This window comes from Halobacillus seohaensis, assembly GCF_042663045.1.
GTDB lineage: Bacteria > Bacillota > Bacilli > Bacillales > Halobacillaceae > Halobacillus_A > Halobacillus_A seohaensis.
The window spans coordinates 1-57,671 of the sequence record NZ_JBHSZV010000038.1 but is presented as its reverse complement, the minus strand read 5'-3'; the positions used below and the strand labels follow the sequence as shown (position 1 = coordinate 57,671).

The window sequence follows — 57,671 nt, the reverse complement described above, 5'->3', positions numbered from 1 at the left end:
CTGTGTTCGCTACACCATAGGGAACAAGTGTGCAGTTGCAAACTCCCATCTATGAATAGCCTACAATTTGAAGAACCCATTACTGAGGTTTCCGTCTGCCTCACAATTGTCGTGTGGGGTGTGGCTTCATTCTATAGCATAGATAAGACGCATTCTCCTATGTTGGGGGTTCGTTCACTTCCATGTCGAATGGGGTGGCTTTGCTTTCCCGTTGGAGTCTCGAGGTCTCCCCTCCCCCAAGACTATGAAGAGTGGAACGGAACGCTTTTTATGAAAATCGGGGGTGCTGTGTGTATATTGCCATTGAAATGATCCACTTCTGCCATTAATAGATCCTGTACTATTGATCTGTAATATAAATTCAGAATTGGTCTTCACAAAGAGAGGTGTAACGGAAACCACCGGAATGTCTTGAAGTTGAGAATTCCATAATCAGGGGCTTTAGTTGAAGAAGCAATCGAAAATAAGAATACTACTAAAATACATTGCAATTAGTCATACAAGTTTAGGTGCATTTTATAGTTTGATTTCGAGTTTTGTGATAGGAAACGGAACCCGTTATTGGATTTCCAAGCTTTTTTTAACTACAATCATCTTATTTCTTATTCAACTAAGGCCCCATTAGATAGAATAATAATAAGTAACGGTTCCTTAGTTTTTGGGGGATGTGGGAGTGACGTGTGGAAGGTCCTGAATTTTCACGATGTTGGCGTGTTTAGGTGTGAACAGGCTCGCGTCCATTTCATAATTTATTTATACTAAGTTTGAGTTGGATTACTATTTTCTTTTTCCAACTGAGCCACACCTAAGGCCAAATTTTCCCATAGGATACCTTCTACTAAATCAGCCTGCTCATTGTGACAATACACGATTAAAATGAGTTCAGATGTTTTTCTTTTTAATTTGTTGTCCCTTTTACGTTTGTTTGCATTGAACCATAAATCAATCAAAAATCCTAAAGCAAAGCCGATGATGGCTCCTATAATTCCCCAAATAATAGGGCCCCATTCTAAGCGGAATCCAATACTCGCTCCTATGACTGAAAAAACAGTCGCAAAGGCCGCTCCAAGGTCAAACAAACTAATGCCATCAGAACGGTGAATTGTGTCAAAAAGTTTTCTTTTTACTTTTCGATTATTAAGAGGAACAGCTAGTATATTTTCTTTCGGGATGTTTTCCATTTCCAATGCAGATAAAGCTAATTCCAAGTAAGTGGTATGTTCAAAGGTTGACATCACATACAAATTATTCACCTAGTTTCTCTTCTTAAGGTTTATAGGTAAATCAAAGTTTGAACCTTTATATCTTTTGGTTAAATAAGTTCTTTGTTCATTATCAAACAGTTTATTATTTTCGACTGTATTTACATAAGCATCGTACATTGCAAAAAAGTAAACTGAAGGTATGAACAACAACCATTCTCCATTAATCACTGCTTTTGCCTGATTTAAATCCCCTAAAAATAGAAAGTAGATCCCTTCATTAAAATGTGAAAAATAAACGATAACTATGGTCCAGATCATGATAAAGAATGCCCCTACAATTCTATGGATGTAAAGTTGGCCAGTTCCAGGCATGAAAATTGACCACATTACTGCAACCCAAGGAACTCTTTTATCTAAGTAATTTATTTCTAAAGCTGTAATTTGGAAACTGACAAATTCAGCATTTTCTCTTTCAGCTAATAAATAAACTTTATTCATATCAACCGATGTCCGGTAGCTATCCCAAATCGCATAAATATAGGTGGGAATGTAGAGCAGCATCCACCTTGGTTCTAATATTTGCTTTGCTAGATCAAATTCTCCACCAAATGAATAGATCATGGCCAAATTTATATTAGCATTTACATTTATAAAAATTTCCCATATGAACAGTACGAACCCACGAAGGTATTTGGAGAGAAGGAGATGACCAAATCCTGGGAATGCTGCTGACCACCAGGCAATTATTGCTGGATTTCGTAAGTGGAGCTGAGTAGTGCCAACTGAACTAACGTATGCTTTATAACGTCTCGCATCCGTATGTTGAGAATTTTTCAAAGATATCCCTTCATTCACATAGAAGTTATTTCCCATTATGTTACAATTTATTGGCTGATATACGGTTAATTTGCAGGAGTAGAATTACTATGCAAAATATTACCGTTACTTATCGTAAGCTTGGTTCGCTTTTAGTTTTTCAACAAGCCCTTTAAAAATAATCGCCAGTGCAATATAAATAGGGAACGAATAATAAATTTCCCATTCATGCAAGATATAGATTCCTAGCCAAATAAATAAAGGTTCGGCCACGAAGGAACCGAGTGCGGCTAGAATGGTTTGGCTAATGATATAGGCTTTCCAAGTTGTGAACCATTGGTATAAAAGCATAAATAAGACGGGGAGTAAGGATAGATCAATGGGATAGAGTGGTGAAATCATTTGGACAAGTTTGTACCCATATGACCATAATTGAAGCGATGTACCTATCGTATCTAAGATAATTGCTGTAGTTGCTACGATAGCTCCGATAAAGGAAATCTCTAATAGTCTATTTCTATCCACTAACCGAAACCAAATGATCCATGGAACAATAGTCAAAGCTAAAAGAAACCACCAATTGAATGTGAATAAGACATGCTCGATCCAATAATGATAATTGGACTCCAATAGTATTCTCTCCGCTAGGTAGACTTCTTCTAGAGGTTCTGGAAATTTTTCTTCACTCATAGACCCTCCTCCTTATGCAAAGGAATACCAAATAAGAATAGTAAAGAAGTAATAACGATTATAGATACAACATAAGCAACTATTGGCTTTTTATAGTGTAATCGGAGCATGGGAAACATTAGGAAAAGAAATAGAAAAGATGCTCCTAAGTTCCAACCATGAGCATAATTGATGCGTCCAAATATCCATCCGATTCCTTCCACTCCGATATAAATAACAATCCATTTACCAATATAAAGACATTGTTTAGAAAAAACATTAGGATAACGTGATAAAAAAATGATAACGGTGCAAGGGAAAATTATGAAGGTATAAAGAATTTGTATGAGGCCGTCACTCATACCTAAGTCAGGCTGAAGGCGCCATAAAGGGTAATCTATGGTTAGGTAGAAATATAATAAATCCATTGTGGACAAGTAAATCATTGTTGCGTGGTATTTATGAAAGTTCTCCCATTTTCCCCAACGCCAGGCTGCTAAAACGGCCCAAATGGTGATGGCTAGGTGCATTTTGTTCCCGCCTTTAAAATTTCAAATAATTCTGCTATAGTAACTAGCTTCTCCAAAGAGATCATTAATATAATGATAATCGTTGTAAAACCTGTTAATGCGTGATATGTCGAATAATTTGAAGGGATATAGGGGAAAATAGCTATATAGAAATTATTTTGGAGGTTAAAATTATGCAGACCCAGAGGTTAACCTCGGCTGAGATTTCCCAACTTTGGTCAATGTACATGAATGATAGTATGTCCGTTTGCACATTTAAGCATTCATTAAAAACGGTTGAAGATAGTGAAGTTCGTGCCGTCATAGAATATGGATTAAGTTTGTCTCAAGACCATGTTGAGAAACTTAAAACACTGTTTCAATCGGAAAATATTCCAGTGCCCATTGGACTTAATGAACAAGACGTTGATTTAACAGCTCCAAGTTTATATACAGATGAATTTTGGATAAATAATGTAAAACAGACTGGACAAATGGGGCTGACATTGTATTCCCAAGCTTTGTCTTTAGCGGCACGACCTGATATTCAGTACTTATTTTCTGAATGTTTGCGTGAGTCTATAAAACTTCGCGAGCAGGCAATGGATGTTTTGTTAACAAAAGGTATATACGTACGCGCCCCCTATATTACTACTCCAAACAAAGTCGACTTTGTAACCAATCAGAATTTCCTTGCTGGTTTTTTTGGTGAAAAAAGGCCATTACTTTCATTGGAAGTGGCCAATCTTTATGACAATATTCAACGAAACGCACTCGGGCAACAATTATTGACTGGATTTCAACAAGTAGCTAGGTCGAAAAAGGTTCGTCAATATATAGAAAGAGGAAAAGAAATAGCTGGGAAACATACGAATTTATTTAGCAATGTGTTACAAAAGGAGGAACTACCTGCTTCAGTCATGTGGGATACAGGTGTTAAGGAGTCAACAGTTCCGCCGTTTTCCGATAAACTTATGATGTTTCAAACTTCAGCCATGAACGCTGCCGGCATCGCATATTACGGTACGTCTATGTCTACTTGTTTAAGGCGGGACTTATCTACCCATTATGCTCGTCTGATGGTAGAAATCGGTTTGTTTGCTGAAGACGGAATTAATCTCATGATTGAAAATGGTTGGTTTGAGGAGCCACCCCGAACGATTAATCATAATGAACTGGCTAAAGGTAACGATTAGTATTGCACTAACCGATTAACAAGAAAGTAAATGGAAGGGGGATGAGTGTGTTTGGTTTATTAGTCGCAATCCTTCTTTTTAATTCCGCAGCTTTCTTACTGAATACAAAACTTACTAAGAGCCAAAGTGTTCATATCTGGACTTTCACCATTGCGGTACAGGTATTGGTTGATTTTTTTCTTATGGGTAAGTATCAAGCGTACTGGTATTTTTCACAAGAATTAAATGCGAAGGATCTACTTGTAATGACATTGGTTATTCCGGCAGTAAATATAATCTTTTTAAATAAGTATCCGTTTAAAAGGTCCCTACTTAGACGTGTTTTTTATGTTTTGTGTTTTGGCACAGCCATTACACTTTATGAAGCAGTTATTTTATTGCCGGACCCTTGGGGCTATTTCAATCATGGATGGTGGCGTTTATGGTATTCCCTATTGTTGTATCCTTTATTGTTGTTTATAGTTTTAGGATTCTATAAATGGATTAAGGCATTGGAAAACAAGTGAATAATTCAATGTAAACTACTTGAACATTTTAGCTCGACGATATGCCCTTGTATATCGTCTTTTCTAATTTTTAATTTAGAAAGTATGGATGAACACGTGTAGTGGAAAAGTAAGTAAAAACGAAAAGGAAGTTATGTTTATGAATTATGACTGTATTATTATCGGTGGAGGAATAGCCGGACTTCAAGCCTCAATTCAATTAGGTCGATATAATAGAAACGTTCTGATCATTGATTCGGAAGATGGACGCTCATCATTGTGTAGGAAATATAATAACATTCTTGGGTTTCCGGAAGGGGTTAGTGGTAAAGTGTTACGTCAAGCAGGCCGTCAACAAGCGGGAAGGTTGGGGGTTGTATTTGTTGATGATGAAGTGATTAGATTACATAAAAGTAACGAGGGATTTTTGGTTGACTCAGCAGGTGGTCAAACGTTTGAAGGGAAAAATTTATTACTATCGACGGGCGTAAAAGATAATATTCCTGCTATTCCTGGGGTTAAGCCTTGCCTTGGACTCTCGATATACGTATGTCCAGATTGTGATGGATATGAAATTACTAACAAAAAGACCATTGTCATGGGGCAGGGAGATGTAGGTGCATCGATGGCCTTAACCCTTTTATATTGGAGTTCTGATATTACCTATATTAATCATGGGGGAGGAGAGGTCTCACGCGAACTCCAACATAAATTAAAAACTCATAATGTGTTTAGCGAATCTATAGAAATTGAAGAAGTGTTTCAGGATCAAGGAACCTTTCAGGGAATAAAAACCAAAGACGGTCGAAATTTAAATGCTGAGAAGGGATTTGTGGCGTTTGGAGGAAATAAGGTGCGTTCTGACTTAGCAATCGAGCTAGGTGCTGATACGCTTGAAAATAAGCATCTAGTCGTGGATCCAAAAACAAAAATGACTAGCGTAGAGAACCTATGGGCCGCGGGGGATACAGTAGCACATTCTGAATTTGTTACGGCAGCTATGGGTGAAGGATCGCTAGCCGCGATTTGGATACAGAAAGAGTTAATGCGGCGAAAAACTTGATGAGTAATCACGGCAAGGCAATTGCCCACAAAAACATTTTTCAAAAAATAAGAAGGCACTCAAGTTCAGTATTAGGGCGTTTGTTTTGTCAATTTAACCCTTAATAGTATAAATGTATCGACAAGGTAATCATGTATACAAGAAACTTCGCACACTTTTGAAATGTCTACTCTCTTTAGCAATGACTAGTACATATAGTGAAGTTATATTGAATTTTTCTGATTATTAAGTATAATTCTAAACAATAACCGATTAAATATTAGGTTTATGTAAAGGAGACTTAATAATTTATGAATATAACGGATAAACTGTACGAGAATTTGAGGGGATCATTGAATCCACACCAAGTATCTATAAATGAAACGTTGATCGAACAGCATAGCCATGATGAATCGTATCATAAAGCAAGTCCACCAGACGTTGTAGTTTTTCCGGAGAGTACAGAAGATGTGCGGACAATTATAAGTATTGCAAGTCGTTACGATGTGCCGGTTATTCCATATGGATTGGGAACTAGTTTAGAGGGGCATGTTATACCTTATCATCATGGAGTTACGATCGATTTTTCACATATGAATAAAATATTAGAAGTTCGTGAAAGAGATTTTTTAGTGAAGGTTCAGCCTGGAGTAACGCGTTCGCAGCTAAATAAGGAATTGAAGAAATATGGGCTTTTCTTTTCGGTAGATCCAGGGGCTGATGCTACGTTGGGAGGTATGGCCGCTACTAACGCGAGTGGTACAACATCTGTGAGATATGGAGTTATGCGTGATCAAGTTCGTGACTTAGAAATTGTTCTAGCAGACGGAGAGTTGATTCATACAGGCAATTTAGCTCAAAAGTCTTCATCAGGCTACAATTTGAATAGTCTAATGGTCGGTTCAGAGGGGACCTTGGGTTGTATTACGGATCTGTCGTTAAGGGTGTACGGAATTCCAGAACAAATCGTAGCAGCTAGAGTCTCATTTCGAAGTGTAGACGATGCGGTTGAAGCTGTTGTAGCTATTTTGCAAGCTGGTGTTCCAATTGCTCGCGTGGAGTTTGTCGATGAGCTGTCGATGAAGCAGGCAAACTTATTTAGTAAAACAAGTTATAAAGAACAACCTACTTTGTTTTTGGAATTCCACGGCAATGAATCCGGACTCAATCAAGACGTAGAGTTTACTAAAGAAATTGTAGAAGATGGATGATCTAGATGAGGTGAATAAAGCTGAACAGTTAAATGAACAGATTGTTGGATATGCTTTATTACGTAGCGGTACATGTACGGGGGAACATGGAGTGGGTGTTGGTAAAATGAAATATCAACAAAAGGAGCATGGCCATGCTCTACAAGTTATGGAGAAAATTAAGTTAGCACTAGATCCAAAAGAAATTCTTAACCCTCACAAACTTGTCCATCAATCAACTCGGGATGAATAGTTGGCTAGAGATAAAGAAGTCCCCATGATTCTTTTCGAACTGAAAGTTCAAAGCTTGGAACGACAAAGGGACTGCGATATAGTTAATGAATTGGCAAGTAGAGAACAGCAATTACTCAAACAAAAAAAGACAGCTTGACTGTCTTAGATAATTACTACCAATACTTTTTTATCATTTTTCAGAAAAATGGAAAAAATAAACACATTATAATGAACTCTGTGGTATACTCAAATCGCAAGTGCTCTATCAGAATGAGTTAAGCCTCTGATAGGAGGTGATGTCTCGTGACTCCGTTTGAAGCGATAACCTTAATGTTAAGCTTTGGAATGCTGATAGCGGTTCTAATACACAAAAAAGAATAGTTGTTAGAAACTCATTCTGTTACTTAATCCAAGGTGTTGGGGCACCTTGGTTTTTTATTTTCATAATAATTATATCTTTAATTCAACATGTTATCAAGTAGTGGAATCTGCTTAAATGAAATACATTGACCTTTTTTGATTTTTACGGCAAACGAATATCCTTTTAAAAGGATGATGTGTGGCGAAGGATGTAGATTTTATGAACGAAAATCGTCATCATCTTTATTATTGCTTTCTCCTCGCGCTTTCTTCACTTTTCCAGTGCTTCTTAAATTTTCTTGAAGCACATTGACTTTCCAAAGAGTTCATCCTTTCCAACTGTTTTCCCTAATGGTATGAGAAAAGTATTTATTAAATAACCAATTCTCAAAAATTCATACTAAAATAATATATATAGTATGGGGGATTTTGCTAACATAACATCCTTTTTATAGGTGAAGATAATGAAGAATGATCTTTAGTGAAAAAAAGGAGATAATCAAAATGTTCTCACATGTAAAAGAATTACAATACAATGCTAAACCCACTCAGCCGGACCCCGTGTATGCTAAAAAGCTTCAAGAAATACTTGGAGGGCAGTATGGTGAAATGAGTGTAATGATCCAATATCTTTTCCAAGGGTGGAACTGCAGAGCAGAAGGAAAATATAAAGATATGCTATTGGATATAGGTACTGAAGAAATTGCTCATGTAGAGATGATTGCAACAATGATTGCTCAGCTTTTAGATGGTGCGCCAGCAAATGATCAGGAGAATGGAGCAAAAGATCCTGCTGTAGAAGCGGTATTAGGGGGGATGAATCCTCAGCATGCAATCGTAAACGGACTAGGTGCTCAGCCGAATGATAGTGCAGGGTATCCGTGGAATGCTCGTTATACAATAGCAAGTGGAAATTTACTGGCCGATTTTAGAGCAAATTTAAATGCAGAATCGCAAGGTAGACTTCAGGTGGTTCGTCTTTACGAGATGACGACAGATCCTGGTGTGAGAGATATGCTCTCTTTTTTAATTGCACGAGATAAGATGCATCAAAATCAGTGGATGGCTGCTATAGAAGAATTAGAACAAACACAAGGAGCTGTCGTTCCTAGCACGTTTAGTCCTGAACATGAAAAACAGGATGTAGCCTACTCGTTTATGAATTTCTCTGAAGGTGAAGAAAGCAGTACAGGCCGTTGGGCTAAAGGTGCTTCTTTAGATGGAAAAGGAATGTTTGAATATATACAAAATCCTGGTGCTAATGGTCAAAAACCATCATTAATTCCTTCACCACCTTATATTCATGGTACGCCACCAGTAAATATAAGAAACATGCAGAATGGTAAAGATATGCAAGCACCTAATTAATCTGAAGGAAGTTTGCTAATTGAGTAGTTCAGTTTTGGTTGTGTTTCGTTACTTTAATCGTACTTTACAATCTAATTGCAACTTTGTAATTCAAAAACCGAATCCGCTACTATTAATGAGCATGTTTTTCGGGAATGAATGCCCTTGCTTATCTTTATAATATTGTGGAAGGGAGGCAAAAAAAGATGGGGAAAGATCGCCAAGAGAAAAAATTGAAGAAATCAAAAAAAGTTGAATCTGATCGAGATCAAAGTATAGATTATCCTGGAGCCACTAAAATTTCAGGACCAGAAGAAGTTCGTAAACTCAATAAATAGGAAAAGCCTCATCTGTACATTGCAGATGAGGCTTTTTTTGCGTATAGGACAAACTTGGGTTAGGAGAGATTAATCACAAAGGGGGCTCTCTCATGATGAATATATTTGAAGCACTAACTTTGATGATTAACTTCAGTATGTTAATGATTATAATATTGAGGTTCCGCGACCATGATCAGTCTTAAATTGTCTGTGAAAAGGAGTGCTAAATACAGTAACGCATGTTCCTTTACCTATCACAAACATTAAAAATGTAGTGATATAGAGGCTGTGAACGATTACACTCAAACCAGCTAATAGTTTGTCAACATTTTTCAATAAAAACTTAAGATATCCCATGTTATACTAAAAATACACATGCCAAACCTTCCTCGGGTGTTTAATTGGAAGGTTTTGTATTATTTAGCTGAAAATATCAATTAGGCTATATCTTGGAAAGTGGTTTTGTTTTTCAATATCGCATAAATCCAATGTAAGAGCTTATTTACACAAGCAATGACGGCTACTTTATATAATTTGCCTTCCTCACGCTTCTTATCGTAAAACGCTCTTAATCTCTTGTTTCTGAGTATGATTTCTTCTGTTGTTTTTTGTTTGCGACAATCACGAATACCAGATCGAACAGCCATATATAGGGCATGACGCAGGCGACTTGAACCACGTTTTGTAATCCGAACTAAAGTAGCCTTAAACTTACCTGATTCATGGACTGCTGGATCAACCCCTGCGAATGCTACTAGCTTTTTGGGGTGATCAAACCGGTCTATCTCCCCAATTTCAGAAATAATCGTGGCAGCGATTTTTTCTCCAATACCAGGGATAGATTGGATGATTTTATATTCTTCAACTTCTTTTGCGAGAGTGTCTATCTCTGAGTCCAATCGGGATAGATGCTCTTTGTATTGAAGAAGCAAATTGATATACATACCAAGACTCAGTAAATGACTCTGATAAAGTGTCTTCTTGAATGGATTCCTTGCTGCCGCCTTCTTAAGGTCTTGAGCTTTTTCTTCTGCCCATCTCTTAGACCGGCTTTTGCAGAATTCCTTGATTTTATCAGCCAACGTATCTTGGGTAACAGCTAAAATGTCTTCTGATACAGGGAATTCCTTTAAAACAAGTAAAGACACAACGGAATATAAGTCTCCAAAAACTCCTTTATATTCAGGGAAGATTTGATCCAGTACTGTTTGGAAGCAACTTGGTTTGCACATAAATTCCCGTAATATTCTCGTGTTGTCGTGTAAGATTACGCAGGTTTAAAAGCTGAATACCTCGCCTTTTATGTGGTTCTAAATCTTCTTTATAGTAAAGCTCACACAGACGATAAGCATCGATGGCATCCGTTTTAACTTTTCGTAAGCTAGAACTTTTTGCTCTGTGAGAAATTAATGGATTAACGATGATTAATAAATAGTGATACTGCTCCAGAAACTGAACAACTGGTGCGTGATAATGCCCTGTAGACTCTAATATAACTGATGGTTTTATACCGGTTTTGTCTTTGACACTTTCCAGAAACTCTAGTAATCCTCCTAGCCCTTCAAGATCATGCTTGATACTAAAACTTTTACCGTAAGGATTTCCCTTATCCAAAAAGGCTTGAACTTCACTTTCCCCTTTTGAAACATCCAGACCTACGACTGGATTCATTCTTAATCTCCTCCTCAAATGGAATTTTGCCAGTAACCCCTAATTCCTCCTAGTAGTATCATAGCTTCGCTTGTTATACGAGATCTTTGTCCCAACCAGCCTCAAACATGTTTCTACCAGTAGGGGGTGAACGGTTTACTTGACGGGATCTACGTCCCACGGGCAGGGGCGTTCTACCCTGGCTACTGTAATAATAAGACCATATTAAAAATGGTCAACCAGAAATATCTAGAATTCTGGTTAACCTTATAATACGAACGGGCAGGTTAGTTGAATACTTGAATTCGAGATAACACCAGATATATGAAGATTTAAGGAACATGCTCCAGACGGGCAATCTAATACTTTTTTTCCTTTCAAATCTTCTTCTGCCAGTAAAAGCATGTCCATGTATTCTTCATTACTGACTTTATTTTGTTGAAACTGATGTATCTGCAGCTGACGTCATAGTTATTCTTTAAACGTAATACAGAGTAAAGGGATTAAATATGAAAAGGTTATTATAGTTTGTAAAGCAGGACATTAACTTCTCGAATAGCTCCATCCACAAAACTTTCTGGAAACTCCATAATACCTAATCGGTCTTCTACTGGAGAGACCATGAACTTAGTGTTCTTTGGAAATGCTTTCTGATAACAAAGCAACGCTCTGCGAGAATGGGCTCGGTATTCTAGCCATCGTTTTGCCATTCGTCTTCACACTTCCTTTATGCTGCCGACGACCAACAGCCTCTCCAGGTGATTGAAACCACAGGAAGGGATCAGGACATCATGGTTGCCCCTTCTCTTCTTACCACCCAACAAACACCTTCCATTTTCACGGCAGACCGAGGTTATGCCAACTCAAAGTTCTTCGACCATCTCCACAAAGAGAAGCATTTCTTCTTCATACGAGTCGCTGATTTCTTTTCGTCATCCAAGACCCGGACCCTAAAGCGTCGAAAGACTTGGGAAGCTCCAGACAAGATGACCTCCATCTTAAAAGATGAGTCCGCTATATAGGAAAAGGAAAAAACCGAACGAAAAACAGATATCGTTTGGTTACCCTCCTGGATTCCGAAGAAAATCACATCCGAGTAGCTACCAATGTTAGAGATGTTCCACCTGAAGTCATTGCCTATATCCTTCTTCGTTGGCTCTATAACGCCACAGAAAGTATATGGCGTTTGTTTGAGCCCCTAGTCTTTTAAGCCTTCACAAGAAAATTCGTCTGTCAAACGCTTCCCGTAGAGGTGCGAGCTGAAATTCAGTGGTTCTTTTTACAAGGGGGAGGTGTGCCACCAAAGTTGAATTGAACAAATTGGTAAATAATGGATAATCAACACTCCTGCCAGGCACCGATAGTTCATGGAGAGTATATTATTTTCCAATTGGGTTTATATTATTAAAGGAAATGAAATCCATCTATTATAGGAGGCGCAAAATGGCAGACGAAAAAGAACGTTCCACCATGTCCCGGCGCCGGTTCATCAAAAACTCGAGCTATGCAGCCGGGGGTGCGATCGGCGGGGGCTTTCTAGGTACGGTCCTTGGCAAGAACCTTTTTGGCAACAACAATGAAAACCAGGGACAGAAACAGGGAGCAACCAACAACGAATCAACGAATTACAACCAGGCATTGATGTACTTTACGAGACAGAGTGATTTTGAAATTCTCAGCTCCGCGACGGAACGGATTTTCCCGGAGGATGATAATGGACCAGGGGCAGTGAAACTCGGAGTGCCGTTTTTTATCGATCACCAGTTAGCCGGTTCATACGGCAGAAACGACAGGGAATATATGCGGGGTCCGTTTTATCCTGCTTCTGACTTTCAGGGCTACCAGACGAGACTGAAAAGACATGAAGTATTTGATGTCGGCATCCAGGCAATCGAACGAGAAAGCAAAAACCAATTTGACACTTCTTTTGTCGATCTTGAAGGCGAACAGCAAGATCAAATACTACAAAAATTCCAGGACGGAGAAGTCGACCTGAAAGGGGTAACTCCCACTACTTTCTTTGAATTACTCCGGTCGGCAACGATTGAAGGGGCTTATTCTGACCCGCTTTACGGAGGGAATAACAACATGGAAGGCTGGATGATGAAAGAGTTTCCGGGCAACTACATGAGTTACATCAATGAAATCGACAAAAAAGATTTTATTAAAAAAGAACCAAAAGCTTTAAGAGCACACATCGCTCACTAGAGAAAAGGAGGACGAACAGTGGCTACAACATTGGATAAGGTAGAAGTAGTTACCGTCGGAGTTGGCTGGACAGGCGGTATTATTGCAGCTGAACTTGCCAAACAAGGAGTTCAAGTCGTCGGTCTTGAACGAGGCAAAGCAAGATCCACGGAAGACTTTAAACATGTCCACGATGAATACCGTTATGCGATCCGATATGAATTGATGCAGGATCTTTCCCGGGAAACTATTACATTTCGTAATCACCGGGATGAACGCGCTTTGCCTATGCGGCAATTAGGTTCTTTCCTATTAGGAGAAGGGCTTGGTGGTGCGGGCGTCCACTGGAACGGCCAGACATATCGGTTTTTGCCATATGATCTGCAAATCAAGACGATGACCGAAGAAAAGTATGGAAAAAACAAACTCGGTGAAGACTACACCCTTCAGGACTGGGGGATCAGTTACGAAGAGTTGGAACCGTATTTTTATAAATTCGAACAGACGGCAGGAATAAGCGGAGAAGACAACAAGAACAGTGCTCCGCGAGAAAACGATTATCCGACCCCGCCGATGAAAGAAACACCGATCACGAAGCGATTCAAGGACGCAGCAAAAAACTTGAAATTGAGTCCCTACCATATGCCATCCGCAAACCTTTCTGAAAATTATGAGAACCCTGATGGCCAAACGATCAACCAGTGCCAATATTGTGGTTTTTGTGAACGTTTCGGTTGTGAATATGGGGCGAAATCTTCCCCGAATGTGACGGTAATTCCTACGGCTGAGAAATCAGGGAAATTTGAATTAAGAACCCATGCCAATGTGACGGAAGTGATCTATGAGGGAGGCAAAGCTACCGGAGTAAAATATATCGACCTGCAAACAGGCGAAGAATTTATTCAACCCGCAGATATTGTCGTGCTGACAAGTTATGTCATGAACAATGTCCGGTTATTGTTGAATTCCGGAATCGGACGTCCTTATGATCCGGAGAGTAGAACCGGAGTTATTGGCAAAAACTATTGTTATCAAATATTACCTGGTGCGACAGGTTTCTTTGAGGAAGAAAAATTCAACACCTATATGGGGGCAGGTTCGCTTGGGGCTTCTGTGGATGATTATAATGGCGATAACTTTGATCATTCGAATATGGACTTCATACACGGGGGTGTAATAGCGATTACGCAAACGGGGCAGCGTCCTATCAACAACAACACCGCGCCTAACGATACACCGAACTGGGGGAAAGAGTTCAAGTCCCAGTCGATCAAATATTATCACCGGAATCTGGCAGTCGGTGTACAAGGTGCTTCCATTCCCCATCGCAACAATTACTTGAGCCTGGACCCGGAATATGAGGATATTTTCGGTTATCCGCTGCTCCGTTTGACCTATGACTATACCGAACAGGACCGGAATCTGCACAACTATTTGACAGAGAAGAGTGCAGAAATCATGAAGGAAATGGGTGCAAGCAGGGTAGAACCTAGAGAAATCAGCGACCATTACAGTATTGTCCCATACCAAACCACACATAATACCGGCGGAGTGATTATGGGAGGGGCCCCCGAAACCTCGGCCGTGAACAATTACTCCCAAATGTGGGATGTCGAGAATTTATTCGTGGTCGGTGCTTCGGCTTTCGCACATAATGGTGGTTACAACCCGACAGGTACAGTCGGTGCTTTGGCATACCGGGCAGCCGAAGGTATCTTGAAGTATCGAGAAGAAAGCGGACAATTAGTGAAAATTGTTAACGACAGGAAACACGCTTAGAAGAATGCTTGATGGATAATTAAAAAGGAGGGACTAGGGATGGGACTAACGAATATTGGCATTCCAGGGTTGATTATTATTCTGGTAGTGACATTGATCATTTTCGGACCGAAGAAATTGCCGGAAATCGGTGCCGCGTTCGGTCAAACACTGTCAGAGTTTAAGAGATCTGCAAGCAATCTGATGAATGATGATTTAGAGGAACAGAAAGTACCTATAGAGTCCGCGGAAACAGACAAAAAAGATAGTCCATCTTGACCAGCCGGGGGGAATCGATGATGCGTGAAGCACATATGGACAATCAAACGTTGGAAGCAGAACAGACGCTCGTTGGACACCTTACCGATTTAAGGAAGGCCATAATCAGTTCGGTTATCTTCTTTCTGGTTTGTTTTGTGATCATTCTAGTTTCGATTGATTATGTCATTCCAGTATTAACCGATGCAAGCAAACTGGTTATGTTGGGACCATTGGATGTTGTCCGATTTTACACAGGAATCGCCGGGAGCCTTAGCCTTGGTTTATCGGCTCCGTTTATCGGCTATCAGGGATGGAAGTTTGTCCGGCCTGCGATGAGTGCGCAGGAAAGTAAAACAGCTCTGTCTTTTATCCCGGGAATCTTTTTCAGTTTTCTCGCTGGTATTTCCTTTGGTTTTTTTATCATTTTTCCTACGGTCTATGGTTTTCTGATGAGAATAGGTTCGGAAAATTTCGATATGATGATAACTGCCAAAGAATATTTTTCATTCATGCTGATGACATCGATTCCACTCGGTTTTCTATTTGAAGTGCCTTTGTTTCTCATGTTCCTGACAGCTATCGGAGTCATCACACCTGCTAAATTGGTGGAGATGCGCAAGTACGGCTATATACTGATGGCGTTAGTTTCCGCGCTGATCACGCCGCCTGATTTGCTTTCCCAAATAATTGTGTTGGGACCTCTCATCGGCTTATACGAATTAGGCGTATTGTTTTCAAAAATCGTCTATAAACGAAAAGGATTGACAGAGGAAGAACAGGTAGATCATCAATAATTTTAATTTTCCATAGTAAAAGGAGCACTGTGCAGAGGGCTGGTGCTCCTTTGTCGTGCATGGAACCACTTCGTTAGCGATCTAAAGGATGATGGGTCAAAAAGTGCCTGATCCCCACTACGTAACCACTTTAACAGGGTGGGGGTCAGGCACGATCAGGACCTTCGTGGCCGCAAAGAAAGTGTCATAATAAAAAAAGACATTATGATAGGCATATTATCTCGAATTCAAGTCTTACGTTATTGGGGGCTTTAGTTGAAGAAGCAATTGAAAAACAAATTTAGGGGATTTTATAGGTGGAAATGTTTCAAATGAACAATAAAAACCCTCTCTAAATCAAATTAGAGAGGGTTTTGTCAAGATTATTCATCATCGCCTACGACTGGATAAACGCCATTTTCATCATGAATTTCTCTTCCAGTAATCGGAGGATCAAAGACGCAAACCATACGCATGTCTGTATTTGCACGCAATAGATGCTCATCATTTTGATCTAGTGCATAGATTTCATTTGCTTTAATTGGATATACTTTGTTGTCTTTAAGTGTTTCTACTTCGCCATCGCCTTCAATGCAATAAACGGATTCCAAGTGGTTTTGATACCAAATGTGTGTTTCTGTTCCAGCTTTAATCGTGGTGTCATGAACGGAGTAACCCATACCGTCTTTTTTTAGTAGCAAGCGGCGGGAAGTCCAGTTATCACCTTTAACTTCATTTTCACTTCCGATAATATCTTCTAGTTTAACGACTTTCATAAATATTTTCCTCCAGTTCCTAGTGTGTTGAGTGTTGTGATTAATTTAGGATGTTACTAGTTTGTCTTCTTTAGCGACGGACTTAACGGCAGCTTCAACAATTTCAAAGCCGCGTTCAAGTGCTTTATCATCAATATTAATGGCTGGGAAAAGTTTGAATACTTCATCATTAGATCCAGCTGTTTCCATAATTAATCCTTGTTCATATGCGCGTGCTGCCACTTTTTCAGAAAAACCATCTACGTTTGAGGAGATTCCTTGCATGATGCCACGGCCTTTACGATACCCATCCATTTCAGGGTATTTTTTAACAAGACCTTCAAGGAAGTCAGTGATTTTGACAGCTTTCTCTTGAATACTTTTTTCGAAATTTGGATCTTCCCAATAATTCAGGGCTTCTGTTGCTGTTACAAATGCCATATTATTACCACGGAACGTTCCGTTATGTTCACCTGGTGCCCAAACATCATGTTCTGGTTTAATGAGAGTGATCGCAAATGGCAATCCATATCCACCAATTGATTTAGAAAGGCAAACAACATCTGGGGTAATACCAGCAGGTTCAAAGCTGAAGAAAGTACCTGTACGTCCAACCCCTGCTTGAACGTCGTCAATGATAAGGAAGATATCCCAGCGTTTACAAATGGATTCGAGTTTTTTGAGCCATTCATTGCTTGCTGTGTTCAAACCGCCTTCACCCTGAACAGTTTCTAAAATGACTGCTGCCGGAATTTCTACGCCGCTTCCGCCATCTTCAAGGTATTGCTCAAGATAATCTAACGAATCAGATTTATCATTAATATAGCTATCATAGGGCATAGTAATAGCATTGTGGAGAGGAATTCCTGCTCCTTTACGTTTGAAGGAGTTTCCTGTAACGGAAAGTGCTCCAATGGTCATACCATGGAATCCATTAGTAAAGCTAATTACTTCTGTACGCCCAGTAACTTTACGAGCTAGTTTAAGTGCACTTTCTACTGTGTTCGTACCTGTTGGACCAGGGAACATCACTTTGTAGTCAAGATTACGTGGTTTTAAGATAACTTCATTTAATTTTGTTAAAAAGTCTTTTTTCGCTGTTGAAGCCATGTCTAAGCTATGTGTGATCCCGTCATCCATAATGTATTCAACTAGCTTTTTTTTCATATTTTCATCGTTATGTCCATAATTTAAGGCCCCTGCACCACTAAAGAAGTCTAGATATTCTTTACCGTCTACATCCCACATTTTATGTCCTTTAGCTTTCGTGAAAATTGTTGGAAAACTACGGCAATATGAGCGTACCTCAGATTCTAATTGTTCGAATACGGTTAGATCGTTTTTCATTTTCTAATAACCTCCTTGAATAATTTCTGGAAATTTTTCATGATTCTATTTGGAAAATGGTCCGATTCTATAAGTTTCTTCTTCTTCATGGTTATCCCCAGGAAACAATTCCTCGGAAAAGCATTCGGAAACCTCACAATTCGTATTGTGATCTCTTGCTAAACGTTTGAATAATGACTGGGAAGCTTTATTAGACGGAGTAACCGTTGCTTCCACGTAATGAACGTCTTCGCATCCTTCTCGAGTTAGTAATTCATTTAATAGACGAGAAGCTACCCCTTTTCCTTGTTGAGAAGTGTCCGTTCCCACTTGCCATATAAACAGGACATCACTTTTCTCGGGAGGGATAAAGGCTGTAACAAATCCAACGAGTTGATCTTCCTGCTTGGCAACAATACATGTCTCCGAAAAGAATTCACACATCATAATGTATTTGTAAGGTGAATTTTGATCAAGGGTCGAGTTGTCAACAAGCTCCCACATGGCAGAGCCGTCTTCAACTGTAGGTTTTTCGAAGGTTAATGTTTGATCATTTTGTGTGATTGTAGCGTTATTAGGACTCATGCAAAATCACCTGTTCCATTTTTAATGTTTTGATGACAATGGCCTCCTTTTAATTTTTCAATCACTTATTCCAAGTTAGCTAGGCAAACTGGAATTGCCAATGTTTTTATAATAGTGTTCTCTTCGCAGATTATCAAACCAGCTTAATGGCGATAAACAGGCTCTAAACGTGAAAATGGACGATGGCACCCACTAAGTAAGTCTGCATTTCAGTTTGCTTATACATAGTAAAGAATGCAGAAGATTTTAAAAATAATAGATATTCACTTTTTTTGAAAAAACGCTAAACCCTTTATGTATCAATGGGTTTAGAAGAAAGCGTTTTATTAAGCGATTTTTTTAAAAAATTTATATTTGAATTAAATTTTGTCAACAGTAGAAGTGACAAACGTGTGTTTAGATTGTATTGATAACAGGGGTGTAACCGCTTTACCATTATAAATACAAGATAAATTAAAAATTAGACGAGGAGTTGTTAACGTGGCTGAACAAAGTCAAAATTCAGGATTGAGGGCAAAAGTTCAAAAGTTCGGAAGTTTTCTTAGTGGAATGATTATGCCGAACATTGCTGCTTTTATTGCTTGGGGTATTATAACTGCTTTATTTATAGAAACGGGTTGGCTGCCTAACGCAGACCTTGCACAAATGGTAGAACCAATTCTCTTTTATCTACTGCCTATTCTTATAGCATTTACAGGTGGACGATTAATTCACGGACTTCGCGGTGGTGTTGTAGGTGCGATTGCTACGATGGGAGTTATCGTATTTTCGGCAGATGCACCAATGTTCTTAGGTGCGATGGTGATGGGGCCAATTGGTGGTTATGCGATTAAGCAAGTCGATCGGTTATTTGAAAATCGTGTTCGCCAAGGTTTTGAAATGCTTGTTAATAATTTCTCTGCAGGTATTCTTGGTTCTATTTTAACGATCCTCTCTTATTATATTATGGGCCCGATTATTTCAGGGCTTACAAGAGCTCTAGGTGCTGGAGTTGGGTTCCTAATAGATGCTGGACTTCTTCCAATCGTAAATATTTTCATCGAACCAGCTAAAATTCTGTTCTTAAATAATGCGATTAACCACGGAATTTTAAATCCAATAGGGGCGAGTCAGCAGGCGGAATTAGGGAAATCTATTCTATTTCTATTGGAAACAAACCCTGGTCCGGGCTTTGGTATTCTTTTAGCGTTTATGGTATTTGGTAAAGGTGTTTCGAAACAAACAGCACCAGGAGCTGCAGTTATTCACTTTCTAGGCGGAATTCATGAAATTTATTTTCCTTATATCTTATCGAAACCTGCTCTTATATTAGCAGCAATTGCTGGAGGTATAAGTGGTACAGCAACATTTGCTGCGTTTGGCGTTGGACTAAGTGCTACACCGTCACCGGGGAGTATTTTTGCTTTAATGGCTCTAACTCCACGTGGTGATTATATTGGAGTGATCCTTGGTGTTCTAATTGCGACAGCTGTATCCTTCTTTGTAGCTTCTATTATTCTTAAAGCAAGTAAACAAGAAGATGAAGAGGACTTATCCGAGGCTACTGCAAAAATGGAAGGTATGAAAGGTAAGAAGAGTAGTGTATCTGATAAGCTTGCTAAGGATAATCAAGAAGCATCTGAAGAACGTTCTACTGATGAAGTTCCTCAATTGAACCGCGGAAACGTGGAGAAGATTATCTTTGCTTGTGATGCTGGTATGGGCTCAAGTGCGATGGGGGCATCATTATTGAAAAATAAATTCAAGAAAGCATCCATTGATATTAATGTGACTAATATGGCCATTAACGACCTTCCGCAAGATGTAGATGTTGTTATTACTCATAAAGATTTAACAGAGCGTGCCGTTCAAAAAGTACCGAATGCTTATCATGTTTCCGTAGAAAATTTCTTGAACAGTCCAAAATATGATGAGCTTGTCGAAGAATTGAAATCGGAATAGTAGCTTGGAGGGAAGGGTCTGGATTTTCTTCAGACTCTTTTCTTTCTTCAAAAGCTATGATGCTAACAATCATAAAAAATAACTATTTTCCAGGGTGCTTTAATTAAATTTTGTCAACAATAAGAGTGCAGGAAATCAGTTTTCTTTTTATTGTGTATTGGTGTCACGAAAGCCTATGATTAAATAGAAGATTTCAAAAAAAATACTGAAACGATTCTGAGAGGGGGTGGAAGTCAGATGTATATCACTGCTAGAGAGCGTAAGATTCTTGGTTCCTTACTTACTTCTCATCATGAGATTACTGTTCAGTCAATTGCCAATGAACTTGGCGTTAGTACGAGGACCATTCATCGTGATTTAAAAGGAGTGGAGGAAACGCTTGGAACTTACGACTTAAAGTTGGAAAAGAAAGCAGGAAGTGGACTTTTTATTTATGGTAATCCTAAACAGAAACAATCCTTACGATGGGAAGTAAATCAACAAAGAGCACTTGATTATACTCCAGAAGAACGGCATTTAATGATTTTATCAAGACTGCTTGAGGCAAGTGAACCGATCAAGCTCCTCTCACTTGCCAATGAGTTAGGGGTGACTGTTGCGACGGTTAGTAATGACCTTGATAAAATTGAAACAGATTTGTACGGCTTCCACCTGACTCTGATTCGAAAACGAGGGTATGGAGTTGAAATTCAAGGAGAAGAGTCCAGACTACGAGAAGCAATTGGTTTCTTAATCATGCGTCACATGGATGAGTTGGACTTACTGAAGATTTTACGAGAAAACTTAGGGAATTCTTCTTCACCTGTAGATACAGTCTCTAATCAATTACTTGGACTTGTTGATAAAGACAAATTAGCAGTTATTGAACGGAATGTAGAAGAAATCCGGTCATCCTTACCTTATGATCTAGCAGATAGTGCTTACCTTGGGTTAGTCATTCACTTAGCATTGGCTATTGAGCGCATTCAGCAAGGTGAAGTGATTGAAATGGCAGAGGAATACCTGAAGGATCTTAGGGATACTGAAGAGTTTAAAATGGCGAGTCAATTGATTGATCAACTAGAAGCGACCTTTAAATTAGATATTCCGGAATCAGAAACGGGTTACATTACTATGCACCTTATGGGGGCTAAAGTTCGCTATAATCAGAACTCTTTCTTAGAAGCAACAAGTTTAAGTATTGCCTTCAAGGCTAAACAATTAATTGAATTTGTTTCGAAAAGACTTGGAACCAATTTACATGCATCACAACATTTGTTGAATGACCTAGTGATCCACTTAAAACCAAGTGTCTATCGTATTCAACAGAAGATGGACATTCAAAATCCGTTAACTGAGCAAATAGAGTCGGATTATAATGATCTTTTCAAAATCGTTGAAGAAGCTAATTTGCAGGTTTTTCCAGAATTTCATTTTCCAAAAGAGGAAACGGCGTTTATCGTGATGCATTTTGCTTCAGCGTTGTTAAGTAGGGAACAAGATCAAGGCATAAGGGTACTTGTCGTGTGTTCTAGTGGGATTGGTACAGCCAAAATTTTAGCTGCAAAGTTAAGTCAGCAGTTTAAGGAAATTGAAGAGGTAGAACATCAATCTCTTTTTGATTTGAAAAATATAAATACGTCAAAATTTGATTTAGTTGTTTCTACTGTTGGGTTAGTCGATTATAAAGATTATGTGCTAGTGAGTCCTATGTTACCAGCCTCAGACGTTCAAAAAATTGAACATGTAATCCGTAAAATGAAGGTGACTAAACAAACACGAGAAGTAAGAAAAAAAGAAGAAGATTCTCTACCTCAGCAGGATGAAACGATGCAAAGTATTCAAGAATCTGTTCAATCTATACAACGATATGCGACAGTCGTTCATCAGCTTCTGGATTCTTTAATTGCGGAGCAAGTGGGGGGTAGTAGTACTTTAGAAATTTTGCAGAGGATAACGAAGAGACTGGAGGAGAAGGGAATAGTTGAACGGTCTGAGCAGATTGTGAATTCTCTTATCGAGCGAGAGAAAGTGGGAGGGCTTGGTATTCCTGGTACGGAGCTGGCCTTATTTCACGCTAGGTCAAGTGAAGTGAGGCGACCTTCATTTACGGTTTATTTTATGAAACAGTCGGTAATAGTCCCGGGAATGGATCAAAAGGATGTAGAGGTTTCGACAATTTTATTGATGTTGGCTCCTACTGATATTCATAATGAAGGGCTGGAAGTGTTGAGTTTTCTCAGCTCATTAATTGTTGAAGATCCTAACGGAATTGAAACACTAGAATCTCAAGACGAAGCTGCTATCATCCACTATCTTTCCAATCAACTTCACCAATTTTTTTCAAAAAGAATTACTATAAAAGAGGAGAATGATAAAAATGTCTACTAATATTTTAACAACTAATAATATTGAGCTTAATAAAAACTTAAGTGATAAGGAAGAAGCGGTTCGCTATGTAGGTTCAATTCTACGTGATCAAGGATATGTAACAGATGAATACATTGGTGAAATGTTAAAGCGTGAAGAAGTTACTTCTACGTTCATGGGGAACTATGTGGCGATCCCTCATGGTACGGAAGATGCAAAAAAGTCCGTTCAAGAAACAGGTATTTCCATCGTTACAGTCCCTAACGGGGTGGACTTTGGTGATGGTAATATCGTTAAGCTTTTGATTGGAATAGCCGGGAAAGGTGATGAACATTTAGAAGTCCTTTCTCAAATCGCTATCGTGTGTTCTGAAGAAGAAAATATTGATAAAATTTTAGAAGCGGACACGAAAGAAGATGTTCTAGCGATATTTAGCGAGGTGAGCTAAAGATGCGTGCTGTTCACTTTGGAGCAGGGAATATCGGACGAGGGTTTATTGGAGCCTTGTTAGATCAGGCCGGATACGAAACTGTATTCGTGGACGTTAATGATCAATTAATTGAAGCGTTAAATGATAAAAAAGCATACAATGTAATTTTGGCTGGGGCTAATGAAACATTAAATGTACAAAACGTCTCAGGATTAAACAGTAAACAAGATGAAGAAAAAGTTATCGAAGCGATAAAAGAAGCGGATCTAATCACTACTGCTGTTGGTCCTCATATATTACCGATGATTGCTCCGTTACTTGCTAAAGCTTTAAAGGAGCGTACAGATAGAAGTTCAAGCCCTGTAAATGTAATAGCCTGTGAAAATATGATCGGGGGTAGTTCCCTTCTGGAAAATCATGTATATGAAGGGTTAACAAATGATGAGAAAAGCCAGTTTAAACGATTGATTGGATTTCCTAATGCAGCCGTCGACCGTATTGTACCAGATCAGAATCATGAAGATCCTCTAACTGTTGAAGTAGAACCTTTTTATGAATGGGTCGTGGAAACAACGAATATTATAGGAGATCAGCCTGAGGTGAACGGCATTACCTATGTAGACGACTTAACTCCGTTTATAGAGAGAAAACTTTTTACGGTTAACACAGGACATGCTGCAGCCGCGTATTTAGGTCGCAAGCATGGACATCAAACCATACAAGAAGCGATGGAAGATAAAGTTGTGTTAGAGAAAATTCAAGGTACGCTAGAAGAAACAGGGGCAATTCTAATTGAAAAGTACGAATTTAAACCTGAAGATCATCAAGCATATCAGGCGAAAATTTTAGAAAGATTCTCAAACCCAAGTCTTACTGATGAAGTGACTCGAGTGGGAAGAGGCCCTAAACGGAAGTTAGGCCCTCAAGATCGCTTGATCCGTCCAGCCGTAGAATATTTTGACTGGGTAGGAAGTGAGCCTGTTTATTTAGCGGAAGTTATCGCAGCAGCTTTAGAGTTTAATGATCCAAATGACGAGGAATCTCAAGAAGTTCAAATATCGAATGAGAAATATGGTCCACTTGAAACTTTGAAAAAGATAGCTGATTTATCTGACTCTCATCCAATTTTAAATCTTGTTGAAAAGCATTTAAATTAAAGAATAGGGTATATATGCAAGTAAGTAGTTCCGATACAATGGAGAACATCTAAAATAACAGTACAAATAACAAAAAAACGCTTGGGTTTTAATGCCCAAGCGTTTTTTGTATTTTCTTGTTAAACTAAAGCCCCAGGTTGTTTAATAATAGAATGGCGGTTCCGTTACTTTTCATCGGAGCATGGGGGATGGGAAACCACTCGCTTAGAGTGGAACGGAACCCTTTTTATGAAAATCGGGGGTGTTGTGTGAATATTGCCATTGAACTGATCTACTTGTGCCATGAAATGATCCACTTCTGCCATTAATAGATCCTTTACTATTGATCTGTACTATAAATTCAGAAACGGTCTTAACAAGGGAGTTGGTGATGGTAGGCATACATATAAGCTCTTACACTTCATATAATCAGGCTATCACACCCGATTTTTAACAACTTATCCAATGGCCATATTCCCTGGTCTGCATCAGGCCGATTGGTGTTATATCAGATATCTCATGCTTTAACAGGGACGGTAGAACAGCACGATTTCGATAGCAACCCATTCGATGTGTGAGAAACGAATCCCTTTCCCAGAAGGACCTATCTTCCACTATCCGTGTTCTTTTGCAATGAAACTCTCTATATCAAGGATTTTAATAGGACCGCCCGCTTTCAAGATTTGCATGCAAACTTAGGAATGGCTGCCTTTTCTTGAAGTGGTATCGAGACACTTATATGGTAAAGGGGCGGAGGGAAACGGTGAGACTCCTATGGGATGTGCGGGACAGCTGAGACCCCACAGGACGAAGTCCGAGGAGGCTCAGCGCCCGCCCCATGGAAAGCGAGCCGTTTCCCGCAGCCCCAAAATTCACACAAACATATCGAATTCAAGCCTTCAACAATACGGTTTCGTTAGTTTAATTGTAATCGCCTACAATCTCTCTATTTATTTTAACTTAAATCCCCATATTCCTTTTGGTTTACCAATATCAACATTACATTGCACCATAATTAGCCTAGTATTTAGCACGTTGACTATAGCTGCTTTCACTATGTTATTTGTGCTGTGATTTTGTATGCTAATTTATATTTTAGTATAAACCGTGCTTTTTTATTGGACTCGCAGGAAAACCATGGTTTGTAAAGAAATGATATTTAGTAAGATGGTTATTCCTAAAACTTTATTGGAATATAAATAAGAAAGCAGCAAGGTGGAGTTTCAATTGGATTGAACGGAATTTTTGTTTAGGAGAGTTAATAGGAAGAGTCCTTCAAGAATCTGAACTGAATGTATCGAAATCATTAGAAATAACTGTGATCAGGTTATTCGGGGAAATTGGGATGTGTATCCCTGACAGATAATGATTTATTCAATGGTTCCAGGAACGTTTACGTGTGGAAGACATTAGTATTTTCATTTGTTACCATTTCACATTGGTTTAGAACTGAGTGGACAACTCATAAGACTTTTGCATGCCTCACCTAGAACTGAAAAGGATTTCACCGCATCATTCACTAAAAAAGCGATTATTGATGTTTTGCTAATAGTGATTTAACAGGAGAGACAAAACAGCCTGATATCGTGTTTTATGGGGATATTCATACTACATTGTTGCATACATATGAATACGGCATCTTATGTACTGTAGAGAATTCATTAGATTTAACATCAGCATCCTATGCAATCATAGATGGTTCATACAGTGAAAATGCAATTCAATGTGTCAGAGTAGATTATGATATGATCGGGAGTTCGAATTAGGTGTTGCACGAAAGACGGGATTGCCTAGTATGGAGAAATATTACAATGAAGTCATGTATGCAAAATATCGAAATGCCTGTGGAAAGTAAAGTGATTTATAGAAGGGAACATTCGCTTTATTTAAAGGTATTGTCACTTGTTAAATGTCAATTGTTCCATCTAAACACGACTTATAACAAAATTGAAGAGAGGTGGTCTTCTGAAATTCGCCATAAACTATTCCCATGAAGCACGAGAATTAATTCAAAAAGGTTTAATTGATGTAGATATATTTAAATGTCCAGACTTCGATCAACAATTGGTCAAAGATGCTCAACAATGTAAACCAGCTTATCTTCATTTCGATTTAAATGCAGGTGAAGGTACCTTAACTACGATTAATTGGAGCATACTTGAAAGCTTATCTGCAGGAACGGATACACCATTTATAAATTTGCATTTAGTTGCTCATTCCAAAGACTTTCCTGTGATTTCAAATAGTAGTTTTGATTCTAATAATATTGATGAGATTATCGATCGGGTCGTTAAGGATATCCAATATGTTGTTGAGCGTTTTGGTTCAGATCGTGTGATTCTTGAAAATGTAGTGTATAGCGGTCCAAATGGCGATACATTACGTACAATTGTTGAACCAGAAATAATTGCACATATTGTGTATAAAACAAAATGTGGGTTGTTGTTGGATATTGCCCACGCTCAGATGACGTGTTACTACTCTGGCGAAGATGTCTACGAATACCTCAACCGTTTTCCTCTTGATCAACTAAGGGAATTACATATTACCGGTATTCAAAAAGTAGATGGAAGCTACAGAGATAGTATGCCTATGACTGAAGAGGACTGGAAATTAGCTGAATGGTCGCTGAATAATATTAAACAAGGAATGTGGAATGAACCATGGGTTGTTTCATTCGAATATGGGGGAGTGGGTCCTATTTTTGAATGGCGAACTGCCGTGGATGTGTTAGAACAGCAGGTGCCATTATTAAATAAGATAGTGAAAAATTAGATAATGAGAGAAGAGGGGATTGTAATGAAAAGCGACTTTTATTGTCAGGAAGTATTGAATGGAAATACAAGGGTAGAGAAAGTCTATGAAACTGAGAACACTCTAGTCTATCATCATACCCGTCCTTCTTATGAAGTGCATATCGTAGCTATTCCCAAAAAACATTTAGATTCGTTAACGAAGGTGCGCACAGTAGATCAAGAAATTATTTTTGAATTGATGGAGAGTGTGCAAAATGCAGCTGCCCGAGTGGAAGCGGATTATGGAGCCTGTCGTATCATTACAAATTTGGGAGAATACCAAGAGTCCAGCCACTTGCATTGGCATATTGTATCTGGTGAGAAGATAAAGTAAATCATAATCAATTAGACAGACTAATTGGAAATCTCTTGGATCAATTAAATTTTCACGTATAATGAAAATATAGAGTTAATAAACGAGTACATTCATGTGTGCTCGTTTATTTTTTGTAGGGAGATATCTTTATCTTGTAACAAACTTTTAAAATTGAGTTTAGAATATTAAGATTAGGGGGTTAGTAAAGAATAGGACCAATTTGACAGATAATTACTAGCTTGATGTACAAAGATCACTATAGACTACTCTACATAATTGTTAAAAAATAAAATCAAGATTGATAAGGAGGAGCCGTTTCTCATGATGAAAATTGTTATTGGTTTCTTAATAGGGGCCTTAATTGCTGGATTTGTTGTTTTTTTTGTTACGGTTGATGGTGAGAAAATGGAGGATCAATCTAGTGAAAATAATAACGGTGATGGGCGTACGGTACAAGGTGATACAGAACTTATGGAAGAACAGGGGAACTTAGAAAATGTCATTCAGACTTCTTATGATCAAGGGGAATATAACCTTACGAATCCGTTGATTATAGAGGACCCATATGGAACAGCTCCTTTAACTGCGCTTGCGAAATTTAACACAGATGAGCCCGTAGAAATCACGGTAACTGTAGTAGGAGAAGAAGTGGACAATGACATTTCTCAAACATTCAGAGGTTATGATACTGAACATGAAATTCCTATTCTAGGTTTATTGCCGGATAAGGACAATACTGTCGTTCTAGAGGGAGAATCTGAGGAAGGGAACGTTACAGAAAGCAAACTAACAATTAGCACCGAGCCTTTGCCAGACGATTTCTTACATACGGAAGTTGTGAAATCAGATAAGGAAAGGATGCAAAATGGATTAACCTTTATTGTTCCTAGTGGTGAATATGCGTATGCGGTTGATGATAAGGGCGAAGTGCGTTGGTATTCATCCATGCCAAATAGCCATATATTCAAACGTTTAGAAAATAGCAATCTGTTATTCTTAACTCAGAAAGTAGAGCAAACAGGTCAATACAATTTGTTATTGGAAATGGATATGTTAGGCCAAGTTTCGTTTGGATCTTATATTGACGTTAGTAACTTTGATAATTGGGGAGTGGTGCATCATGATGTTGTAGAACTTCCTGATGGTAACTTACTCGCCACTGACCATGATGGTTCAGGTTATATTGAAGATGATATGGTTGAAATTGATCGTGAGTCAGGGGAAATGGTGGGGGAGTTAAATATGAAAGATATTTTCCCAGAAGAAATGTATGAAGACTATGAAGGTCCATCTGCTGACGAAGGTGACTGGTTCCACCATAACGCTACTTGGTTTGATGAGAAGGATGAAGATCTTTTAGTATCCAGTCGACACCAAGATGCGATCATCAATTTGAGTTACCCAGAAGGGGAAATTGATTGGATTTTAGCTGATCACGAAGGCTGGCCCGAAGAAGTTGAAAGTAATTTATTAGAACCTCAGGGTAAGGATTTTAAATTTCCAGGTGGTCCTCATGCGATGATGACACTTCCTGATCAGGATAATAATGAAGATACTAAGGACATCCTCCTTTTTGATAATAATATTGCAGTAGTAAGAGGAGATGAGGATGAAAGTGAGGAGTATAGCCGAGGTGTACAGTATCGAATTAATCCTGTTGAAATGACTGTTGAAGAAGTATGGTCTTACGGTGAAGAACGCGGGAAAGGCTTTTTCTCATTTATTGTAGGGGATGCAGATTATTTACAAGAAACGGGAAATCGTTTAATTACTTCTGGATACGCATTTGATGAAAATGATAACCTGCACAGTCGGATTGTAGAAACAACAGATGAGGAAGATGCTGAAGTCGTCTATGAACTTAAAATTACAGGTTTTGAAGAAGGAAGCAGTAGACAAGCTTATCGTGCAGAACGAATGCCTTTATACCCTGAACGCTGGAATTTTGAGTTAGTAGAGCAATAAAAAGAAAAGAGCAAGCACCAATGATAGCTCCTTCAATTGTGCCGCTTTCTTGCATAGCGTTGATTGGATAGGAATCTAAGAGACCAGCCCGTTCGTCCTCGGAAAACGAGCGGAAACTCCCAATGCAATCAACCATGCCATTTGCATACAAAACATCTTAAACACAGAATTACGGTTCTCTGTCAAATGTGGTGGTGGAGAATTGATCTCCATCACCCTTTTAATTTAGCTGCTTTCGCATAGTTTGTTGCTTATGCGGACCGCAACGCTTTCCTCCTGTCTTTAATCCCCAACAACCCTATGATAAATGATTGCGCACTCGTTCTCTCTCCTATGTCTTTTTGTGTCGCAACTTTAGGGGATCAAAAGAGAGAATGGAGTGCATTTTTTATATTCTCCTTGCTACTGATAGATCAAGCATGACCACCACATTCATTAAAGAGACCAAAATACATACATTAAAAAAACACGTCAGAACGATGATTATTCACTCGTCTGACGTGTTATTATTATGATTTTGTTTTTTGACTACTGTCCCATTCCTCATCTGTAGGAGGTGAAGTTCTTCTTACAAAGATGGACAAAATTAATCCAAGGAAGGATAAAGCTGCGACTACTAAGAAGGCAACGTTAACCCCATGAATATCTGGATTAGGGACTGTTGATTGTTGTTCAGCAGTCATAGCAGTCGTTGTCATAACTGTTACTAGGATAGCTGTCCCAACGGAAGCACCAATTTGCCTCATGGTATTACTCATGGCTGCACCATGTGGAATGAGCTTAGGTGGTAACTCATTGAGTCCAGCTGTCGTTACCGGCATCATAACCATGGCAAATCCAAACATTCTGATCGCGTAAACAACCATAAGGAAGGTAAGTGTCGTTTCCGTATTTAAGAACGCCAATGCTACGGAAGCTCCTGTCATAATCGTTAGACCAATCATTGCTAACAGCCGTGCTCCAATTTTATCAAAAATCCGTCCTGTAATCGGTGACATAAACCCTGAAATTAACGCTCCTGGTAATAGTACTAGTCCTGATTCTAGTGCTGTAAAGTCACGCATATTCTGCATATATAGAGGAATTAATGTCTCAGATCCAATTAAGCCCATAAAGCAGATCATCGCGATAATAGTAGTGATTGTAAAGGTTCTAAGCTTAAACACTCTGAATTCAAGCATAGGGTGGTGCATACGCAACTGGCGAAGAATAAATACTAGTAGAATAACTACACCAGTAGCTAGAACACTGATTGTAATCGGACTGTCCCATCCATTATTACCAGCGCTAGTAAACCCGTACAATAATCCTCCAAAACCAAGAGAGGACAAGGTGATTGAAAAGAAATCTACTTTAGGGTTCTTCAACTCTGTTACATTTCTCAATACTTTATAAGCGACAATGACCATGATAATGATCAATGGGAAAATGAACCAGAAGAGGAACCGCCAAGAATAGTTAGCTGTCACCCAGCCTGATAATGTTGGACCAATAGCTGGCGCAAAGGAAATGACGAGACCAATATATCCCATCGCAGCCCCTCTCTTTTCTACTGGGAAAATAAGCAGAAAAACAGTTTGCATTAAAGGAAGCATTACCCCTGCTCCGGCAGATTGAATGACTCTACCTACTAATAATGTAGGGAAATTAGGAGCAATCCCTCCTATTATAGTCCCCACACCAAAGATGGTCATGGCTGCCATAAAAAGCTGCCTTGTAGTGAAACGTTCGATAAGGAAGGCACTGACAGGAATCATAATTCCATTCACGAGCATAAATACAGTAGTCAGCCATTGACCTGTATTGGCTGTAATGTTCATTTCCTCCATAATCGGGGGAATCGCTGTGATCATGAGTGTTTGGTTAAGAATTGTTATGAAAGATCCTGCAAGCAATAATCCAGCAATTAATATCTTGTTATAATTTTGTGGCATAGAGTTGGCTCCTTTTCTCTCTATCTAATTCTTTAAATATGTAAAACTTATTTAGTCAGCTAATGAAAAATTATACTCCTAGTGATAGAAAGTGACAAATAAGATGATTAGTAATTTTTTTAGAGCTTTTCATAGAGTTCGAGATTTCCTGAAGGATATATAAAGGGGGAGAGCGAAATAATTATTACACATTTACTAGCGGAGGTGATATGAATGAAGTACGAAGGCTCGGAAGCTTACGAACAAGATGATTTTTTTGAAAAGTATATGGCTAGAAGAAACCGAGAAGAAAGTCCTAATAACATAATAGAAAAGCCTATATTTTTTGAATTAATGAAGGACGTGCGAAATAAGAGTGTTCTGGATTTAGGTTGTGGCGATGGAAAGTTCGGACGTGAACTATTGGAGAGTGGTTGTAAATATTACATAGGAGTAGATGGTTCATCTAATATGATAAAAGAATCATCAAAAAATTTGCAGGGAACAGCAGGTCAAACGGAGTATGCAAAATTAGAAAATTGGACTTTTCCTAAAGCGTCCTATGATCTAGTCACTTCTAGGTTAGTTTTCCATTATATAAAAGAGATAGCACCTATTTTTGAAAAGGTTCATGACACACTTAAAGATAAGGGAGAATTCACCTTTAGCGTTCAACATCCAATATTAACTTCCTCGTTGAAAAGTGGTGCAAAACAAGGAGTGCATATGGACTGGATCGTTGATAATTACTTTGAGAGAGGAGAGCGGGAGGAATCCTGGATAGATGAAAAAGTTGTGAAATATCATCGAACACTAGAAGATTATTTTTCATTGCTAATACAAACAGGGTTTAAGGTGGAAGAACTAAGAGAAGGTATGCCGCAACGTGTTTACTTTGAGAATGAGGAGGATTTTCTTCGTAGATCTCGGATTCCTTTGTTTTTGATTTTTTCTTGTTCTAAATGATTCTTTTGTAGTAGAGGAATTCTTTATCTAGAGGATGCTAGAATTGAGGGTTAGCGAAGAAAATTTTAAGGAAGATGGAATGGTTGATGCATTTCTACATGATGTTAAGTTTTATTAGTCCTTATTCAATGTCAATGTAAGGCTATGGTGGTTTGTTTGTTAAAAATCAAAGTAACTTGCTAATCATTTATCTGCGAAACCATCTTCCAACATAAGGGATGGGCGTAGACTTCTTTACTAATCGATCGTTACGTATTAAAAGGATAGTAAACTATTTGGCTGTTGCTAGTAGTTTTGGCTGCTGACTAATTTTTCTTAAAATATACAATTGTTCTTGCTTCGATAACATCCTCCAATTACTTACTTTGATTTTCATAAAATCTCCTCCGTGGATCGATTTTAGTAGATAGTTGTTTATTCCGTCATTTTAACTATTTTAAACAACAAAAATTTCTACATTATTCACGGTTTTTAAATATTATAAATGAGAAAAGGTTTATATAAGGTTAAATAAGTGGATTCTTAGGCGTGAATTTAACTAATTGAATGGGAAGAGGAGTCTTCATCTAAAACGTATTATTCATTAATGGCACGAATACTATAACTATTCAAAAGGTAATTTCAATTCTTTTCTTTTTGAAACTTATAATTTCGTATCAAATTAGCATGCATAAAGTTCTAAAATAAAGTGAGGAACAGCAGGATAGTTCCGATCCCGTGGAGAAAATCTAAAATAACAGGTGAAATAACATACTTAAACACACAATGTATAGCACCATGATTTTTAAACTAAAGCCCCAGATTGTTTAATAAAAGAATGGCGGTTCCGTTGTTTTTCATCGTGATTTTGGGTAAATAGTTCGGTTTTGGAGTACAAAAACAAATGTAGAGGGAAAAATAGCAACAGAATGATCGAACCAATTAACATACTAAATACCATTACAATTGGTAAAGAAAAACGCTTGGACATTTTAATATCCAAGCGTTTTTCTTTATATTTTCTTCTTCAACTAAAGCATCATTTACTTGAAGACTCAGCTTCGAGAAATGTTGTTTCCGTTATGGTTGAAAGCGTTTGGAGGTCCGGGAAATCACTCGCTTTCCATGGGCATGTGGCGAGCTTCCTCGGGCTATCGCCCTGCGGGATCTCACCGATCATGTTCATCCCAGCTCTTACGCCTTATAAGGACGAAGGCTAAGTCTAGTTCATCAATCCTATCGGGCGTTATCCAGCTCCAGCGCCTAGCGGCTAGTGAGACTTCCCTCGCTTCTGTACGATAAGTCAACATCGAATCACGATGTTCTTCGTGTTTCCTTTATCTCCGACAGCTCAGTCCAGTCCATACGCCGCTGACCAAGGCGCCTCCGCTTTTAAAAGTGGAGTCTCGTGATTTCCCTGCCCTCCTTGCCATTGTGAGGCAGACGGAAACCTCAGTAATGGGTTCTTCAAATTGTAGGCTATTCATAGATGGGAGTTTGCAACTGGCACACTTGTTCCATATGGTGTAGCGACCACAGAAGACGACTTATGGCAGTAGGGCCGTTCATTAAAAGCAAAGGATGGGTGGCTGGAAACGGGGAGATTCCCAAGCCCCCCACCATTCGATGTGTTCCTTTCCCAGAAGGACTATCTACATGCAAACTTAGGAATGGCTGCCTTTTCTTGAAGTGGTATCGAGAAACTTATATGGTAAAGGGGCGGAGGGAAACGGTGAGACTCCTATGGGATGTGCGGGACAGCTGAGACCCCACAGGACGAAGTCCGAGGAGGCTCAGCGCCCGCCCCATGGAAAGCGAGCCGTTTCCCGCAGCCCCAAAATTCACACAAACTGCCGTTAATGGCCTGAAATTGCTGCCACAGAAGCTTTTAAAGGCCCCTTAATAGGTGCACATTGATATCTCATGCTTTAACAGGAACGATAGAATAGCAGAATCCGATGAAAGTATACGGCAAGCGACTCCTTCCCCACTACCCCTATCCTTTATACGGTAACGAACCTCCATGATCTCGGAATCGAGTCTTCAACAATTACTTTAATGAAATTATAATTACCTACTTGGTCTATAAAAGTCAACATAGCAAATAGCATACCAATTAACATAGTAAATATGCTATTTCGTATGTTTTCACCGAAACGGAACTACTTAAGTTAAGACATTTCCTCTTTTGATGTTAAAAATTCTGCTGACATCGATAGTTATTTATTGGATTTGGCACAGCACTTAGAACACTACATAACCTATAGTAGTAAGGGATAAAACAGCAGTTTGACGATCAAGAATCATATATTGAATTAGAGTACTTGATTAAACGTTAGAGCGTTTTCTACCTTTATTAAGTCGTTATTTTCTTCAGTGTTAAGTTACTATCTCAAAGTGGTCCGCTTTATCCAGTCAAGACGATAAACGATTCGCCTTTGCCCGCTTTCTACATTCTTTACAAAAAATCAAAATAACCAGTTGACTTCTATAAATATCGATGTATAATTATAAACAATAAGTAATAAACATACAGACAACAACAACAATTATTAAATAAACACACACTAAATAACTTTTCGATGACGAAGAAAGTAGATGTGTTGAGAATGCCAGCGAGCTAGGGGAGGTGAGAGCCTAGTCATTCAAAACATATTGAAACGCACTTCAGAGAAGTTTTGGCGAACTACAGTAGCCGAAACCGGGCACACCCGTTATCAGTATACGAGTTGGTCTATTTTATAGGCAATCAGAGTGGTACCGCGGACGAATAAACAAAGTCCGTCTCTTATTAGATAAGAGGCGGACTTTTTGATGGGAAAATTAGGTAAATATATAAGGAGGCATTATACTATGGCAAAACCAAAGGTAGTATTAGCATATTCAGGTGGATTGGACACATCAATTTCAGTGAAGTGGATTCAGGAGAAATACGATTATGATGTAATTGCTTTAGGGCTTGATGTAGGCGAAGGGAAAGATCTTGAAACTATTCGTCAAAAAGCACTGGATGTTGGGGCTATTAAGGCGATCATGGTTAATGCGAAAGAAATGTTGGCGGAAGACTATTTAATGCCAGCTTTAAAAGCGAATGCAATGTATGAAGGGAAATATCCTTTATCTTCAGCGCTTTCTCGTCCGCTTATTTCCAAGCTGTTAGTTGACGTAGCGGAGCAAGAAGGGGCTGTAGCGGTCGCACATGGCTGTACAGGAAAAGGAAATGACCAAGTAAGATTTGAAGTATCTATTCAGGCATTAAATCCAGATCTAGAAGTAATTGCTCCTGTGAGAGAATGGGGCATGAACCGTGATGAGCAGATTCAATATGCTGAAGATAAAGGAATTCCAATTCCCGTTAATTTGGATAATCCATTTTCAATTGATGCAAATATTTGGGGACGTGCTTGTGAAGCAGGTGTTCTTGAAGATCCTTGGATGGAAGCACCGGAAGCTGCCTATGCATGGACGAATCCAATTGAAAAAACACCAGATACACCAGACACACTTGAAATTGACTTTGAAGAAGGAATCCCTGTGTCTTTAAACGGTGAATCTATGGATATAGTACCTTTAATTGAAAAGCTTAACGACCTCGGTGGATTGCACGGTGTTGGACGTATCGATCATACAGAGAATCGTCTCGTTGGAATTAAGTCAAGAGAAGTGTATGAGAATCCAGCGGCAATGATTTTAATTAACGCTCATAAAGAATTGGAATGTTTAACACTAACAAGAGAGGTTTCGCAATATAAAATCAATGTGGAACAACAAATGTCAAAAATGATTTATGACGGTCTTTGGTATTCACCGCTACAGCCAGCATTGCAAGCCTTCATTGAAGAAACACAGAAAGTAGTTACAGGTACAGTCAAAGTGAAATTATTTAAAGGTCATTACAATGTGATTGGTAAAAAATCTCCATTGAGCCTTTACAATGAAGAACTTTCAACGTATTCAAAAGGTGACGCCTTTGATCATAATGCAGCAGTAGGATTTATTAAATTATGGGGACTTCCAACAAAGGTAAATGCAGATGTTCAAAAAAAGCTGGTACTAGAAAATGCAAAGAAAGAGCCGGTGATTGTGAATGAGTAAGCTTTGGGGAGGAAGATTTACAAAACCAACCGATAAGCTGGTCGAAGAGTATACCTCTTCGATCGGTTTTGACGTTAAGTTAGCATTACAGGATATCCAAGGTAGCCTGGCTCATGTCGATATGCTTGGTAAGTGTGGCATAATTACAGAAGAGGAATCTGCACAAATTACCGAAGGACTGCACATCATTCAGAAGAAAATTGAAAATGATGAGGTAGAATTTTCTGTTGAACATGAAGATATTCATATGAATATTGAAAAACTATTAATTGATGAAATTGGTCCTGTTGGTGGGAAACTGCATACAGGCAGAAGCCGTAATGATCAAGTAGCAACAGATATGCATTTATACCTCAAGGAAAAAACGAACTATTTGATTCAGCTAGTTGAAGCGGTTCAAAATGCACTGGCAAGTCAAGCAGAATCTCATGTGGACACGATTCTTCCAGGATACACTCACTTGCAAAGAGCGCAGCCTGTTTCATTCGCTCATCACCTTCTGGCGTATTTCTGGATGTTTGAACGTGATAAGGAACGCTTGAAAGATAGTGTGAAGCGTATTGATTGGTCTCCGCTTGGTGCAGCAGCGCTTGCTGGAACGCCTTATCCTGTCGATAGGAAGATGGCGGCTGAGACACTCGGATTTGAAAACGTTTATCCAAACTCATTGGACGCCGTCAGTGATCGGGATTTTATTCTGGAATTCTTGTCGATCTCTTCCATTTTAATCACCCATATTTCTAGACTTTCGGATGAATTGATTCTTTGGAGTAGTCAGGAATTTGATTTCGTGGAATTGGATGATGCGTTTTGTACGGGATCTAGTATTATGCCGCAGAAGAAGAATCCTGATGTTCCTGAGCTTTTGCGTGGAAAGACGGGTCGTATTTACGGCAACTTGATGGGGTTATTGACGCTCCTTAAAGGTCTTCCGCTTGCGTACAATAAGGATATGCAGGAGGACAAGGAAGGTATGTTTGATACGGTTGATACGCTTGATGGTGCGTTGTCGTTGCTAGCGCCTATGCTTTCTTCTATGGAAGTAAAAAGTTCTAATATGCGTCAGGCAGTGAATGAAGATTATTCGAACGCGACAGATATTGCGGATTACTTAGCTGTGAAAGGTCTTCCGTTCCGTCAGGCTCATGAGGTAATAGGTCAGATAGTGCTTTACTCGATCCAGAAGCAGAAATATTTGCTTGATTTGACGCTTGAGGAGTACAAAGAGTTTTCTGACTTGTTTGAGGATGATATTTATGAAAAATTGGCACCAGACCATGTAGTGGCCGCGCGTATAAGTGAGGGCGGCACTGGATTTGAGCAAGTGAGGGAACAACTGAAGTTGGCGAAACAACATCTTAAGTAATAGGAACTTTCGCGGAATTTTCTAAATATTATTGACTTTCATCTTATTTATTTGTAGTATGGCAATTAACTTCATATCGATTACCACTCTTATCTAGAGCAGGCTGAGGGATTTGGCCCTTCGACGCCCGGCAACCGGTCTTATGACAACGGTGCTACTTCCAACGGACAAAAGTGTGTCCGGGAGATGAGAGAGGTTGAAGCAAAATCTTCTGCCTCTTTCATTGCGAAAGAGGCTTTTTATATGGAATGGATTAGGAAGGTGATGGCGTTATGGATAAGGCGGAGCGATTAAAACGGTCGAAAGTACCTGAAGTAAAGGATGATTTTGGCGGCCGTTTGCCTCCTGGTCAGGTTTTGACAGAGAAATTCCCAATATTAACAGTAGGTGAAGTTCCTTCGTACGATTTGGAGCAGTGGAGTTTTTTTATCAATGGGATAGTGAAAGAAAACTTAACCTTTTCTTATGATGATTTAAGGAAACTGCCTCAGTCTAAGATCACTGCAGATATTCATTGTGTGACAAGATGGTCTAAATTTGATAATGAGTTTGAAGGTTTGCTTCTTAAGGATTTACTGCCTTTTCTCGGGATCAAGAATGAAGCTCAGCATGTTTTGATTCACGGAGATTATGGTTACACAGCGAATTTGCCAATTAAGGAATTATACGAAAAAGATGTGATGCTTGCCCATTCGTACAACGGAAAGCCGCTTACTGAAAAACACGGCTGGCCTTTTCGTCTAATTGTTCCGCATCTTTACTTTTGGAAAAGTGTGAAGTGGGTGCGTGGCTTTGAGTTTCGAGTATCCGATCAGTCTGGGTATTGGGAAGAGAATGGTTTTCACCATTATGGAGATCCGTTTAAAGAACAGCGGTTTACTGATGGAAAAGTGGAAATGGAAGAGGATAAATGGAAAGTAAAGGAATTTGATTATTAAAGGGAGGTGCCCTTATGGGAGTAGTTATTTTAGAAGGAGTTCGAACGCCATTTGGAAAGTGGAAAGGCGGTTTAGCGAAGCTAGGTGCGAAGGATCTTGGAGTTCAGGCAACAGAGCAACTACTTCGTCGTGTGCCTGAGGCAAAAGAAGCGGACGGTGTTATTTTGGCGCAAGTTATTCAGGCAGGACAAGGACAGAATCCTGCGCGAACGGTAGCTGCGAAATCAGGAATCTCCTGGTCGACTCCGGCGATTACGATTAACAATGTTTGCTTAGCTGGAGTAGCATCTATTGCGGATGCAACGAGACGAGTTCAGCTTGCTGAAGGTCAATTATATGTAGTAGGCGGCTTTGACTCTATGACAAATGCGCCGCATGTGGCTCCGATTAGAAATGGACTAGCTACTGGACCAGTAGAGTTCACAGATACGTTAATTTATGATGGGCTTTGGTGTTCTCTTACTGATACTTCGATGGGATTATCAACAGATTTACAAAATGAAAAATATTCAATTGGACGTGAAGAGCAGGATGAATTTGCCTTAAGATCTCAACTAAAGGCGGCTGCTGCCCAAGAAGAAGGGCGGCTCAATGATGAGATAGTTGCCGTACATACAGGAAAGGAAGAGGTTTCTCAAGATGAGGGAATTCGGGCTAAGTCCACTCTTGAGAAATTGAGCCAACTTCGACCAGCCTTTCGAAACGGCGGTACGGTAACTGCTGGAAATGCTTCACAAATGTCTGATGGAGCAAGTGTAGGACTCGTTGCTTCTGAAGAATATGCAAAGAAAATAGGCAAAACACCATTGGCTCGTGTTATTGGCTGGTCAGAAACGGCTGGTCCAGATTCAAGCCTTCATACAAAACCGTCTGACGCGATCGATAAATTGTTAAGACGTCATGGTTTGCGGAAAGATGACGTGGACTTATATGAAATTAACGAGGCGTTTGCGAGTGTTGCCATTGCTAGTATGAATGAATTAGGTTTGGATGCTAGTAAAGTAAACGTGAATGGGGGGGCCATAGCTATTGGTCATCCATTAGGTGGGACTGGCTTTCGACTTGTCCTAACGCTAATTCATGAATTAAAACGCCGCGGTGGAGGTAAAGGAATAGCTTCATTGTGTGGGGGTGGAGGACAGGGTTTTGCCATCCTTGTAGAAGTCCCAAGCGAATGGTCATAAAGAATATACAAAGAGGTGAATGGGAAATGTTCTTAACTTATGGAATAGGTATTGTGATTTTATGGATTGCAGGTTTAGCTTTATGGCAAGGTATGTACAAGTCAACTAAGGAGGGGAAATAAATGGAAGCTTTATCAGGAGGTGTTCTTTGGTTTATTGGTGCATTACTAGTTGCTTACTTTTTCTTCGTGACCTATCTTGGTAAAAAAGGGGCGAAATATAGTAAAACTATGAATGGTTTTGCTACAGCAAAAGGGAAGGTCAATCCTTGGGTTGTAGGGGCTAGCTTTGCTACAACTTATGCTAGTGCAAACTTGTTCATAGGTGTACCCGGGCTAGCTTACGAGTATGGAACGGCTGTTCTGTGGTATACATTAGGTTGTTTTGGTGTTTCATGGTTGGGATTGTTAGTTTTTGCAAAAACGTTTTACCGTTACGGAAAGAAATTTGGAGGAGTCTCAACTCTCCCGGAATGGTTAGGAAAACGTTATAACAGTAAAACACTACAAGTAACTGTAGGAATATTAATTCTTTTTAATGTTTATTATATTGTTGGCCAAAATGTTGGTTTGGCTACAATTTTTGAAACTGTTCTCGGTGTTCCTTATACATGGGGAGTTATCATCGGTGTTACTATCACGATTGTTTATATTGGATTAGGTGGAGCTTATGCGCAAATCGTAAGTGATGGTATTCAAGGTTTTATTATGGCATTCACATCGGTTCTTGTATTAGTTTCCTTACTCTGGACCATTGGAGGAGGATTCGGTGTGTTTCAAGAACTCTCAAACCGTCTTTCTGAGATCGATCCCAACTTAGTTGAACCTGTGTCAGCTACTGGCCCTTATAATAGTGTCTTAGCGATCGTTGCTGTTCAATTTTTACTATTTACCTTTGTTTTAATGCCGCATCTATTAAATAAAATTTTATCATTAAAAACGGAAAGTGAGCTACGACCTTTTACTTTATCTGCTGGACTCGTATTGTTTTTAATTTCTACACTTATGGTTTTAGGTGGATTAGGTGCTCGCGTGATTGCTCCTAGTTTGGATAGTGCGGATAAAGCCATTCCGGTTTATTTAATGGAAGCTTTTCCACCTGTAATTGTAGCGATATTGATCGTTGGAATTATTTCGGCTATCTTATCAAGTACAGATAGTTTGTATTTAGGAGTAACATCCAGTATTGGTAACGATATTTATAAAGTCATTGCTCCTCTATGGCACAAAACGGAAGTCAGTTTACAAGATATCGATCGCAAAAGTGTTCGCATCGCTAAAATATCGCTTGTATTTATTGGGCTTGCAACACTGTACATTTCGCTTGAGCGTCCCGAGTCTTTATCTATTCTTATTCAGTTTAGTTTTTCCGCTATTATTAGTGGAGTGATCGCTCCCATATCACTCGGTTATGTATGGAAGCGCGCAAACAAGTATGGAGCGATTGGAGCTGTTATTACAGGAGTTAGTTTATACGTGCTTTTCACTCAGCTGAGTATTATTGAAAATATTTATATTGCTATGTTCACCAGTTCGATAACAGCCTTTGCTGTTATGTTTGTGGCTGGGTTTATTCCTAGTAAGAAAGTAGAAGAATCAGAGTTTATTCCTTTACAAAAAAATGCTTAACAGAGAAGGTGGATCCTATGGATAAGGAAGGTCTTATAGAAAAGGTTGAAACATTAGCTAAGGGGTTCCACGAGCGGTCAGCCGAAGTTGATCGGTTGGCTGTCTTCCCTCATGAAAATTTTAAAGAATTAAAAGAATCTGGGTATTTGACATGGACGATTCCTAAAAAGTTTGGCGGGCTAGGGCTAAATCTTTATGAATTTTTGCAAATGCAGGAACGGATCGCTCGTGGAGATGGTCCTACAGCTTTGTCTGTGGGGTGGCATTTAGGTAGTTTACTTGAATTGGCCGAAAACGAAACATGGGAAGAAGAGACATTTGCTCAGTTATGTGAGAAAGTTGTCACAGAGCAAGCCTTAATTAATCGTGCAGCCACTGAACGTGGTACAGGAAGTCCAACTCGCGGGGGGAGACCGGAGACGGAAGCTGAATTTAAAAATGAACAGTGGACAATTAATGGAAGAAAAGCTTTTACTTCGATGGCGGAAGCTTTGGATTATTCTTTAGTGACTGCTGTGATAGCGGGGACAGAGAAGAAAGGGATTTTCCTTGTGGATCATCGGAAAAAAGGTGTTTCTGTAGAGGAAACATGGGATTCTGCTTCAATGAAAGGAACACGCAGTGACGACCTTGTTTTAGAAAATGTGAAGCTTCCTTCTGATGCATTAGTTGAAGAAGAGGGAGATTTAACAGCACCTGCTGCTCCTAAAGCTTGGTTGTTACACATTCCTGCTTGCTATTTAGGAATTGCTACTGCGGCACGAGATTATGCTGTGGAATTCGCAAATAATTATCAACCAAATAGCTTGCCTGGCCCCATTAAAGAAGTAGCAGAGGTTCAGATGAAAATTGGTGAAATTGAATTAGAGCTCTTTCAAGGAAGAGAGTTATTATATTCCGTCGCTAACCGTTGGATTTCTGAACCCGAGAAGCGCCCTGAAATGGGGAATGATCTAGCAGCTGTTAAGCATGTTGTTACTAATATGGCTGTCAGAGTGGTTGATCTTTCCATGCGAATTGTTGGAGCAAGAAGTTTATCTCAAAGCAATCCGCTTGAACGCTATTATCGTGATGTACGTTCAGGACTGCATAATCCACCGATGGACGATATGGTTATTAAAAACTTAGCCAAAAGCGCGTTTTCTCATCAGCAAGTCCTGCAAAATCAAAGGTGAACTCTCATGAAAAAGTTATAGTTATCGATGATTAGGGAATAGTGAAGACAAAGGTAACTATATTATGGAAGGAGAGTAATCTTAAGATGAGGAAACATATTGAGGCTTATTTTAATACGGAGAATGATGCGGAAAGTGCACGAGCTGAATTACAAAAGCTTTCGATGGAAAATGATTTGGTCGAAGCCATACCCGAAGAAACTAGGTTAACCGGAATCGTCCCTGTACTAAACCAAAGTCAATCTGCAGGTGTGCCTGATTTTAATGATTTTATTGACCCAGATAAAAACGTGTCTAAAGATGAAAACCAAGATGTGGATCATTTAACCCATCTATTACATTTTGATGTAAAGGGTGATGATTACAATGAGGCGCTTGCGATTTTAAAGACGCATAATGGGCATATGGATCAGGATGAAATTAAATGAGGAAAAAGTGATATTTTTGATAGATAAGTAGTTCAGTTTGGGTACAAAATGCAAATTTGTACCCTTTAACTGGACTACTATTTTATATGAATTGTAACTACACAAAGAGAGTCAGGAGTCTAATCGTTGCCCTTTCCCCGTGCAATAAGTGATGGAAACGTTACAACTCCTAGAATTATCGTTTATGCCCCTGATAATCTTTTGAATTCGCTACATAACTTACATATACATACTGGCTAAAAAAATACCTAAAGTTTTTTGGTAGATTTCATCAAATTGATTAATGGGGAGAGGATTAATTCCTTGGCCCAGTTCAACTGTAAATCCAGGCTCGCGGAAGTCTTGAATAAACCAATCTTTATAACCAGCATAACTATAGACGTAACGAATCGGATCGTATCCACTCACTCGTGAGAATTCGTTAACAATTGCTCGAGACCTCGGTGGTTCTAAATTTTCATACCCCCAGTAAATCACTTCACCTTGCGTGTGGAAGGCGAGCATTTTTTCAAAAGAGAGCTCTCCTGCTAATTCAGCCATAGCAACACTTTCAGGTTCAGTTAGCGGTTGATATCCAGGGAAATCTCTTGGGGCAGGCTGATCGGGCTTTCGCTCCGCTTCAATTGCCCAGTTTGCTGGGTACTGATTGTTTAAATCTACTCCGCGAATGTTTGCTTTCCATCCGCTAAAGTCTGTGCTGCCATTGTTTATACGTAAAGCTTCTTCGCCGTAGGTATCTTCAGAGGGGCCATTGATTACGAGGTCAACACCATCAGGATTAACCATTGGTACAATTGACAAAGTTACCTGATCATAAAAAGGTAACATGGTACGTCCGCGAATGTTCTCGTTATTCGTCAGAGCTAATAAATAGCTGTTGACAAACTCCATGATTATAGGGGTAGTTATCCACTCATTTGCATGAAATGAACCGTTCCAGTGTACTACTTTTTCTCCGTTTCCAATTTGTATTTCAATTAATTCTTTACCCATGACACTATTTCCTATAGACCTTCTTCTTATAAAAGGATAAAGGTCGGCTAACTCTTCTAAATCATTCGCCAATACTATGGAATCATAATTTTGTCTTGGGTTTATAATAGATGTAGTAACCCTTTGGGGAACGTTTACAACTTGCCCAATTTGTAGAGTGATTGGATTAGCATCTGGATTAGCTAAAAGTAAACTATCGATTGAAATTCTCTCTCTAGTCGCAATCGCATAAAATGAATCTCCTGGCTGGACGCTATATTCAGATAACCAGTACCCAGGAATCTGGATGGGTTGTCCGATAGAAAGAGCAGATGGATTGACGGAAGGATTGGAGTCAATAATAAGGGGTAAAGGTATGTTGAACGTGTTCGCATATGACCATAAAGAGTCTCCTCTTCGAACTTGGATGTCCATTAATCGTTGACCTCCTGACAGTAGAGTTTACCTATACTATATGGTTTATAAAAATAAAAATGTTCATAATCTGTACATTCAGTTACAATAATAGGATACAAGTATTTACTAGAAAGAAGTGAAGACTATGAACCAGTTTGAAAATATGGGAATAGAACCATCGTTAATTAAGAAGTTAAAGCACCAGGGGATAGCAAGTCCCACCCCTGTTCAAGAGCAGGCGATTCCTGCATTATTGGCAGGGAAAGATACGATAGCAAAAGCGCAAACGGGTACAGGAAAAACGCTCGCTTTCCTTTTACCTCTTTTACAAAAAATTGATACAACCCAGTCATACGTCCAAGGTTTAATCGTTACACCTACACGTGAACTCGCTTTGCAAATTACGAGTGAAGTGGAGAAAATCCGCTCAGAGGATGTTCGTGTGTTAGCTGTTTATGGTGGACAAGATGTCGTGAAACAAGCTAAGAAGTTGAATGGTCAAACCCATATAGTCGTTGCTACACCAGGCCGTCTTCTTGACCATTTGCGAAGAGAGACGATATCACTTGAGCGTGTTGATTATGTCGTATTGGATGAAGCAGATCAGATGCTTGAGGCTGGATTCTTACCTGATGTGGCGGATATTTTAGGACAAACGCCTGAGGAACGACAGACTAGCGCTTTTTCTGCAACGATTTCTGAACAAGTAAAATCACTTTCTAAAAAGTATTTGAAAAATCCGGAAAAAATTACTGTTCAGGCAGAAACGGTGACATTGAGTGATATTAAGCAACTTGTCTATGAAACCACCGATCGAGCAAAACAGGAAACGCTCATACAAATTATGAATGAACATCGCCCGTTTTTAGCCGTCATCTTTTGCCGTACGAAAAGAAGAACGATGAAATTGCATGGTGAATTGAAAAGTCAAGGCTTTGAAGTTGATGAATTGCACGGCGACCTTTCACAAGCGAAGCGTGAAAAAGTAATGAAACGATTTCGTGATGCAAAAATCCAGTATTTAGTAGCGACTGATGTAGCGGCACGAGGACTGGATGTTGAAGGAGTTACCCACGTGTTTAACTACGATGTTCCTCAGGATGCAGATAGCTATATTCATCGAATTGGGCGAACAGGCCGGGCCGGTGGAAAAGGTTTAGCTATTACTTTTGTTGCTCCTAAAGATAAGCAAGCCTTGAGTGTTATTGAAAAAGGTATTGGAGAGAAACTTCAACGCCGTAGTATTGAAAAACTTTCTCCAGGAAAAAGAGAAGATAATAAATAATGGATAGGTGCACATAGTCCTTTTTCTGGGCTATGTGTTTTTTAATCGAAAGGATAGTGGATGACTCCATTCCGAGATCATGGTGTGGAGAAAGGGGCGGTGGGGAAGGAGTCGCTTTCCGTGGGCGTGCGCTGAGCCTCCTCAGGCTGGCGCCTTGCGGGGTCTCATCTAACCCGCGTATCCCACAGGAGTCTCCCCCTTCCCCACCGCCCCTTGCCCTATGTTGCTATCGAAATCGTGATGTTCTACCACCCCTGTTAAAGCATGAGATATCTGATATAACGCCAATTGAAGCCTGATGCAGACCAGAGAATATGGCCATCACACAGATCTATTGAGTCATTAGATAAGTTGTTAAAAATCTGGTGTGATAGCGTATTTATATGAAAGGTAGGATCTTACCTGGTGTGTATGCCTATCCATCACCACTTCTCCTTGTAAAGACCGTTTCTGAATTTATAGTACAGATCAATTTCATAGCACAAGTAGATCATTTAAATGGCACTATTCACACAGCACCCCCGATTTTCATAAAAGGGTTACGTTCTACTCTTCATAGTGATGGTTGATGGTTTCTCATCTCCATCTCCGATAAAAAGCACTGGAACTGCCATTCTTTTATTCCAACTGCACCTTTACTCCAAAACCATAAATTTCCGGATAGTCGGCATAATCATTCGGGAGACTATTGAAAGGATATAGCGCTCCATAAATGATGTAAGCTGTTTCTTTTAACCGTGTACAGAGACTCAAGAATTTCAGGCTTGAATGTACTGGAACGATTCAAAAAGCCGGTTTCTTTAGCTGTTTGTCTTTCAGAATCACGGCCAAGTGTGTTTTTCACACATAAAATCATCCTTCCCTAGAAATTTCTTCTTTCAAGGAAGGATGACGTTTATTAAAGGGATGACGAAAATGTTGAGGTTAGTTTGACGGGTATGCGTCATTTCCCTGACCCCCTTGCCATGAAGAAGAGGCACGGTACATCAACGAATCTTAGAAGTCGGCACGCAGCCGTTGATATAACAGCATGTTTACCCTCTGTTTTCATTATGGAGGAAGGCCCACTAAGCAATCCACTTCATAAAGAAATCAGTATTTATTTAAAAAATCGACGAAATATTAACTGCAAAAAGATGCAGAATTTGGTAGATTCATTAGAAAGTAAGAACATTGAGCGGTGTATCGAAATATGATAAAGTATATTTATAATCCCGAGTTAACCTATAAGGATTATTAGAATGAGGGGATGAGTGAAATGGGTGTGGAGTTTGTCGACCTTTTTAATGAATGGGCGAGCTCTTATGATGACACAGTTTCAGGCAGTGATCCAGAGTACAAGGAAGTGTTTGAGGGTTACGATAAAATGCTCCAAGAGTTAGCTGATCTTTCAGTTTCACCTGTCCTTGAATTTGGAGTAGGAACGGCTAATTTAACTAAAAAAATTATTGCTCAAAATAAAGTGGTTGTTGGAATTGAACCCTCAGAAGAAATGAGGAGAATCGCGAACCTTAAATGCCCAGAAGCAGCTATTTATGCAGGAGACTTTATTCATTTTCCTGCTTTAGAGATGCCGATTCGTTCTGTCGTAAGTTCGTTTGCTTTTCATCATCTTAACGACCAAGAGAAACGCTTAGTATTGAAAGAATATTATGATAAACTTGAAATAGATGGAGAAATTATTTTTATCGATACACTATTTAGAAATGAAGCTTACAAAAATAAACTAATTCAAGAAGCTGAACAAAAAGGGTTTCTTAATTTAGCTCAGGATTTACAAACGGAGTATTATTCGTATCAAGATGATCTTGAACAAATGTTTCTCCAGCTAGGATTTGAGGTATCTTTTAAACAAATAAACAAATTTGCTTGGCTTATTCAAGCTAAAAAAGGAGAATGAGAATTTATGACAAAGATGAACGTTGAAAGTTTTAACCTAGACCATACCAAAGTGAAAGCTCCGTATGTTCGCCTTGTTGGTGTAACCGAAGGGGAACATGGTGATAAAATTTACAAATATGATATCCGTTTAAAGCAGCCAAATAAAGAGCATATGGATATGCCAGCTCTTCACTCTCTTGAACACCTAATGGCAGAAAAGACTCGTGATCATCATAGTCGTATTATTGATATCGGACCAATGGGATGTCAAACTGGATTTTATTTAGCTATTTTGAATGACGATAATTACGAAAATGTGCTTCAGCTGTTGGAAAATACGTTAAAAGACGTACTAGAAGCTGACGAAGTTCCAGCGTGTAATGAAGTACAGTGTGGCTTTGCCGCTAGCCATAGTTTAGATGGAGCGAAAGTACTTGCACGTGAATTGCTAGACAAACGTGATGAGTGGACAGAAGTCTTTTAATTCAGAAGGTGAGGAGAGCCTTATGGGATACGTTAAGAATGTTCAATCACTAATAGGCAATACGCCAATGATTGAGCTCACTAACTCAACGATTCCGAATCAGGCAAGAATTTTTGCGAAGCTTGAATATATGAACCCAGGCGGTAGTGTGAAAGATCGTCTGGGTTTAAAACTGATTGATGATGCTGTAGATCGTGGCTTGTTAAAACCGGGTGGAACAATTATTGAACCAACGGCAGGGAATACAGGCATTGGTGTCGCGCTAGCCGCAATTGGCAGAGGATTCAATGTGACGTTCGTTATTCCAGAGAAGTTCAGTATGGAAAAACAAATGCTTATGAAGGCTCTTGGGGCAAATGTCATCCAAACACCAACAGCTGAAGGTATGACTGGTGCCATTAAGAAGGCAAATGAGTTATGTGGAGAGGTTAAAGATTCATTTAGTCCTCAACAGTTTAATAACATTGCCAATCCGAATACGTATTTTGATACGTTAGGTCCTGAAATATTTAGTGATCTAAATGGGGAAATCGACGTGTTTGTAGCTGGGGCAGGTACTGGTGGTACGTTTATGGGAACGGCTCGTTATTTGAAAGAACAAAACCCTGCAATTAAGACATCTATTGTTGAACCAGAAGGCTCTATTCTAAATGGTGGTCAGTCTGGTCCTCATCGAACCGAAGGAATTGGGATGGAGTTTTTTCCTTTTTATATGGATGAAGATTATTTTGATGCCATTCATACTATTTCTGATGAGTTAGCTTTTCAACGTTTAAAAGAACTGGCTGTCAATGAAGGATTACTCGTAGCTAGTTCCTCTGGAGCGGCATTTGAAGCAGCTTTACGCGAAGCTAATCAAGCAAATCCTGGAACTAGAATTGTAACTATTTTTCCGGATAGTAGTGAACGTTACCTAAGTCAAGGGATTTATGAGGAGTGAAATGAATGAGGAAAAAAACACAGCTGATCCATGGTGGTATTACCGGTGATGAAAAAACAGGCGCGGTTTCTGTACCAATTTACCAAGTCAGTACGTATGAACAAGATGGAGTAGGTCAGCATAAAGGTTATGAATATTCCCGAACGGGGAACCCAACACGATTTGCCTTGGAAGAATTGATTAAAGAAATTGAAGGTGGCTACGCTGGTTTTGCTTTTGGTTCTGGGATGGCAGCGATTACCGCTGTTCTTATGACATATAATCAAGGTGATCATGTCATTTTCACGGATGATGTTTACGGTGGAACTTATCGAATGATCTCAAAAGTGATTAATCGCTTTGGTCTTGAGTCAAGCTTCGTGGATACGAGTCATGTAGAAAGCATTGAAGCAGCGATTACTGATCGAACGAGGGCAATTTATGTAGAAACACCAACAAATCCACTTTTGAAAATTACCGATATGAAAAAGGTTTCTGATATTGCCAAAGATAAAGGGTTATCCTTCATTGTTGATAATACGTTTAGTACACCTTATTGGCAAAACCCAATTGATTTTGGTGCTGACATTGTCATCCACAGTGCAACTAAATACTTGGGAGGACATAGCGATGTCGTGGCGGGGCTCGTCGTAGTTAATTCCGAGCAGTTAGCTGAAGATGTTCATTTTGTCCTTAACTCAACTGGAGGAATTTTAGGTCCACAGGATTCCTGGTTACTTATGAGAGGAATTAAAACGTTAGGGATCCGCATGGAGGAAATTGAAACCAATACGCGTGACTTTGTTGAATTTTTACAAGAACTTCCTGAAGTGACCAACATTTATTATCCTGGTCTCGATAGTCATAAAGGGCATGATATACACAAAACTCAGGCGCGTGGACATGGTGGAATGATTTCTTTTGATGTAGGAAGTGGAGAAAAAGCTGATCAAGTATTGCGTAATGTGAAATACTTTACCTTAGCCGAAAGCTTAGGTGCAGTAGAAAGCTTAATTTCCGTGCCTGCGAAAATGACGCATGCTTCGATCCCAGCTGATCGACGTCGGGAGCTTGGAATATCTGATGGACTTGTTCGGGTTTCAATTGGGCTCGAAGATATTGAGGATCTAAAAGAGGATTTCTTGGAAGCATTGCGTAAATAGTGAAGAAAGGCGTCCTGTTCGTCTGCAATTCCGTTTGGAGTTAAAAATATAAAAAAGGAGCATTGAATTGCAGGGCAATTTGATGCTCCTTTTTTATTGTTATTTAGACTTACCAGCTGAGCAGTAGAAGTTCTGTACGCAGATGGTATGGTTGATTAGATGGGGGAATCTGTTCACTTTCCGAGCGAACCGCCGAGTTTCCTTTTTCGCTTGGGTCTCGCAGATTCCCGTCCAGTTAACACCGTAAGAGAAGTAAAACAACATAAAAGCTTTTGACGGCATTTTGTTATTGATGAAATCAAAAAAGTCACCTTAACATGTCGATAAATAACAAGTATCAACGCTTAATTACTTTGGAAATGTGAATACATAAAGTCCTCTGTAGCCAAACTATAAGCAAGAATGATACAGGAGGAATAGCACAATGGATTACTCCCATTTAAAAGCTCAGTTAGAAGAGCGAAAAAGAGAAATCGAACAAAAGTTAATTGATGAAAACCATTATGGTCAAAAGCGCGGATTTGCGAGCGACCAGGCATCGGGTGAATTATCTCAGTACGACAATCATCCCGCTGATTCAGGGTCTGAATTATATGAAAGAGAAAAGGATATGGCCTTAGTCGAACATATCGAAGAAGAACTTGGAGATATCAATGATTCTTTAAATAAAATGAAGCAAGGGACATATGGAATTTGTGAAGTAACGGGGGAAAAAATCCCTCAAGAAAGACTAGATGCAGTTCCAACAGCTAAAACATTAAAAGAATATGCGGCTGATCAACATGTACCTGACGATCGCAGTATTGAAGAGGAAGTTTTGCAAGAAGTTGATCAAGAGGATGATCGTGGGAGAAACCCCTATCAACAAGTTGCTTCTTTTAATGAAATAGGCATGACTTACGACGATGCTTCAACTATAGAAGAAGATGAGGGATCAGGATATACGGAAGAATTTGAACCCTTTGTTTCTACGGATATAAATGGTTATACAGGTCAAGATAATGTTAACTTTGAACGTAATCTCCATTATGATAAATATAAAGAAGCATACGATGAAAATCATGAAGAAGAAGAGTAAAGAAAAAGTCTGTTGGGATTTAAATCCCAGCAGACTTTTTTAGTAACCGACTTCGACCGAAGCATTAACAATAAACATTTGATCATTTTTATCTTCTTTGTCTTCCAATACGATACCACTAGTTGTTAACATGCCGCCTTTAACTTTTTCAATCGTTACTTGTCCATAGGGAATGGCCTTTTTGACTTCTTCTTCATCTAGTAACTCTTGATCTGTAGGTAAAGCGAGCTTAACATTAACTTTCATATTGTTTAAATCCTGATCGGGAAGTGCAATTCGAATACCTGGCATAGAATTTGTATGAATAGCATTTTTGATGGCACGTACCGATGCGTGGGTTATGTTTTGCCCATGCACATCAATACCCATACCAGTTTGAACAAACATTAGTTGATCCATAATAAAAACCTCCTATAACTTAACTTGTGCTTATTAGATTGTTACCCTTTTTGTACGAGTTTTAAAAGTCAAAATCGTTGAAATTTGTTCAGTAATTATATAAAATTAACTTACAAAAAGTAAGCGGTGGGAGGAGGACAGAAAATGAATGATTCAACCTTAGAGTCACCTTATGTGAAAGTGGTTACCATACAAGTAACGGATCTTGAAGTTTCTAAAAAGTTTTACACAAACACGATAGGTCTTAAAATCATGCGAATATCGAATGATCAAATTGAGTTCGGTGCAGGCGGTCACGTGTTCTTGCGTATTCAAAAAGGAGCATCCGTAAAGAAACAGGCTGGTCGTGCAGGGCTTTTCCATTTCGCAATACTTGTTCCGTCACGAGAAGAATTGGCCACAGCCCTTCGTCATTACATTGATTGTGATGCACCTATTCAAGGTGCGGCTGATCACATATTTAGTGAAGCTATTTACTTACAAGATCCCGATGGGAATGGAATTGAAGTTTATCGTGATCGTCCCAAACATGAGTGGAGAGTAGAAGAAGATGGAAGTTTACCATTAGCTTCCGATCCTTTAGATGTTCAAGAGTTGTTGAAATTAACAAAGAAGTGGAATGGTTTACCAGATGGAACTGTGATGGGGCATATTCATTTACACGTTAACAATATTCAGCAGGCTTCCTATTTTTACCATGACCTTTTAGGGTTTAATGTTAAAATTAAAGTAGAGAATCAGGCTTTATTCGTCGCTTCGGGTGACTATCATCACCATATCGGTTTAAATACGTGGGCCGGTGAAGGAGTTCCTCAGAGTTCTCCAGAAGCTGCTGGATTACTTCACTTTCAATTGCATGCTCATTCAGAAGAAGATGTGAGTGAAATTGCTGGGCGGTTGTATCGAGCTGATTACTCTTATGAAAAAGGGGAACGAGGCTTAGCAGTTCGCGACCCAGCAGGAAATGTTGTTTTGTTAACTTATTAAAAAAGTTTGATTAAAATACGGTTGTTCCGTCATCGGTTGGAGGAGAAGGTGGTCGGGGAAATAATTCGCTTTCCGTGGGTGTACGGTGAGTCTCGTCATTTCATCGACGACCTGCATGAAGAAGAGGTACGGAACATCAACGAATCTTAGAAGTCGGAACGTTCCCGATATAATAGCTGTGGTTTCGTCACCGTGTAAGGGATAGGGGTGGCTTTGAAACAACTCCTTCTCCCGCGGGAGTCTCGTCGTTTCAAAGCCACCCCATTCGACGTGGAAATGAACGAACCTCGGCATCGGTGAATGCTTTTACCTATGTTCCGTTTTCCTCAAGAAAGAAAGAAGGTCCGAGAAAGCGAGTGGTTTCCCATCCCTCATTCTCCGATGAAAAGCAACGGAACCGCCACTCTTTTATTAAACAATCTGGGGATTTTGTTTAACAAGAAAATAGCAAACAAAAACGCTTGGGCATTAAAAATCCAAGCGTTTTTGTTTGCTATTTATACAGTTCATTTCTCGTTAGAATAAATGCTGAATTGACCCGTTAGTCTCAACCTAAGTGTTATATAGAAGTTGGTTGTTCAACTGTTTCATAAATGTGCATCATCCACATACCTATATCCTCGAAACCTAATCGTTTGTAGATCGATCCTGCTTCAGGATTATCATAAAATAAGCAAAGCAATTTCCCTTCAGATAATAAATCCTCACACAATTTTTTCATGCAAGCACTAGCATGCCCTTTTTGTTTATAGTCACTGTGTGTACAAACACCTACAACCATAGCAGACATCGAGTTTTCTGCAGTAGTTGATGCACTGGAAACCATTTTAGGACCATCTTCTACGAAATAAGTTCTTGCAGAATTATTTTCCATGCCCTTTCTGATACTATGCTCTCGGCTGCTATCCTCTTCGAATTCAGGAATTTGATTTTGCAGTTCAACTAGCCTGAGTATGTCGTTTACAGTTGCACGTTTGACGTAAGTTGTATCGACTTCCATTTCAAGTTTTTTGATGTGATTACATTTTGCATAGTATAGGGATCGAGTTTTCTTTGGATAGTGCACAATGTGCGGCAAGATTTTTTCAGTAATGGCTTTCATACCCGAAAGCTGCATAAATTCAGGGTCCTGGTTGATTAAAGCGGCAAATCCTTCAGCATCAAAATTTTCGTCCGCATAAGCAATATAGTTATTATGGTACTTTAGTAAAACGGCTTTTAGCCTTGCGTTTTCACCAAAATCCCCCCATAGTTTTTGAAAGTCTTGCTCATAGCCGAAATTTTCAATATCTCCGATAATAAATAAATTTTCTGCTGGTTTTTGAGATAATAATTCCTGGCAAGATTTATCATCTTCTTGTGTGAGCCTTCGTATCACAACCAATCCCCCCCTTTTTGTAGAAATTGTATTTATTTTATCAAAAGAAAATGGAAACGCAATGTTTTTTTGAAAAATATTTAATTCTCATGTAATTGCTTGATCTCTATTTCTTTACGATAAGATTCGTAAAAATGGTCAAACTAAAAATAAGCGATTATGAAGGGAGACGATTGAAGTTGAAGAAGTTATTGACAGTAATAATTGTCAGCATTATGAGCAGTTTACCAATGATCACCTATGGTGAGAGTGTTTACAATATACAACATAAAGATCATGTAAGACAGGATTATGAAATTCATATAGATTTCCCAGATTTTGATGGTCTGGATAATAAGAAGTTAGAAGAAGAAGTAAATAGAGAAATAAGAGACAAGCTTGATAAAACAATAAAAGAAGTGAAAAAAGTAGGCGGAGATTCAATTGGTTTTCCAGTTTTATATTACGAGGAGTCTTTAGTTATTGAAGATGATGAAATTTATTCAGTGGTTATGACTTCGAATATAACAAGAGGAAATCAATATCAGACTTCAGTAAAATCAATTAATTTTGAAAATCACCAAAACGGAGTATTTTTAGATCTTAAAGATGTTGCTCATATGGATAAGCTTAATCAAGAAGTTAGAAAAAAATTATCTAGTGAGCCGGATACGTTTGACGCACAATCTTTTTCAGGTATTCGCGAAGATACAGCTTTCTATATTAGTGGTGGGAAAATAACGTTAGTGTTTAATAAATATGAGATTGCTTCAGGTGTTTATGGGACGCCTGAGATTAGCATCCCTTATGATTTAGTTAAGAAAGAAAAACCTCAACATAAAAAAAGTGTACCTGTACCTAAAGTAGTATAAAAAAGGAAGCATAAGTTATTATGCTTCCAAGATTTCTTCCTCAGATGATTGTTCTCCGTAATAATGAAATAAATACTGTTCTTTTGTTATCATATAAAGGTCGTAGGCGGCCTCTTTACGATTAATCCAATTGTAGATGTCAGGATATTGGTCATTTGCTAGCACTACGTAGGGAATTTTTTGTGCTGCTTTTAATGATCTAATATTTGAGTGACGTATTTTCATAAATACACCCTCCATATCCAATTGGAAAAATAATTCTTCAAAGAAAGCCTCTTTTGCTATCTTATTATATCCTTTACCAAAGTATGGTTGGCCGATCCACGTTGCTAGAAATCCCTTATTTTCATATATGTCAAAAAGGTTAATGGTGCCTATTGGCTGCTCCCACTCATCAAGGATCGTCCGGGAAATTAACTCACGGCGTTCTTCAGCTTCCACCGTTTGTTTGGTTACGAAATAAAACTCGTCGCTTGTTGAAGCCTTATGACGAACGTAGGGGAATACTTCTGGGTGTATCATCAAATCAAACAGGGCTGGAACATCGTGTAAGTCACGCTTTTTTAGCATGAAAAATCCCTCCTTATGGGTATAGGAGGGTAGTCTGACCGTGGGAATTCCATGCCAGTTGGTTCAAACCACCCTCGAATTTTTATCAATTGCTCACAAAAATTCGGGGTGGGAATCGAACCCACTAGAACCAGCATTAAAGCTGGTGGCGCACCATTTGCCTTCCCTTCAAACGTCGATCAATAGTAGATGTAACTGTAAGTTAGTAAGATCATTTTAATCGATTTTTTTCGAAAAAGGAATAGGCATTTTGGAAATTTTTAATAGTTAAATTTTACTGGATTTATGCACGTTCAAGAATGTTTGTGTGTGCTTGTACGTTGCGAGCGGTTTTGGTGAAAATTGTTCCTCGTTTCCCCTTACCATCAATGAATGAACGTAAGAGTGGATATGCGTTCCGCCCGCCCGACTAAATCAAAATCGCATAATATAACTCCCAAAAGACCCTATCATTATCGTTCCTGCAACTTCAGTTAATCAGGACAAAAATTGATAAGCCTCCTATGTTGTTTTGCTTTCTCTCATTCATTGGTGGGGCACCTGCGCGACTCGCTGGTTCATCCGCGGAAAGCGAGCAGAGATTCCGGTCCAATCTTAAAGTAGTATAGGTATAGGTTCTTTTTATTACTGTCGATATACAATTTCTCCATCAATCATCGTCCAAATAGGTAGGGACATAAACTCAAAAGGATTTCCGTTCCAAAGTACTAAGTCAGCGTCTTTCCCTTTTTCAATTGAGCCAACACGATCATCGATTCCGAGGTTTTTGGCAGGTGTTATGGTAATTCCCCGCAGTGCATCTTCCATTGGTAATCCTTCTCGCGCAGCAAGGGCAGCGCAAATGTTTAAGTATTGGATCGGGGTGTATGGGTGATCGGTCATTATAGAAACTTGTACTCCATGTTCATGTAACACTTTATAGGTTTGCCATGTTTTATTGCGTAATTCGATTTTTGACATTCTAGTAAAGGTGGGTCCAACAGATACTTGCAAACCTCGACCAGCGAGCTGATCTACAATTAGGTGTCCTTCCGTACAATGTTCAATTCGTAAGTCTAAGTCAAATTCATCCGCAAAACGAAGGGCAGTAATAATATCATCAGCTCGGTGGGCATGAATCCGTACAGGGATCTCTCGATTAAGTGCCTTAATGATTGGTTGAATTCGTAAATCTTCTGGCGAGGAACTTTTTCGAGCAGCGTAAAATGTTTCTCGTAGGGTCCCCATAATTCCTAGTCGTGTAATGGAAGCATTTTTTGAAGGGGAATGAACACGTTTTGGGTTTTCACCTAAAGCCATTTTCAATCCAGCGGTTTCTTTTATAATCATTTCGTTAATGGTATGACCGATTGTTTTTATAACAGAAGTTGTCCCTCCGATGATATTTGCACTTCCAGGCATAATATGAGCTGTTGTTACTCCTGCTTTTCTAGCATGGAAAAATGCAGGGTCTAATGGGTGAGCACCATCAATTGCCCGTAGGTGAGGTGTTGTTGGTTCTATAGTTTCGTTGGCATCACTTCCGGCCCATCCTGTTCCTTCATCATAAAGTCCTAAATGCGTGTGAACGTCAATAAAACCAGGGTAAAGGTGCTGCCCCTTCCCATCAATAATTTCAGCTTGTGCAGGAAATTGTAATTTCTCTCCAAAGTCGTGAATTTTACCGTCAATAATATGGACAATCCCATTAGTAATCGGTGAGGATGTAATGGGAAAGATGCTGACATTTTTTATTACCGTATGCATCGAGAGAATCCCTCCTTATTTTTCCCTTATATCAATGGCTATTGAATAATAATACTTGAATGATCATACAAAATCACAACCCAAATATAGCTGTTGTTATTAAAAAAATAATTGAAGAGTCGATTCCGAGATAATGGTGTGGGGATAGGAGCGGTGGGGAAGGAGTCGCTTTCCGTGGGCGTGCGCTGAGCCTCCTTTAGGCTGGCGGATGACGTACAATAGTCTGTGTAAGTAAGTTTTAGGCTTAAAAAAACAAGGTGGGGTATCCT

50 protein-coding genes, 3 pseudogenes, 1 riboswitch and 1 other annotated feature are annotated in these 57,671 nt (G+C 39.2%); of the genes and pseudogenes, 38 read left to right on the top strand and 15 right to left on the bottom strand.

Annotation, left to right across the window (positions count from 1 at the left end):
- Positions 1-758: 758 nt before the first annotated feature.
- The 4 genes from ACFQIC_RS15025 to ACFQIC_RS15010 all read right to left on the bottom strand — a co-directional run bounded on the left by ACFQIC_RS15025 (position 759) and on the right by ACFQIC_RS15010 (position 3,220).
- The gene (locus tag ACFQIC_RS15025; protein WP_390217328.1) at positions 759-1,253 is read right to left on the bottom strand and encodes a hypothetical protein; all 495 of its coding nucleotides are present in this window, start codon (positions 1,251-1,253) and stop codon (positions 759-761) included.
- Positions 1,254-2,042 carry a hypothetical protein gene (locus ACFQIC_RS15020; protein WP_390217327.1) on the bottom strand — a complete coding sequence of 263 codons (789 nt, stop codon included), beginning with the start codon at positions 2,040-2,042 and terminating at the stop codon, positions 1,254-1,256.
- A 105-nt stretch (positions 2,043-2,147) separates the two neighbouring features.
- Positions 2,148-2,711 carry a CBO0543 family protein gene (locus ACFQIC_RS15015; protein WP_204710488.1) on the bottom strand — a complete coding sequence of 188 codons (564 nt, stop codon included), beginning with the start codon at positions 2,709-2,711 and terminating at the stop codon, positions 2,148-2,150.
- Complete coding sequence (locus ACFQIC_RS15010; RefSeq protein WP_390217326.1) at positions 2,708-3,220, bottom strand: CBO0543 family protein; 513 nt, start codon at positions 3,218-3,220, stop codon at positions 2,708-2,710. The genes ACFQIC_RS15015 and ACFQIC_RS15010 overlap by 4 nt, the downstream gene beginning before the upstream one ends.
- A 173-nt stretch (positions 3,221-3,393) precedes the next feature.
- Between ACFQIC_RS15010 and ACFQIC_RS15005 the strand changes: the two genes are divergently transcribed.
- From ACFQIC_RS15005 to ACFQIC_RS14970, 8 genes and pseudogenes are all read left to right on the top strand, one after another.
- Positions 3,394-4,395, top strand: coding sequence for a DUF3231 family protein (locus tag ACFQIC_RS15005; RefSeq protein ID WP_204710487.1), 1,002 nt, complete (start codon positions 3,394-3,396; stop codon positions 4,393-4,395).
- A 41-nt stretch (positions 4,396-4,436) separates the two neighbouring features.
- Positions 4,437-4,901 (top strand): hypothetical protein, encoded by a 465-nt coding sequence (locus ACFQIC_RS15000; protein WP_390217325.1) that lies wholly within the window; start codon positions 4,437-4,439, stop codon positions 4,899-4,901.
- Between the two features lie 139 nt (positions 4,902-5,040).
- Complete coding sequence (locus tag ACFQIC_RS14995) at positions 5,041-5,943, top strand: NAD(P)/FAD-dependent oxidoreductase (protein WP_204710483.1); 903 nt, start codon at positions 5,041-5,043, stop codon at positions 5,941-5,943.
- Positions 5,944-6,233: 290 nt separating this feature from the next.
- Positions 6,234-7,365 (top strand): annotated as a pseudogene (locus tag ACFQIC_RS14990) (FAD-binding oxidoreductase).
- Positions 7,366-7,649: 284 nt separating this feature from the next.
- A complete protein-coding gene (locus tag ACFQIC_RS14985) occupies positions 7,650-7,727 on the top strand; it encodes a putative holin-like toxin (RefSeq protein WP_390217330.1) in 78 nt (25 codons plus the stop codon).
- Positions 7,728-8,210: 483 nt separating this feature from the next.
- A complete protein-coding gene (locus ACFQIC_RS14980; RefSeq protein WP_204710481.1) occupies positions 8,211-9,074 on the top strand; it encodes a manganese catalase in 864 nt (287 codons plus the stop codon).
- A gap of 185 nt (positions 9,075-9,259) precedes the next feature.
- Positions 9,260-9,391 carry a YpzI family protein gene (locus ACFQIC_RS14975; protein WP_204710479.1) on the top strand — a complete coding sequence of 44 codons (132 nt, stop codon included), beginning with the start codon at positions 9,260-9,262 and terminating at the stop codon, positions 9,389-9,391.
- A gap of 92 nt (positions 9,392-9,483) precedes the next feature.
- On the top strand, positions 9,484-9,576 hold the full coding sequence (locus ACFQIC_RS14970; RefSeq protein WP_390217324.1) for a putative holin-like toxin: 93 nt from the start codon (positions 9,484-9,486) through the stop codon (positions 9,574-9,576).
- A gap of 234 nt (positions 9,577-9,810) precedes the next feature.
- Here ACFQIC_RS14970 and ACFQIC_RS14965 read toward each other — a convergent pair.
- Together ACFQIC_RS14965 and ACFQIC_RS14960 are read right to left on the bottom strand one after the other, a co-directional pair.
- Positions 9,811-11,044 (bottom strand): annotated as a pseudogene (locus ACFQIC_RS14965) (IS110 family RNA-guided transposase).
- A 500-nt stretch (positions 11,045-11,544) separates the two neighbouring features.
- The gene (locus ACFQIC_RS14960; protein WP_204710476.1) at positions 11,545-11,733 is read right to left on the bottom strand and encodes a hypothetical protein; all 189 of its coding nucleotides are present in this window, start codon (positions 11,731-11,733) and stop codon (positions 11,545-11,547) included.
- 21 nt (positions 11,734-11,754) lie between these two features.
- Here ACFQIC_RS14960 and ACFQIC_RS14955 point away from each other — a divergent pair.
- The 5 genes and pseudogenes from ACFQIC_RS14955 to tatC form a co-directional block, all read left to right on the top strand.
- Positions 11,755-12,045: pseudogene (locus ACFQIC_RS14955) on the top strand (transposase); the annotation flags it as partial.
- A gap of 421 nt (positions 12,046-12,466) precedes the next feature.
- Positions 12,467-13,231 carry a gluconate 2-dehydrogenase subunit 3 family protein gene (locus tag ACFQIC_RS14950; protein ID WP_204710469.1) on the top strand — a complete coding sequence of 255 codons (765 nt, stop codon included), beginning with the start codon at positions 12,467-12,469 and terminating at the stop codon, positions 13,229-13,231.
- A gap of 18 nt (positions 13,232-13,249) precedes the next feature.
- The gene (locus tag ACFQIC_RS14945) at positions 13,250-14,989 is read left to right on the top strand and encodes a GMC family oxidoreductase (protein WP_204710468.1); all 1,740 of its coding nucleotides are present in this window, start codon (positions 13,250-13,252) and stop codon (positions 14,987-14,989) included.
- Positions 14,990-15,028: 39 nt separating this feature from the next.
- The gene (tatA, locus tag ACFQIC_RS14940) at positions 15,029-15,247 is read left to right on the top strand and encodes a twin-arginine translocase TatA/TatE family subunit (RefSeq protein ID WP_204710467.1); all 219 of its coding nucleotides are present in this window, start codon (positions 15,029-15,031) and stop codon (positions 15,245-15,247) included.
- A gap of 20 nt (positions 15,248-15,267) precedes the next feature.
- Entirely contained in the window at positions 15,268-16,023 is a 756-nt protein-coding gene (tatC, locus tag ACFQIC_RS14935; RefSeq protein ID WP_390217321.1) for a twin-arginine translocase subunit TatC, read from the top strand.
- A 362-nt stretch (positions 16,024-16,385) separates the two neighbouring features.
- Here tatC and ACFQIC_RS14930 read toward each other — a convergent pair whose 3' ends face one another.
- From ACFQIC_RS14930 to ectA, 3 genes are read right to left on the bottom strand one after another with little or no spacing between them, the layout of a single operon-like run.
- Positions 16,386-16,778 carry an ectoine synthase gene (locus ACFQIC_RS14930; protein WP_204710466.1) on the bottom strand — a complete coding sequence of 131 codons (393 nt, stop codon included), beginning with the start codon at positions 16,776-16,778 and terminating at the stop codon, positions 16,386-16,388.
- A gap of 45 nt (positions 16,779-16,823) precedes the next feature.
- Positions 16,824-18,104 (bottom strand): diaminobutyrate--2-oxoglutarate transaminase, encoded by a 1,281-nt coding sequence (gene ectB / locus ACFQIC_RS14925; RefSeq protein WP_204710464.1) that lies wholly within the window; start codon positions 18,102-18,104, stop codon positions 16,824-16,826.
- Positions 18,105-18,149: 45 nt separating this feature from the next.
- Positions 18,150-18,668, bottom strand: coding sequence for a diaminobutyrate acetyltransferase (gene ectA, locus ACFQIC_RS14920; protein WP_204710462.1), 519 nt, complete (start codon positions 18,666-18,668; stop codon positions 18,150-18,152).
- Positions 18,669-19,148: 480 nt separating this feature from the next.
- Between ectA and ACFQIC_RS14915 the strand changes: the two genes are divergently transcribed.
- From ACFQIC_RS14915 to ACFQIC_RS14885, 7 genes are all read left to right on the top strand, one after another.
- On the top strand, positions 19,149-20,609 hold the full coding sequence (locus ACFQIC_RS14915) for a PTS mannitol transporter subunit IIBC (protein ID WP_204710460.1): 1,461 nt from the start codon (positions 19,149-19,151) through the stop codon (positions 20,607-20,609).
- Between the two features lie 237 nt (positions 20,610-20,846).
- Entirely contained in the window at positions 20,847-22,979 is a 2,133-nt protein-coding gene (locus tag ACFQIC_RS14910) for a BglG family transcription antiterminator (RefSeq protein WP_204710458.1), read from the top strand.
- Positions 22,969-23,406, top strand: coding sequence for a PTS mannitol transporter subunit IIA (locus ACFQIC_RS14905; protein WP_204710456.1), 438 nt, complete (start codon positions 22,969-22,971; stop codon positions 23,404-23,406). The genes ACFQIC_RS14910 and ACFQIC_RS14905 overlap by 11 nt, the downstream gene beginning before the upstream one ends.
- A gap of 2 nt (positions 23,407-23,408) precedes the next feature.
- Positions 23,409-24,545 (top strand): mannitol-1-phosphate 5-dehydrogenase, encoded by a 1,137-nt coding sequence (locus ACFQIC_RS14900; RefSeq protein WP_204710454.1) that lies wholly within the window; start codon positions 23,409-23,411, stop codon positions 24,543-24,545.
- A 1,926-nt stretch (positions 24,546-26,471) separates the two neighbouring features.
- Positions 26,472-27,299 (top strand): multinuclear nonheme iron-dependent oxidase, encoded by an 828-nt coding sequence (locus ACFQIC_RS14895; RefSeq protein ID WP_204710452.1) that lies wholly within the window; start codon positions 26,472-26,474, stop codon positions 27,297-27,299.
- 24 nt (positions 27,300-27,323) lie between these two features.
- Positions 27,324-27,653, top strand: a complete 330-nt coding sequence (locus ACFQIC_RS14890) for an HIT family protein (protein ID WP_204710450.1) — start codon at positions 27,324-27,326, stop codon at positions 27,651-27,653.
- A gap of 303 nt (positions 27,654-27,956) precedes the next feature.
- Positions 27,957-29,600 carry an aryl-sulfate sulfotransferase gene (locus ACFQIC_RS14885; protein ID WP_204710448.1) on the top strand — a complete coding sequence of 548 codons (1,644 nt, stop codon included), beginning with the start codon at positions 27,957-27,959 and terminating at the stop codon, positions 29,598-29,600.
- 509 nt (positions 29,601-30,109) lie between these two features.
- Here the strand turns inward: ACFQIC_RS14885 and ACFQIC_RS14880 are convergent.
- A complete protein-coding gene (locus tag ACFQIC_RS14880) occupies positions 30,110-31,534 on the bottom strand; it encodes an MDR family MFS transporter (RefSeq protein ID WP_204710446.1) in 1,425 nt (474 codons plus the stop codon).
- A gap of 213 nt (positions 31,535-31,747) precedes the next feature.
- On the opposite strand from ACFQIC_RS14880, the gene ACFQIC_RS14875 reads away from it, so the two are divergent.
- From ACFQIC_RS14875 to ACFQIC_RS14835, 9 genes are all read left to right on the top strand, one after another.
- Positions 31,748-32,479 (top strand): class I SAM-dependent DNA methyltransferase, encoded by a 732-nt coding sequence (locus ACFQIC_RS14875; protein ID WP_204710444.1) that lies wholly within the window; start codon positions 31,748-31,750, stop codon positions 32,477-32,479.
- 908 nt (positions 32,480-33,387) lie between these two features.
- Positions 33,388-33,678 carry a hypothetical protein gene (locus ACFQIC_RS14870; protein WP_390217317.1) on the top strand — a complete coding sequence of 97 codons (291 nt, stop codon included), beginning with the start codon at positions 33,388-33,390 and terminating at the stop codon, positions 33,676-33,678.
- Positions 33,679-35,031: 1,353 nt separating this feature from the next.
- Positions 35,032-35,250: a binding site (T-box leader), on the top strand.
- A 61-nt stretch (positions 35,251-35,311) separates the two neighbouring features.
- Positions 35,312-36,553, top strand: a complete 1,242-nt coding sequence (locus tag ACFQIC_RS14865) for an argininosuccinate synthase (protein ID WP_204712250.1) — start codon at positions 35,312-35,314, stop codon at positions 36,551-36,553.
- Positions 36,546-37,919 (top strand): argininosuccinate lyase, encoded by a 1,374-nt coding sequence (gene argH, locus ACFQIC_RS14860; protein WP_204712248.1) that lies wholly within the window; start codon positions 36,546-36,548, stop codon positions 37,917-37,919. Before ACFQIC_RS14865 ends, argH begins: the two co-directional genes overlap by 8 nt.
- Positions 37,920-38,005: 86 nt before the next feature.
- A riboswitch (SAM riboswitch) is annotated at positions 38,006-38,112 on the top strand.
- A gap of 79 nt (positions 38,113-38,191) precedes the next feature.
- Positions 38,192-38,857, top strand: coding sequence for a sulfite oxidase-like oxidoreductase (locus ACFQIC_RS14855; RefSeq protein ID WP_204712246.1), 666 nt, complete (start codon positions 38,192-38,194; stop codon positions 38,855-38,857).
- A gap of 14 nt (positions 38,858-38,871) precedes the next feature.
- A complete protein-coding gene (locus tag ACFQIC_RS14850; protein WP_204712244.1) occupies positions 38,872-40,041 on the top strand; it encodes an acetyl-CoA C-acyltransferase in 1,170 nt (389 codons plus the stop codon).
- Positions 40,042-40,163: 122 nt separating this feature from the next.
- A complete protein-coding gene (locus tag ACFQIC_RS14845) occupies positions 40,164-41,669 on the top strand; it encodes a sodium:solute symporter family transporter (protein WP_204712242.1) in 1,506 nt (501 codons plus the stop codon).
- A 17-nt stretch (positions 41,670-41,686) separates the two neighbouring features.
- Positions 41,687-42,844: an acyl-CoA dehydrogenase family protein gene (locus tag ACFQIC_RS14840; RefSeq protein ID WP_204712240.1), complete on the top strand. Its 1,158-nt coding sequence runs from the start codon at positions 41,687-41,689 to the stop codon at positions 42,842-42,844.
- An 86-nt stretch (positions 42,845-42,930) separates the two neighbouring features.
- Positions 42,931-43,272, top strand: a complete 342-nt coding sequence (locus tag ACFQIC_RS14835) for a hypothetical protein (protein WP_204712237.1) — start codon at positions 42,931-42,933, stop codon at positions 43,270-43,272.
- A gap of 219 nt (positions 43,273-43,491) precedes the next feature.
- Here the strand turns inward: ACFQIC_RS14835 and ACFQIC_RS14830 are convergent, their stop codons facing one another.
- Positions 43,492-44,679 carry a M14 family metallopeptidase gene (locus tag ACFQIC_RS14830; protein WP_204712235.1) on the bottom strand — a complete coding sequence of 396 codons (1,188 nt, stop codon included), beginning with the start codon at positions 44,677-44,679 and terminating at the stop codon, positions 43,492-43,494.
- A 127-nt stretch (positions 44,680-44,806) separates the two neighbouring features.
- On the opposite strand from ACFQIC_RS14830, the gene ACFQIC_RS14825 reads away from it, so the two are divergent.
- From ACFQIC_RS14825 to ACFQIC_RS14795, 7 genes are all read left to right on the top strand, one after another.
- On the top strand, positions 44,807-45,946 hold the full coding sequence (locus ACFQIC_RS14825; RefSeq protein WP_204712233.1) for a DEAD/DEAH box helicase: 1,140 nt from the start codon (positions 44,807-44,809) through the stop codon (positions 45,944-45,946).
- Between the two features lie 383 nt (positions 45,947-46,329).
- Entirely contained in the window at positions 46,330-46,515 is a 186-nt protein-coding gene (locus tag ACFQIC_RS14820) for a hypothetical protein (RefSeq protein ID WP_390217314.1), read from the top strand.
- 689 nt (positions 46,516-47,204) lie between these two features.
- Positions 47,205-47,846, top strand: a complete 642-nt coding sequence (locus ACFQIC_RS14815) for a class I SAM-dependent methyltransferase (protein ID WP_204712231.1) — start codon at positions 47,205-47,207, stop codon at positions 47,844-47,846.
- A gap of 6 nt (positions 47,847-47,852) precedes the next feature.
- Positions 47,853-48,311: an S-ribosylhomocysteine lyase gene (locus ACFQIC_RS14810; protein WP_204712229.1), complete on the top strand. Its 459-nt coding sequence runs from the start codon at positions 47,853-47,855 to the stop codon at positions 48,309-48,311.
- Between the two features lie 22 nt (positions 48,312-48,333).
- Positions 48,334-49,251, top strand: coding sequence for a PLP-dependent cysteine synthase family protein (locus ACFQIC_RS14805; protein WP_204712227.1), 918 nt, complete (start codon positions 48,334-48,336; stop codon positions 49,249-49,251).
- A gap of 5 nt (positions 49,252-49,256) precedes the next feature.
- Complete coding sequence (locus ACFQIC_RS14800; RefSeq protein WP_204712225.1) at positions 49,257-50,393, top strand: bifunctional cystathionine gamma-lyase/homocysteine desulfhydrase; 1,137 nt, start codon at positions 49,257-49,259, stop codon at positions 50,391-50,393.
- A 424-nt stretch (positions 50,394-50,817) separates the two neighbouring features.
- Positions 50,818-51,471, top strand: a complete 654-nt coding sequence (locus ACFQIC_RS14795; protein ID WP_204712223.1) for a TraR/DksA C4-type zinc finger protein — start codon at positions 50,818-50,820, stop codon at positions 51,469-51,471.
- Between the two features lie 39 nt (positions 51,472-51,510).
- Here ACFQIC_RS14795 and ACFQIC_RS14790 read toward each other — a convergent pair whose 3' ends face one another.
- Positions 51,511-51,870 (bottom strand): Lin0512 family protein, encoded by a 360-nt coding sequence (locus ACFQIC_RS14790; protein WP_204712221.1) that lies wholly within the window; start codon positions 51,868-51,870, stop codon positions 51,511-51,513.
- Positions 51,871-52,014: 144 nt separating this feature from the next.
- Here ACFQIC_RS14790 and ACFQIC_RS14785 point away from each other — a divergent pair, with 144 nt between their 5' ends.
- A complete protein-coding gene (locus ACFQIC_RS14785; RefSeq protein WP_204712219.1) occupies positions 52,015-52,857 on the top strand; it encodes a VOC family protein in 843 nt (280 codons plus the stop codon).
- A gap of 559 nt (positions 52,858-53,416) precedes the next feature.
- Here the strand turns inward: ACFQIC_RS14785 and ACFQIC_RS14780 are convergent.
- Positions 53,417-54,235 (bottom strand): GNAT family N-acetyltransferase, encoded by an 819-nt coding sequence (locus ACFQIC_RS14780; RefSeq protein WP_204712217.1) that lies wholly within the window; start codon positions 54,233-54,235, stop codon positions 53,417-53,419.
- A gap of 179 nt (positions 54,236-54,414) precedes the next feature.
- Between ACFQIC_RS14780 and ACFQIC_RS14775 the strand changes: the two genes are divergently transcribed.
- A complete protein-coding gene (locus ACFQIC_RS14775) occupies positions 54,415-55,086 on the top strand; it encodes a DUF3298 and DUF4163 domain-containing protein (RefSeq protein ID WP_204712215.1) in 672 nt (223 codons plus the stop codon).
- Positions 55,087-55,104: 18 nt separating this feature from the next.
- On the opposite strand, the gene ACFQIC_RS14770 is transcribed toward ACFQIC_RS14775, so the two are convergent.
- Both ACFQIC_RS14770 and ACFQIC_RS14765 read right to left on the bottom strand, forming a co-directional pair.
- Positions 55,105-55,656: a GNAT family N-acetyltransferase gene (locus ACFQIC_RS14770; protein ID WP_204712200.1), complete on the bottom strand. Its 552-nt coding sequence runs from the start codon at positions 55,654-55,656 to the stop codon at positions 55,105-55,107.
- Between the two features lie 624 nt (positions 55,657-56,280).
- A complete protein-coding gene (locus tag ACFQIC_RS14765) occupies positions 56,281-57,402 on the bottom strand; it encodes an amidohydrolase (RefSeq protein ID WP_204712198.1) in 1,122 nt (373 codons plus the stop codon).
- Between the last annotated feature and the right edge of the window lie 269 nt (positions 57,403-57,671).

What these genes read in the sequence shown, in the direction of transcription:
- ACFQIC_RS15015 (WP_204710488.1), bottom strand. Translation starts at nt 2,711, where the DNA reads ATGAGTGAAGAAAAATTTCCAGAACCTCTAGAAGAAGTCTACCTAGCG.
- ACFQIC_RS15010 (WP_390217326.1), bottom strand. Translation starts at nt 3,220, where the DNA reads ATGCACCTAGCCATCACCATTTGGGCCGTTTTAGCAGCCTGGCGTTGG.
- ACFQIC_RS15005 (WP_204710487.1), top strand. Translation starts at nt 3,394, where the DNA reads ATGCAGACCCAGAGGTTAACCTCGGCTGAGATTTCCCAACTTTGGTCA.
- ACFQIC_RS15000 (WP_390217325.1), top strand. Translation starts at nt 4,437, where the DNA reads ATGAGTGTGTTTGGTTTATTAGTCGCAATCCTTCTTTTTAATTCCGCA.
- ACFQIC_RS14995 (WP_204710483.1), top strand. Translation starts at nt 5,041, where the DNA reads ATGAATTATGACTGTATTATTATCGGTGGAGGAATAGCCGGACTTCAA.
- ACFQIC_RS14980 (WP_204710481.1), top strand. Translation starts at nt 8,211, where the DNA reads ATGTTCTCACATGTAAAAGAATTACAATACAATGCTAAACCCACTCAG.
- ACFQIC_RS14975 (WP_204710479.1), top strand. Translation starts at nt 9,260, where the DNA reads ATGGGGAAAGATCGCCAAGAGAAAAAATTGAAGAAATCAAAAAAAGTT.
- ACFQIC_RS14970 (WP_390217324.1), top strand. Translation starts at nt 9,484, where the DNA reads ATGATGAATATATTTGAAGCACTAACTTTGATGATTAACTTCAGTATG.
- ACFQIC_RS14960 (WP_204710476.1), bottom strand. Translation starts at nt 11,733, where the DNA reads ATGGCAAAACGATGGCTAGAATACCGAGCCCATTCTCGCAGAGCGTTG.
- ACFQIC_RS14950 (WP_204710469.1), top strand. Translation starts at nt 12,467, where the DNA reads ATGGCAGACGAAAAAGAACGTTCCACCATGTCCCGGCGCCGGTTCATC.
- tatA (WP_204710467.1), top strand. Translation starts at nt 15,029, where the DNA reads ATGGGACTAACGAATATTGGCATTCCAGGGTTGATTATTATTCTGGTA.
- tatC (WP_390217321.1), top strand. Translation starts at nt 15,268, where the DNA reads ATGCGTGAAGCACATATGGACAATCAAACGTTGGAAGCAGAACAGACG.
- ACFQIC_RS14930 (WP_204710466.1), bottom strand. Translation starts at nt 16,778, where the DNA reads ATGAAAGTCGTTAAACTAGAAGATATTATCGGAAGTGAAAATGAAGTT.
- ectB (WP_204710464.1), bottom strand. Translation starts at nt 18,104, where the DNA reads ATGAAAAACGATCTAACCGTATTCGAACAATTAGAATCTGAGGTACGC.
- ectA (WP_204710462.1), bottom strand. Translation starts at nt 18,668, where the DNA reads ATGAGTCCTAATAACGCTACAATCACACAAAATGATCAAACATTAACC.
- ACFQIC_RS14910 (WP_204710458.1), top strand. Translation starts at nt 20,847, where the DNA reads ATGTATATCACTGCTAGAGAGCGTAAGATTCTTGGTTCCTTACTTACT.
- ACFQIC_RS14905 (WP_204710456.1), top strand. Translation starts at nt 22,969, where the DNA reads ATGTCTACTAATATTTTAACAACTAATAATATTGAGCTTAATAAAAAC.
- ACFQIC_RS14900 (WP_204710454.1), top strand. Translation starts at nt 23,409, where the DNA reads ATGCGTGCTGTTCACTTTGGAGCAGGGAATATCGGACGAGGGTTTATT.
- ACFQIC_RS14890 (WP_204710450.1), top strand. Translation starts at nt 27,324, where the DNA reads ATGAAAAGCGACTTTTATTGTCAGGAAGTATTGAATGGAAATACAAGG.
- ACFQIC_RS14885 (WP_204710448.1), top strand. Translation starts at nt 27,957, where the DNA reads ATGATGAAAATTGTTATTGGTTTCTTAATAGGGGCCTTAATTGCTGGA.
- ACFQIC_RS14880 (WP_204710446.1), bottom strand. Translation starts at nt 31,534, where the DNA reads ATGCCACAAAATTATAACAAGATATTAATTGCTGGATTATTGCTTGCA.
- ACFQIC_RS14875 (WP_204710444.1), top strand. Translation starts at nt 31,748, where the DNA reads ATGAAGTACGAAGGCTCGGAAGCTTACGAACAAGATGATTTTTTTGAA.
- ACFQIC_RS14870 (WP_390217317.1), top strand. Translation starts at nt 33,388, where the DNA reads ATGATCGAACCAATTAACATACTAAATACCATTACAATTGGTAAAGAA.
- ACFQIC_RS14865 (WP_204712250.1), top strand. Translation starts at nt 35,312, where the DNA reads ATGGCAAAACCAAAGGTAGTATTAGCATATTCAGGTGGATTGGACACA.
- argH (WP_204712248.1), top strand. Translation starts at nt 36,546, where the DNA reads ATGAGTAAGCTTTGGGGAGGAAGATTTACAAAACCAACCGATAAGCTG.
- ACFQIC_RS14855 (WP_204712246.1), top strand. Translation starts at nt 38,192, where the DNA reads ATGGATAAGGCGGAGCGATTAAAACGGTCGAAAGTACCTGAAGTAAAG.
- ACFQIC_RS14850 (WP_204712244.1), top strand. Translation starts at nt 38,872, where the DNA reads ATGGGAGTAGTTATTTTAGAAGGAGTTCGAACGCCATTTGGAAAGTGG.
- ACFQIC_RS14845 (WP_204712242.1), top strand. Translation starts at nt 40,164, where the DNA reads ATGGAAGCTTTATCAGGAGGTGTTCTTTGGTTTATTGGTGCATTACTA.
- ACFQIC_RS14840 (WP_204712240.1), top strand. Translation starts at nt 41,687, where the DNA reads ATGGATAAGGAAGGTCTTATAGAAAAGGTTGAAACATTAGCTAAGGGG.
- ACFQIC_RS14835 (WP_204712237.1), top strand. Translation starts at nt 42,931, where the DNA reads ATGAGGAAACATATTGAGGCTTATTTTAATACGGAGAATGATGCGGAA.
- ACFQIC_RS14830 (WP_204712235.1), bottom strand. Translation starts at nt 44,679, where the DNA reads ATGGACATCCAAGTTCGAAGAGGAGACTCTTTATGGTCATATGCGAAC.
- ACFQIC_RS14825 (WP_204712233.1), top strand. Translation starts at nt 44,807, where the DNA reads ATGAACCAGTTTGAAAATATGGGAATAGAACCATCGTTAATTAAGAAG.
- ACFQIC_RS14820 (WP_390217314.1), top strand. Translation starts at nt 46,330, where the DNA reads ATGAAAGGTAGGATCTTACCTGGTGTGTATGCCTATCCATCACCACTT.
- ACFQIC_RS14815 (WP_204712231.1), top strand. Translation starts at nt 47,205, where the DNA reads ATGGGTGTGGAGTTTGTCGACCTTTTTAATGAATGGGCGAGCTCTTAT.
- ACFQIC_RS14810 (WP_204712229.1), top strand. Translation starts at nt 47,853, where the DNA reads ATGACAAAGATGAACGTTGAAAGTTTTAACCTAGACCATACCAAAGTG.
- ACFQIC_RS14805 (WP_204712227.1), top strand. Translation starts at nt 48,334, where the DNA reads ATGGGATACGTTAAGAATGTTCAATCACTAATAGGCAATACGCCAATG.
- ACFQIC_RS14800 (WP_204712225.1), top strand. Translation starts at nt 49,257, where the DNA reads ATGAGGAAAAAAACACAGCTGATCCATGGTGGTATTACCGGTGATGAA.
- ACFQIC_RS14795 (WP_204712223.1), top strand. Translation starts at nt 50,818, where the DNA reads ATGGATTACTCCCATTTAAAAGCTCAGTTAGAAGAGCGAAAAAGAGAA.
- ACFQIC_RS14790 (WP_204712221.1), bottom strand. Translation starts at nt 51,870, where the DNA reads ATGGATCAACTAATGTTTGTTCAAACTGGTATGGGTATTGATGTGCAT.
- ACFQIC_RS14785 (WP_204712219.1), top strand. Translation starts at nt 52,015, where the DNA reads ATGAATGATTCAACCTTAGAGTCACCTTATGTGAAAGTGGTTACCATA.
- ACFQIC_RS14770 (WP_204712200.1), bottom strand. Translation starts at nt 55,656, where the DNA reads ATGCTAAAAAAGCGTGACTTACACGATGTTCCAGCCCTGTTTGATTTG.
- ACFQIC_RS14765 (WP_204712198.1), bottom strand. Translation starts at nt 57,402, where the DNA reads ATGCATACGGTAATAAAAAATGTCAGCATCTTTCCCATTACATCCTCA.